This is a genomic window from Buttiauxella gaviniae ATCC 51604 (assembly GCF_001654835.1).
Lineage (GTDB): Bacteria > Pseudomonadota > Gammaproteobacteria > Enterobacterales > Enterobacteriaceae > Buttiauxella > Buttiauxella gaviniae.
Genome location: NZ_LXEP01000015.1, coordinates 57,672 through 115,342, shown reverse-complemented (window position 1 = coordinate 115,342; position 57,671 = coordinate 57,672). Strand labels below are relative to the sequence as shown.

The window sequence follows — 57,671 nt, the reverse complement described above, 5'->3', positions numbered from 1 at the left end:
CCGCATAGGTATTAACGGAGAAGCCGAATTTCATCTGCGCGGCAACTTTGTCGCCATCGGTCACGGCAACTTCACGCATGTTGTCACCAAAACGCACCACTTTTAGCTGACGAGTATCTTGTTTGGACACCGCTTGACGCATCCAGGAGCCAATGCGTTGATGGGCTTGTGGATCTTGCCAGTGACCCGTCACCACGGTGTGCTGTTGGCGCATACGTGCGCCGATAAAACCGAACTCACGGCCGCCATGCGCGGTCTGGTTCAGGTTCATAAAGTCCATATCAATGCTTCCCCATGGGATTTGCGCATTGAACTGTGTATGGAATTGCAGCAGCGGCTTGGTCAGGATGCTCAGGCCGTTGATCCACATTTTTGCCGGCGAGAAGGTGTGCAGCCACACCACCATTCCGGCACATTTATCGCTGTAGCTGGCATCGCGGCAGATAGCGGTAATTTCATCCGGCGACGTACCCAAAGGTTTCAACACCAGTTTGCACGGCAGTTTGGCTTCTTTGTTGAGCGCATTCACAACCTGTTCGGCGTGTTGATTTACCTGACGCAACGTTTCCGCACCGTAGAGATGCTGGCTGCCAATTACAAACCACACTTCATATTGTTCAAAAATGTTCATCGTCATGTCCTTAATGGGTCACAGTGGCCTGAGCTACACGAGTAACCGCAGCTGGGGCAGAAGGGAGATAGTGTTGTTCCGCGCTAACCGCCCATTGCTGGTAACGGCGATAGAGCTGTTCAAAGCGCTCGGCGCGTTGGGAATCAGGTTGCAGGGTGCTTTCAATCTGGCTGGCCATAGCGAGCTGGGCGCGGGAAATATCCGCGTGAATGCCCGCCGCAACGGCGGCAAAAATGGCGGCGCCTAATGCGCAGCACTGGTCAGAGGCAACAATCTGCAATGGACGATTTAGTACGTCAGAGCAAACCTGCATGATGACCGGGGATTTTCGTGCAATTCCGCCAAGCGCCATCACGTGAGTGACGGGAATACCTTGTTCGGTGAAGCACTCCATAATGGCGCGGGCACCAAAGGCGGTTGCGGCAATCAGCCCACCGAACAGCGCGGGTGCATCGGTTGCCAGGTTTAAATCGGTGATCACCCCTTTCAGGCGCTGGTTGGCATTCGGGGTGCGGCGGCCGTTAAACCAGTCGAGTACGACCGGCAGATGCTCAAGAGAGGGGTTCTTAGCCCAGGCTTCCGTCAGCGCCGGTAGCAGTTGTTTCTTGCTGGCATTGATTTGCTCACGCAGTTCCGGATGTGCAAGCGCCAGTTGTTCCAGCGGCCAGCCAAGGACACGGCCAAACCAGGCGTAGATATCGCCGAATGCCGATTGCCCGGCTTCGAGGCCGATAAAATCAGGGATCACGCTACCATCAACTTGCCCACAAATGCCTTTTACGGCGCGGTCGCCAACGGTGGGTTTGTCGGCAATCAAAATGTCGCAAGTTGAGGTGCCGATAACTTTCACCAGCGTGTTCGGCTGTGCACCCGCGCCAACAGCGCCCATATGGCAGTCAAACGCGCCACCGGAAATCACCACGTTTTGCGGCAGACCGAGGCGTTCAGACCATTCGGGGGAAAGTGTCCCAACCGGAACATCAGCAGTCCAGGTTTCGGTAAACATCGGGTAAGCCAGATTCTGGTTAATAACCGGATCTAACTCGTCAAAGAAACTGGCCGGAGGAAGACCGCCCCAGCTTTCATGCCACAAAGACTTATGCCCGGCGCTACAGCGGCCACGGCGAATATCCTGCGGTTGGGTGGTGCCGGAAAGCAGCGCGGGAACCCAGTCGCACAATTCAATCCACGATACAGCCGCTTTTGCCACTTGTGGGTCAGCGCGGGTCACGTGCAGGATTTTTGCCCAGAACCATTCGCTCGAGTAGATGCCGCCGATATAACGGGAGTAGTCATCTTTGCCGGGCTGATGGCACAAGCGGGTAATGGCTTCGGCTTCTTCTACGGCGGTGTGATCTTTCCACAACACAAACATGGCGTTCGGGTTGTCGGCAAATTCTGTCGTCAGAGCCAGTACATTTCCTTGGGCATCAATTGGCGCGGGAGTTGAACCGGTGCTGTCAACGCCAATACCGCAAACCCGGGTGCGCTGTTCAGCCGTCAGTTCGGCGAGAACGGTTTTTACTGCCCGTTCCATGGACTCAATATAGTCTCGTGGGTGATGGCGAAACTGGTTATTTGGGGCGTCGCAATATTGGCCTTCCTGCCAGCGCGGATACCATTCCACACTGGTCGCAAGCTCTGCACCATTTTCACAATCAACGGCTAAAGCGCGAACAGAATCGCTACCAAAATCGAGGCCCAGCGCAATCGACATTTTTAAACTCCCTGACCTGTTATCTATGGAAATGACATTAGTTTTTATGCAGAAAAACAGTCAGGTCGTATTCGCTGTAGTTATGGAGAAATGTGCTGTGCCTTCGAGAAGTGTGACGCCCCGCAAATAATCGATGTGGATATTTCTGCTACTTTTATAAACACATTGGTTATCTTCTTAAAACCTCCTGGTTGTCAGATAAAAAGCATAGGTTCAGGTAAATTGCGGCTTTATGATGAGAATCGGACGGTTTACGGTTCAGACAGTGTTGCCCTGGCAAGGCATAGCACGGATATGGACAAATTGTTTCTGTACCCCCTCTTGAATAGCGAGCTTGTTGATGGCTGAAATGCAAAATGACCCTCTGTTACCGGGGTACTCTTTTAATGCCCATTTAGTCGCGGGATTAACGCCGATTGAAGCCGAAGGGCCGCTGGATTTTTTCATCGACCGTCCGTTAGGAATGAAAGGTTACATCCTGAATTTAACGGTGAAGGGTGAAGGGGTTATCAATAATCAGGGGAAAAACTATGTCTGCCGTCCTGGCGATATTCTGCTTTTCCCTCCGGGTGAAGTGCATCACTATGGCCGCGCCCCGGACAGTAAAGAGTGGTATCACCAGTGGGTTTACTTCCGCCCGCGTGCGTACTGGCAGGAGTGGTTAAACTGGGACCCTATCTTTGCGCATACCGGTTTCTTCCGTCCTGATGACGCCCATCAGCAGAATTTTTCACAGTTGTTTGGCCAGATAATTGAAGCCGGGCAGGCAGAAGGGCGCTACGCCGAATTGCTGGCGATTAACCTGTTAGAGCAGTTGTTGTTGCGGCGCATGGAGGTGCTGAATGCTTCCCTCAATCCACCGCTGGATAACCGTGTCCGCGATGCCTGCCAGTATATCAGCGACCACCTGGCCGATAACCATTTTGATATTGCAGGGGTGGCGCAGCATGTCTGTTTATCGCCTTCTCGCCTGTCGCACTTGTTCCGCCAGCAGCTTGGTGTCAGCGTTTTAAGCTGGCGTGAAGACCAACGTATCCTCCAGGCAAAACTGTTGCTCAGCACCACCCGCATGCCGATTGCCAGCGTCGGGCGCAACGTCGGTTTTGAAGACCAGCTCTATTTTTCACGCGTTTTCAAAAAGTGCACAGGAGCTAGCCCGAGCGAGTTTCGTGCCGGCTGTGAATAATATATGTGAATAGCCGCTATTATTGATTCATACAAATGATGGCTTGACGCTTCATTCCACACTCAGGAGAATCGCCCACTCGTTTCTCGACGGACGCTTTATGGAAGCTTTGCTGGAACACTTTATTACTCAGTCAGTGGCGTATTCGCTTTTTGCGGTGATGCTGGTGGCTTTTCTGGAATCTCTGGCGCTGGTGGGTCTTATCCTTCCTGGCACGGTAATGATGGCGGGGCTTGGTGCGCTGATTGGTGGCGGGCAGGTTGGGTTCTATCACGCCTGGGCTGCGGGGATTATCGGTTGCCTGCTGGGCGACTGGATTTCGTTCTGGCTGGGAGGCCGCTTTAAAGGGCCGCTGCATCGCTGGTCGTTTATGAAAAAGAACAAAGCGCTGCTGGATAAAACCGAGCATGCGCTGCATCAGCACAGCATGTTTACCATCCTGGTTGGCCGCTTCGTTGGCCCAACGCGCCCACTGGTGCCGATGGTTGCGGGCATGTTAGATCTTCCGGTTTCTAAATTTATCGTCCCGAATATTATTGGCTGCATTTTCTGGCCACCCATCTACTTCTTGCCGGGGATTCTGGCGGGTGCCGCGATTGATATTCCTGCGGATATGCAAAGCAGCAGCTTTAAATGGCTCTTGCTGCTAGTAGCACTGGGGCTGTGGCTAGCGGGATGGTTGTGTTGGCGCTGGTGGCGCAGTGGTAAAGCAAGTACTGACCGTTTAACTCAGTACTTGCCGCGCTCTCGTTTGCATTGGTTAGCACCAACAATGACGGTGCTGGCCGTGGGGAGCTTTGTTGCAATCCAGATGCACCCGATGATGCCGATTTACCGCAGCATTCTTTGGAAAGTGCTCACCGGGCACCACTAATGCCCAACAGTGCTGATGCACTGGCTTCTCCGCTCAATAAGGTTGCCGTATCGCCATCCCAGGCGATACGGCCATCGACCACCACCAGACTTCTTTCGGCAATTCGTGCTGCATCTTCAATACTGTGTGACACCATCAATAGCGTCAGCTGTTGCTGGCGACACAGGTTATCGAGCAGTTGCAGCATCTCCTGGCGTAGCGCCGGGTCGAGTGCTGAAAATGGTTCATCAAGCAGTAAAATCGGTTGTTCGCGCACCAGGCAACGGGCAAGAGCGACACGCTGGCGCTGGCCGCCGGAAAGCTGCGCTGGCAGCCTGTCGAGTAAATCACTTATCGCCATCTGGCTGGCAATCGTCGCCAGGCGTTCCTGTTGTGCCGCGCTGAGCTTAAGGCCGGGGTTTAGCCCCAGGCCAATGTTCTGGCGCACCGTAAGGTGGTTGAAAAGATTGTTCTCCTGGAACAGCATCGATACCGGGCGCTGTGCGGGTGCCGTCGCCGTATGGTCGTTGCCATGCAGCATAATCTGCCCGCTGGCAGGGGTGAGAAAACCGGCAATCAAACTCAGCAGCGTACTTTTCCCCGCCCCGCTTGGTCCCAGCACCGCAACGCGTTCTCCGGCGTTAATTTGCATCGAAAAGCGCATCGGTAAATGGTGATAGAGCCAGGTTACATCAGTTAGCGTTAGCATTCCTTCATCCTTCAAGTTGCAGGTGTGTTGGCTGCGTTCTTTCATCCAGGTCACATAGTTTTCTATGTTCCCAGGCTTCATTCACTTGCCGCCTTCCTGCAACCTGAATCATTTTGGGAATCGCGTCCCGGAAGTTTTTCAATCAATGTGAATAAAGCAAAGCACAGTATCAGCAGGATAAGCGCAGTAACCGCACCATCCTGGCTACGATATGAACCAATTTGTTGATAAAGATAAAACGGCAGCGTGCGGAAATCTTCATTGCCGAACAGCGCCACTACGCCAAAATCACCAATCGACAGCACACAGGCAAATGCCAGCGCTTGTGCCAGAGGCCGTTTTAGCGCGCGTAATTCGATATAACGCAGGCGGTTTAAGCCGCTGATATTCAGCGACTGGCACAGCTTGTTGTAGCGTTCCGCCACATCCAGCATTGGGTTTTCCAGCACTTTCAGGGCGTAGGGAACCGCCATTAATGCATTGGTGAAAATCACAATGCCATCGGCGGATTGCGGCAAACCTACCGTGTTATTAAGCAACAGGAAAAAGCCGGTCGCCAGCACGATGCCCGGCATGGCGAGAATTAACATGCCGCTCAACTCCAGCGCTTGCCCGGCAAATGCGCGGTTGCGCAGGCGCAATTCCCGCGAACTCCACAGCAGCATTACCGTAATGACGACGCTTATCAGCCCCGCGCCGACTGCAATTCTTAACGAGGTGAATAATGCCTGCCAGAGAATTGGCTGTGAAAGCACGCTGTTAAATCCGCTGTTGATGCCATCAATGATGACCGCCAGCAGCGGGGGCAATAGCAGCAACATTGCGAGTGAAATTAACAACCCGTCGCACAGTTTTCGGCGTAGGTTATCTTGCGGGTCGCGCCAGCCTTGCATTTGGCTGATTCCCACCGGAATCGCTTTGCTCAGCCGCTGGCTCATCAAAACGAGGCCAAGGCAGCAAACCATTTGTACTATTGCGAGCAGTGCCGCACGTGCGGGATCGTAGTCGTAACTGAGGGCCTGGAAGATAGCCAGTTCAATGGTGGTTGCCTGCGGCCCGCCGCCGAGCGAAAGCACGGTGGCAAAACTTGCGAAGCAGAGCATAAAAATCAGTGCGGCGGCAGGAAGGATCTGGCGCCGTAGCCACGGCCATTCGACAAAGCGAAAGAAATTCCAGCCCTGCATACCAAGCTGTGCGGCGACCTGGCGCTGTTCGCTGGGGATATTTTCCAGCGCCTGAAGCAGCAGGCGGGTTGCCATCGGCAAGTTGAAAAATACGTGTGCCAGCAAAATGCCTTTCAGGCCATACGGTGAGAACCCCCATTCGATGCCAAGTCTGGCGCACAATGAGGCCAGCCAGCCTTCGCGGCCGTAAACCGTCAGAATCCCAAACACGGCAACTAACACCGGCAACACCAGCGTCATGGCGCACAGACGTAACAGTGCTAATCTCCCTGGGAAACGGCGTCGGTAAAGCGCCCGGGCCAGAAAAATGGCCGGGAGCACCGAAAGGGTGGCTGAGAGGAATGCCTGCCAGAAGGAGAAGCGCAGCACGTGCCACAGATAACTATCCTGCACCAACGCGCGGATATCGGTTTGAGGCGCGTTAAACCACAACGCCAGAAAAGCCGCCAGGGCGACGGCGACCACCAGCGTGGCGGCGCATAGCCCTGGAATCAGCCAGCCGGGGATCAGCGGCTGACGGAGCGTTGCCATTCACTGATCCAGCTGGCGCGATGGGATGAAACGTCTTGCGGGCTAAACTCCAGCGTGGTCTGTGGTTTGACCAGGCCGTTAAAGCCTTCCGGCAATTTCACATCTGTTACCGGATACATCCAGTTGCCGGTTGGAATGGTGTTCTGGAATTCAGGCGTTGTGATGAATTTCATGAACTTTTGCGCCAGCTCAGGCTGTTTGCTGGAGGCCAGGCGGCCCGCTACTTCGACCTGCAAATAGTGCCCTTCGCTGAAATTGGCTGCCGCGTAGTTATCTTTTTTCTCTTCAATAATGTGATATGCCGGAGAAGTGGTGTAGCTCATCACCAGATCGCCTTCACCTTTCAGGAACAGGCCGTAGGCTTCGGACCAGCCTTTGGTGACGGTGACGGTTTTCTTCGCCAGTTTCGCCCAGGCTTCAGGCGTTTTGTCGCCATATACTTTTTGCATCCATAACAGCAGGCCGAGACCTGGCGTGCTGGTACGTGGATCCTGGTAAATCACTTTCCATTTCTGGTCGCTTTCAACCAATTCTTTCAGGCTTTTCGGCGGGTTTTTGAGTTTGTTTTTGTCATACACAAAAGCGAAATAACCGTAATCGAATGGCACAAAGGTATTGTTGTTCCACCCGCCAGGAATTTTTAGCGAGCTGGTTTCAACATTGCTCGGAGCAAACAATTTCGTTTGTGCCGCCGCTTCCAGCAGGTTGTTATCCAGCCCTAAAACCACGTCAGCTTTGCTGTTTTTACCCTCCATGCGTAGGCGGTTAAGCAAGGAAACACCATCTTCGAGTGCGACGAATTTCAGCTCGCAATTGCAGTCCGCTTCAAAGGCTTTTTTTACCGCAGGGCCTGGGCCCCAGTCGGCAGCGAAGGAGTCGTAGGTGTAAACAGTCAGCAGGGGTTTGGCGAAAACAGGGGCTGCGATGAGCACCAGTAACGGCAGGAATTTTTTGAACACTTTGCACCTCTTGGAATTAGGGGTGGCAAAGGACTTTGAGAATTGAGCCTCAAATCCCTTCGCCGGCGTTATCCGGATCAGGTTCGACGGGTATTATCTCAGCCAGACTTTCGTCTTAGCACCCCGTTGAGAACGCGTGCATTGTAATGATTTTGTGAAACTTACGAAAGCTCTTTACCCGTACTCACAGATTGCGGTTCCGGTGGTGCAAACCATGCCGATTTAAAATCAAACCAACCCAATGTGTTCATTCGCACACCGCGCATACTGCGTTGCCCTTCAATGCGCAGCCAGTGGTGGATTAACGGCAAAATATCATTATTTTCAACGCGACTCTGGCACCATTCCGGGAGCGAAAGCTCACCGTTATGCCATTTTCGGGTATCCGTTTCCCAGTCATTCGCAATGCATTTCTGAATCAGCGGCACTTCATAAAGATGCGAATAGAGTGAAAACTCCAGCGGCAGCGTGAAGTTGGCACTGTTCAGCCAGATATCACTTTCTGCCTCACCCTGGTGCCACTCTTCATAACTGACTTCCTGCACCACCAGTTTTACCCCCACGCGGGCCAGCAACTCTTCCATCACTTTACTGATCATGCGGTGTTCAACGTGGTCGCGGTAAAACGTCAGCGTTACAGATTCCAGACTATCAGGTTTTTCAAGCACCGGTTGTGGGCGCGCGTGGTGCCAGCGCGGCAGTAAACCATACGCAGGAAACCAGTACTGCTGGTTTTGAGCACCCGCGCTATAAAGCAGATGAATGGGGGCCAACACATGGCTTAGCCAGCGGCGAACGTCGTCATTACTGCCAGATTTGGATCGCCTATCAAACAAAATGTAATAGCAGCCTTCTTCCAGACGGCTTTCGACGGCTTTTTCACTATCAGGCATGCCCGATAGTTGCACTGCGCAACTGACATCTTCACCGATCTCTGGCAATACCCAGAAATTTACCTCGTCAATCAATGCGCGATAGCCGAAGTAATCATCGTAAGCCTGAATTTTCAATTGGTTGTTATTGTTGCGCACCACCGAATAGGGGCCTGACCCAACAGGCTGACGGGCAAAATTGCTTAATGTCTGCCATTCACGCGGCAGGATCATTGCGTTAACACTGCCCAATAACCAAGGTAGCCATTGGTCGGGCTGCGAGAGCGTGATATCCAGCGTCCATGTGGTTGGCGAGCTGATTTGCGTAATGTGTGCGTAGAGTGGCAACGCATTAATTCGTTGCAAAGATGTCATGACATCCAGCATGTCCAGTTCGCGGCCATGGTGAAAATGAATGCCGGGGCGCAGATAAAAACGCCAGTGTAATGGGGAAATTTGCTGCCAGTGATGGGCAATATCTGCTTCCAGTTCCCCATTTTCCTCATTTATACGGATTAACCCACTGAAAATTTGCCTGGCAATATGGGTTTCCGAGCGGCGTAATGCCGAGCCTGGTAACAGATTTAATAGCGGGCGGTAATAGAGCACGCGCAGGATATGCCGCCCCTGGCGGAAGCTGCGGCCCAGATGGGAGATCAACATCTGGCGTACTGCGGCTTTGTCACCGACGATCTGCACCAGTTGATCAATACGATCCTGCTCGAGAAGATCTTCTGCCCGCTGTTGTTGCAGCGCAAGGCCGGTATACAGGAATTCCAGCTGTGAACGCTTGCCGCGCCCGACCTCTGCTTTCCAGCTGAGCCAGCCCTTTTCCTGCATCGCGCTTAGTAACGTACGCATATGGCGGCGGGAGCAATTCAGCAGATCTGCCAGCTCATTGAGCGTGGTTTCCTGCGGTTTACCTTCAAAGTTTTGCCATAAACGTATGAACTGTTGTTGCAGACGACTGCTGGACATAAAAGAGGAACTCCCGTCAGAAACTCATCAATTTAACTTTCCTCATATTACGCCAATAATCATCAACGTTGAAAGCGAGGAGGTACATATGAAACGGTCGCCAGTTGTTAAGTTCTATCAACAGTATTTTACCGCAACCCAAAGTGTTTCCGCTGGATGGCTGGCTCGCCTGACAGCATCGCAACGTCTAAGGATGCTTGAGGACTTAATGCAGTGGGAGGTGACAACTTCCGTGACCGTGAAGTACTGACTCGTTGATACATGTGTGACTGAGAATTGGTGAATTTCACCTGGCCAGCAGATTGTTCCTGCTGGCTTTTTTATACCCGTCATTAGGGTATAGTTTACGTTTTGCACACCCAGTGAGCGCTCGAACAAAAGGAATTTCTGCATGCTGTGGTTTTTGACACGAGGACGCCGCCTCAATCCGGTGTATGCCGCATTTATGGTTGTGGCTTTTATGATGGGGATTGCGGGGGCACTTCAGGCTCCCACTCTTAGCCTGTTTTTAACGCGTGAAGTGCAGGTGCGCCCGTTCTGGGTCGGGCTGTTTTATACCGTCAATGCGATAGCCGGGATACTCGTCAGCCTGGCGCTGGCAAAACGTTCCGATAACCGGGGCGACCGTCGCAAACTGATTATGGTTTGTTGCGTAATGGCCGTAGCAAACTGCGTATTGTTTGCTTTTAACCGCCATTACCTGACGTTAATTACCGTTGGCGTTATGTTCGCGTCTATTGCCAACACGGCGATGCCACAAATCTTCGCTCTTGCCCGCGAGTATGCCGATAGCTCGGCGCGAGAGGTGGTAATGTTCAGCTCGATAATGCGTGCGCAGCTCTCGCTTGCCTGGGTTATCGGGCCGCCGCTGTCATTTATGCTGGCGCTAAACTACGGTTTCACCACCATGTTCCTGATCGCGGCCGGGATTTTCGTTATCTCGCTGGCGCTCATTTTCTTTGCACTCCCCTCAGTGAGCAGGATTGAACAACCCGCAGATGTTGCCCTCACGCAGGTCAGCGGCTGGAAAGACAAAAACGTTCGTATGCTGTTTATCGCCTCCATGTTGATGTGGACCTGCAACACCATGTACATCATTGATATGCCGTTATGGGTCAGCACTGATTTAGGGCTGCCTGAATCGCTGGCGGGGCTTCTGATGGGCACCGCTGCGGGCCTTGAGATCCCGGCGATGATCCTTGCAGGTTATTACGTTAAGCGTTTTGGTAAACGCCGTATGATGGTGATTGCTGTGGCGGCTGGCGTGTTGTTCTACGTCGGATTGATTCTGTTCCATAGTCGCACGGCGCTGCTGTTACTTCAGCTTTTTAACGCGGTGTTTATCGGGATTGTCGCCGGTATCGGGATGTTGTGGTTCCAGGATTTGATGCCGGGCAGGCCGGGTTCGGCGACCACTTTATTTACAAACAGTATTTCGACGGGCGTGATTCTGGCGGGCGTGTTACAGGGTGCGCTGGCGGAGAGCTTCGGGCACCATTCAGTGTACTGGCTAATTGCGGGGTTGTCGGTGTTGGCGTTGATTCTGACCAGTCGGGTAAAGAATATTTAAGCTGAAATAATGTCGGATGACGCTGTACGTCATCCGACAGATAATCATTCGGCCAGAAAAATTTCTAATAGCGAATTCAAAAACAGCTTACCGTGTTCGGTAATCTGCCAAAACTCTTCTGTCTCAATCAAATAATCTTTAGCCATTGCCTCGTCTAACTGCGCACGAATCACCGACTCATCAAGCCCGGTATACAGGCTAAATTCGTTGCGAGGTGCGGCTTCCAGCAGACGGAAACGGTTCATAAAGAACTCGAATGGTTTGTCGGCTTGTTCAACATCGTGCTGCTTATCGAGGTATTTGCCTTCCATGTAACCGCGTGGATGGCGAGTTTTGGCGGTACGCATAATGCGTCCGTCTTCAAATGTCACTTTGCCGTGGGCACCGCAGCCAATCCCCAGATAATCACCAAAGCGCCAGTAGTTCAGGTTGTGCTGGCACTGGTAGCCTGGTTTCGCATAGGCCGAGGTTTCGTATTGCTGGTAACCGGCAGCCGTCAGCAGTTTGTCGCCCTGCTCGAAAATATCCCACAGTGCGTCGTCGTCCGGCAGTTTTGGCGGGCGTGAGCTAAACAAAGTATTCGGCTCAATCGTCAGCTGATACCACGAAAGATGCGGTGGGTTCAGTTCAATCGCCTGGCGCAAATCATCGAGCGCTTCTTCCAAAGTCTGATCCGGCAGGCCGTGCATGAGATCCAGGTTAAAGCTGCGCAAGCCAAGACCGTTTGCCAGATGTGCTGCACGCTTTGCTTCGCCAGAATCGTGAATACGCCCCAGGCGCTTGAGTTTCGGTTCGCTGAAACTCTGCACGCCGATAGAAATGCGGTTCACGCCAGCGCGCTGGTAACTCACGAAACGGTCTGCTTCTACCGTCCCGGGGTTCGCTTCCATGGTAATTTCCGCATCCGCTGCCACCGGTAGGCGTGCACGCACACCGTCGAGCAGGTTTTGCATCGCCTCGCCTGAAAGTAGACTCGGCGTACCGCCACCAATAAAGATGGTCTTTATTTCACGTCCTTGTGCCATTGGCGCGTCATTTTCCAGATCGCGCAACAGGTGGGCGACATACTCATCGTGTGGTACGTCGCCTTTGAGTGCATGAGAGTTGAAGTCACAGTAGGGGCACTTCTGCACGCACCACGGGATATGAATATAGAGACTCAGAGGTGGCAAATTAGCCATTTTTCATTGCTTCCAGTAACAGTTTCAGTGCTCGCCCGCGGTGGGAGATCGCACGTTTTTCATCACGAGTAAGCTCAGCGGCTGTTTTGCCTTCACTCGGGACAAAGAAAATAGGGTCGTAGCCGAAGCCACCCTGGCCTGCGGCTTCGCGGGTAATCTGGCCTTCCCAGCTACCGTGACACACTAGTGGCGTTGGATCTTCTGCATGGCGCATATAGACCAGCACGCAATGGAATCGTGCTTTGCGCTGATCGTCCGGCACATCTTTCAGTGTAGCCAGTAACTTTTCCAGGTTCTGCTGGTCGGATGCATCCACGCCTGCGTAGCGTGCGGAGTAAATCCCCGGAGCACCACCCAGCACATCAACAGCCAGACCGGAGTCATCGGCGATGGCAGGCAGGCCGGTAACCTGTGCGGCATGGCGCGCTTTCAGAATGGCATTCTCGATAAACGTCAGCCCGGTTTCTTCGGCTGACTCCACGCCCAGCTCAGTTTGCGCCACAACATCCAGACCAAAATCGCCCAGTAAATCGGCGAGTTCACGCACTTTACCGGCGTTACCGGTTGCGAGGACAACTTTTTGCATAGTGAGAAAATCCTGTGAAATTGGCTAATTATTCGAGCAAAGCCGCGACTTCCGTCGGGATGTGTTGCGGGTCGATAATCTTAATTTGTTTATGGCGGCCCAGTTCGCCTTTCTCAAGCAGCACCTGGCTTTTGGCCACTTTGAACTGCTTAGCCAGGTATTTTACCAGATGAGCGTTGGCTTTGCCGTCTATCGGTGGGGCGGTGATGGCGACTTTAAGCTCGTCGCCATGTAGCCCGATAATACTATCCCGGCTGGCTTTAGGCTGAATATACAGCCGTAAAACCAGCCCGTCGGAGTTAAGGCTCACTGCACTCACAGCAAATACCAAAGCCCCGGGAACAAGTCCATGCCAAGGTAATTCAGCGCGTAGAGAATCAAAATGACGATCATCGCTGAAAAATCGATACCACCCATAGCCGGAAGCACGCGGCGAATGGGCGCCATCATTGGCTCAGTGAGCTGCATCAACACGTATTCAATTGGGCTGCGGCCCTGGCTTATCCAGCTCATCAGCGAGCGGATAATGATCACCCAGAACACCAGCGTACCGGCGGATTTGAGCAGTGATAACAAGCCCACCAGCAGGTTCATCGGGTCAAGCGATAAAGCGCCAACCTGAATGAGCAGCAAAACCGGGTACTTCAATGTGGTGAGAATAAACGCCACCAGCAAAGAGGCGGTATCAATTGGCCCAATCGACGGAATGATCCGGCGCAGCGGCCCGACAATCGGCTGGGTAATCTTGACGATAAACTGCGCAAAAGGGTTGTAAAAGTCACAACGTGACCACTGCATCCAGATGCGAATCAGCAGCACCATCACATACAGTTCAATCAGTGTTTTGACCAGGAAAGTCAACGTCAGCATGGCGTTCCTCAAAATTTAGTGATTAACGTGCGGAATAATCCCGCGCGCCGAAAATAGCGGTTCCAATGCGCACCATGGTGCTGCCTGCGGCAATCGCGGCGTCCATGTCATCGGTCATGCCCAGGGACAACGTATCAACCGTTGGGTAACGGTTTTTGAGCGATTCGAAAGCTGCTGCCATTTTCTGGCAAACCGCTAACTGACGCTCGTAATCAGGTTCAGGGGCAGGAATTGCCATCAAACCTCGTAACACCAGACCCGGCAGAGCGGCAATATCAGCCGCGAGTGTTTCAAGCTCACTTATCGCAATGCCAGATTTGCTTTGTTCATCACTGATATTAATTTGAATCAGCACGTTAAGCGGAGCCATTTCGTCCGGGCGTTGTTCGCTCAGACGGCTGGCAATGCGCAACCGATCAACGGTGTGGCACCAGTCAAAATGCTCTGCAACCAGACGGCTTTTGTTCGACTGCAACGGGCCGATAAAGTGCCACTCAAGGGTTTCTTCGCCGTTTTCGGCAAAGTAACGAATTTTATCCACGCCTTCCTGCACGTAGTTTTCACCAAACGCGCGTTGCCCGGCAGCAACGGCTTCTGCGATGGCACCCGCAGGCTTTGTTTTGCTCACTGCAAGCAAAGTCACTTCTTCTGGAGCACGGCCGCAGCGTTCAGTTGCCGCTAAGATTTTATTCTGAACCTGTGCCAGATTGTGCGCTATCTCGTTCATAGGTTGAAAAGTGATATGGATATCGAAGAAATTGTGGCCCTTAGTGTAAAGCATAATGTCTCTGATCTACACCTGTGTACGCAGCTTCCTGCTCGCTGGCGCAGGCAAGGGCGGCTTGAACCTCTGCCCGAAAGTGCGCCAACCCCCGCAACGTTGCTGAGCATCTGGCTGACAAACGGGCAACGAGAAGAATTAGAGCAACACGGGCAACTGGATTTTGCCGTTACCCTGGCAAGTGGCACCCGACTGCGTGCCAACGCTTTTCGCCAGATGCAAGGCGACTCGCTCGCTTTGCGGATACTCACCTCTCACAGCCCAAAACTTGAATCGCTAAACGTTCCTGCCATTATTCCGGAATTACTGAAATCTGCTGATGGCTTAATTCTGGTCACCGGGGCCACGGGCAGCGGTAAATCCACTACGCTTGCGGCGATGGTGGATCATCTCAACCATCATTTCGACGGGCATATTCTCACCCTGGAAGATCCTATCGAGTTTGTTCATCACCCGAAGCGCTGTTTGATTCAGCAACGAGAACCGGGACAGCATTGCCGATCGTTTGCCGCAGGTTTACGTGCGGCACTGCGTGAAGATCCTGATGTCATTTTGTTGGGTGAATTGCGTGACAGCGAAACTATCCGCCTTGCACTCACCGCCGCAGAAACCGGGCATTTGGTCCTCGCAACGCTCCACACTCGCGGGGCGGCACAAGCAGTAGAGCGGCTGGTCGATGTATTTCCTGCAGAAGAAAAAAACATGGTTCGCAGCCAACTGGCGGGCAGTTTAAAAGCGGTGTTGGCACAGAAATTATTGCCCGATAGCTGTGGCGAAAGAGTGGCTCTGTTCGAGTTACTGGTCAATACACCCGCCGTAGCGAGCCTTATCCGTGAAGGGAAAACCCACCAATTACCGGGGCAAATACAAACCGGGCAGCAATATGGCATGCAAAGTTTTGCTCAAGGTGAAGCGGTGTTACGTGCGGAAGGTCGTATTGCCGATGGGGAAAAAAATGATGGTTAAAATAATTGCTTATGTGTGTATTGGTGTGTATTGTTTTTCCATCAGGAGAAAACCATGAATTCTTCTGACCTGATTAAGGAACTGAAGGCCGCAGGATGCGAACCCGCCAGAAATTCGGGAGGCAGCCACTGGATCTGGTGGTCGCCAAATACCGGGAATACTTTTCCGGTTCCGCATCCAAAGAAAGATCTTCCCATCGGTACTGTCAGATCCATTCGTAAACGCGCGGGAATATGATTCCCAACTCACGGAGATTACCTATGTTTTTTTCTGTTGGCGTGGAGATGCCTGCAAACGAGAACGAAGCGTTCGGTCTGGTTGTACCGGCGTTGTGCAATGATGATTTTGGCTGTGTATCAGCGGCAGATTATCAGGATGAAATCGCAGAAATGGTTCGAGAAGCCATTTTGCTGATTGTTGATCTTATGGTTGAGCGCGGTATGGATATAACCCAGCTTAAAGATGCCGGACCATTCGTCTACGCGGCAAATCCAGAATATGCATATTGTAGCCAGTGGCTGCTGGTTGATGTGGATTTGTCAGCTCTGGAGGGAAAGCAGCAGCGGATCAATATTTCACTGCCAGATGCACTTCTGGAACGAATTGATAACCGTGTAAAACAGCCATCATCGGGTTATCGGGATCGAAGTCATTTTCTGGCCGTCGCAGCAAGGCATGAGCTGATTGATGAGTCTTCAGACATGCCTGACAACAAAAAAGACTAAGGATTATAGTCAAACCAACTTTCAAGAATCACAACGGCTGAGGCGGAATCAATGCTGCCTTTATTGAGGGCGCGGAAACCGCCGTGCTCGAATAACCCAGCGCGTGCTTCCACGGTGCTCAGGCGTTCATCCTGCAAAGAGACTTTTACGCCAAAGCGGCCATGCAGGCGGTTGGCAAACTTACGTGCGCGCGCGGTGAGTGGCTGCTCGGTACCATCCATATTCAGTGGCAAGCCTACGACGACTTCATCGGGTTGCCACTCTTTGAGGATTTTCTCGATAACGTTCCAGTCGGGTGTGCCATCCTGTGCTTTCAGGGCGGTTAAAGGGCGTGCTGTTCTGGTAATGCGTTGGCCAATGGCGACACCAATACTTTTGGTACCGAAATCAAAGGCTAATAAAGTCCCACTGCTCATCAGGCGTGTCCCGCTTCACTTGGCATGTTATGGATATCAATGCCGATTAATTTTGCGGCTTCTCGCCAGCGTTCAGAAATCGGGGTATGGAAAAGAATCGATGCATCTGCCGGAGCGGTTAGCCACGCGTTGTCGAGAATCTCTTGTTCCAGTTGGCCTTTTTCCCACGAGGAGTAACCGAGCGCGACAATCACATCCGTAGGTTGTTTTGCCGTGCCAATGGTTTCCAGCACATCGCGAGATGTGGTGATCACGGTGTCGTCCGAAATACGGATACTGGAGGCGAAACAATCTGGAGGGGAGTGCAAAATAAAACCGCGGTCTTCCGCCAGCGGGCCGCCAATAAAAACAGGTTTATCAAGGCGAATGGCTGGGTCACGGGGTTCTGGTTCGATTTTTAATTTTTGTAGAACACCATCAACCTGAAGGTTTTCAAGGGGTTTATTAATAATTATCCCCATTGCGCCTTCGTCGTTGTATTCGCAGATATAAACGACGGCTCGCTTAAACAGAGGATCCTGGAGCGCCGACATGGCAATTAGAAAGTGATGCTGTAAATTCATTGTCAGAGGTTTTGGTTCCGGTTGAATAAGCGACATTTTATGCGCAGGGAATAGTCAGTTTATCATTATTGAACTGCTCTGGACACTCGGCCCATCCTTGGGCCATACCCCTGAAAAAGGGCGCCGGACTATTTCGCCAGGCGTTTTTCGATAGCGTCAAACAACATGCCAGTAATAGAAACCGGGAATTCGGCTTCGATTTCACGAATGCACGTTGGGCTAGTGACGTTAATCTCGGTCAGACGGTCACCGATGATATCCAGGCCAACAAAAATCAGCCCTTTCGCTTTAAGCGTTGGGCCAACACGGCGGGCAATTTCCCAGTCGCTTTCGGTCAATGGGCGCGGTTCGCCACGTCCACCTGCTGCCAGGTTGCCACGGGTTTCACCGCCCTGGGGAATACGCGCCAGGCAGTAAGGAACAGGTTCGCCATCAACCACCAGAACCCGCTTGTCGCCATCGACAATGGCAGGCAGGTAATTCTGCGCCATGCAGTAACGGTTGCCGAGTTCAGTCAGCGTTTCAGCGATGACGCCAATGTTTGGGTCACCTTCTTTAACGCGGAAAATTGAAGCGCCACCCATGCCATCTAACGGCTTGAGGATGATATCGCCGTGCTTTTGCCAGAACGCTTTAAGCTGCGCTTTGTTGCGCGTCACCAGTGTTTCTGGTGTCAAATCAGCAAACCAGGCGGTGAACAACTTTTCGTTACAGTCGCGCAGGCTTTGCGGTTTGTTAACGATCAACGTGCCTTGTTCTTCGGCGCGCTCAAGAATATACGTCGCGTAGATAAATTCGGTATCAAACGGAGGATCTTTACGCATCAATACGACGTTGAGATCCGCAAGCTTGATGTCTTGCTCACTACCAAATTCGTACCATTTATCGTAGTTCTGCTCGACAGTGACCAGGCGAGTGCGTGCGTGTGCTTCGCCGTTGATCAAATACAGATCGGCCATTTCCATGTAATGCAGTTCATAACCACGGCGCTGTGCTTCCAGCAGCATGGCAAAGCTTGAGTCTTTCTTGATGTTAATGTTTGCGATGGGGTCCATCACGATGCCGAGCTTGATCATTGTTTTTCTCCGGTTTTAGCCCAGGTCGCCAAAACGCACTTGCAGCGCAGTAATGGCTGTGAGCGCGGTAGTCTCAGTGCGTAGAACGCGAGGTCCCAACAGAATATCAGTAAACTGATGACGTGCGGTCATGGCAATTTCATCAACCGTTAAACCGCCTTCCGGGCCAATTAGCAGGCGCACACGTTCAACAGGTTGCGGCAATGTATTAATACTGGCGCTGGCACGAGGATGCAGGTTGAGCTTGAGGCTTGCATCATCTTCAGCACACCACAGTTCAAGATCCATAGCCGGGCGAACTTCTGGCACGATATTGCGACCGCATTGCTCGCAGGCGGCAATAGCAATTTTCTGCCACTGTCCCAGTTTCTTGTTCAGGCGCTCGGCATCCAGTTTTACGCCACAGCGTTCAGAAAACAAAGGCGTAATCACATTCACACCCAGTTCGACGGCTTTCTGAATCGTGAATTCCATCTTCTCACCGCGCGACATGACCTGGCCGAGATGTAGATGAAGTGGGGACTCACGGTCATCAACGTTCGCGCTCAGGACTTTGACCCGCACGCTTTTTTTATCGGCCTGAATAATTTCAGCCTCAAAAATCTGATTGCTGCCGTCAAACAATTGCAACGCGTGGCCTGCACTCATGCGCAATACGCGGCCAACATGATTTGCTGCATCTTCGCAAAGTGCGATGTCCTGGCCGACGGAAAGGAGTTCAGGGTGATGAATGCGGGGTATACGCATGGTTTTTAATATCCAAAAGCGGGAACAGTGATAACAATTCCCGCTAGTGTAGGTTAGCTGTTTTGTGCCTGGCAAGCCCGCAGCACATAAGGGTTATGATTGCCCTGAACTTTAGCGATGCGTTCGTCGCGTTCGCACTCCCAGGTGGTGACTGGATATTGCTTATTCCACGCCTCAAACAGCTGGGTTTGCTGGCGAGAAAGGTTTAGCTGATATTGGTCACGCATATAGAAGTATGTGCGGGCGATGGCACCACGGGCACGCGCTGGTGGCTCGGCAATCTTTTCTTTGAAGTCCACTTTCATTGCGCATTGCCCATACTGGCCTTCGCCGCCATTCCACTGGCTATACATAAAGTTGTTACGGTCAGCATTCACTTCACCAACAGCCGGTTGCAGGTTATGCATATCGCTCTCCATCTTGCGATATTCCGGGTCTTTAGCGCAGTTTTTACGGCCACCATCTTGCCAACATTGGCGCTGATGGCCGAACTGCCAGGCTGGAACAACATGTTCCCATTCGATACGTGAGGCACGGTTTTCATTTTTACGCACTTTGTAGCCGCATGACTCCAGATCGGGAACACCCTTTTTCCCTTCCCAGTTAATTTTACATCCACAATAGAAGTCGCCAGGCGCGTCGGCATTCACTTTGGCACCAGCCGCTTTTGCCTGAGAGAAATTATTGATACCGGAGCTGAACGTAGAGAAAGAGCAGAGGGCTGCAACAAGTGCAACAGCCAAAGAAATTTTGCGAGACATTTCCAGAATCCTTACTAAATCGAGTCCGCACACTACCGCACGATTTATTGGGATTCAATCAGCAAAATCAGGAAACTTTATGGATAATATTTTTAATTACAGTGGGTTGTAACGTCAGGTTTTAACAGGTCGCCACATTGCACACAGCGGTATTCTGACTCGCCGCTCAGGACTTTGTTATGACGGCGCACCGTCAACTGATGCTGTTGGCAACGGCAGCGATAGGGGAAGGTGTTTTTGCGAACGGATTGCACTTCAAACTTATGGGTCCGGCGGGCAGGAACGCCAAGCACTGTTTCCATCATCCATTTCCACTCTTTGCCATGTGGCGCTACGCGGCCAAAGTGTTTCCACACCAACAAATGAGCCAGTTCGTGAGGTACCACCTCATCAATAAAGGTCTGCTGGTTTTCCATTAACAACACCGGGTTGAGACGGATTTCGTAGCTATCCATCCATGCTGTGCCCGCAACTGTGCCTCGCTGCTGATATACCAGCTTCGGTTCCGAGTAGTTACGGCCTAAGTGCAGATTTGCCTGTTGAAGCTTTTCCCGTAGGCAACGCATAACGGCTTGCTGGAGTGCGATGGGGAGTCTTAGGGATTTCATAGCGGCAAAGAATAGTGCGAGGTGGTGCATGGTGCAAGCCCTTCTCCCGTTAAGGAGAAGGGTGGCTATTGCTTAGTTGTGAGCGCCAATCTCACGTAAACGGCGGCCTTTCATCAGGTTACGTTCGATATGCTCCAGGGAAACGTGTTTAGTTTCAGGAACCAGCCACACGGTGAGAACAATAAAGAACAGGTTCAACGCGCCGTATACCCAGAAAGTATTCGCATTGCCCAGCGTGTTAAGCATGGTCAGGAACGTTGCACCCACGATCATGTTCGCAATCCAGTTGGTGGCGGTTGAGCAAGTGATACCAAAATCGCGCCCTTTAAGCGGCTGGATTTCAGAACACAGTACCCAAATCAGCGGGCCGGCACTCATTGCAAAACCAACGATAAACATTAGCAGCATGGCGATAGCAAAGTATTGCGCGCCCTGGGAATGAATACCAACGTGCAGCATAGTCCCGAGAATGCCCATGCCCACGGCCATAACCATGAAGCCTAGTACCAGTGTAGGTTTACGGCCCCAACGGTCTACCAGACCAATAGCAATGAAGGTTGCCAGTACGTTGATAAGACCAACGATGACGGTGCCCCACATCTGCTGAGTGGTATTGGTGAAGCCAGCAATTTCGAAGATTTTCGGTGCGTAATACATGATGACGTTCATACCAGTGAACTGTTGCATCACCTGAAGCAGAACACCCAGGAACACGGCACGAAGGAAGTGGCTGTTTTCTTTAAACAATGACCAGCCGCTTTGTTTCACCTTCAGGCTTTCACGGATTTCTTCCAGTTCGCGTTTTGCTTCAGCACTGGTGTCACGTAAGCGCATCAGGACACGCTCAGCATCATGGAAGCGACGTTTTGCGGCGAACCAACGTGGGCTGTCTGGCAGGAAGAATACGCCAACCAGCAAGATCAAAGCAGGAATGGTGATAACACCCAGCATCCAGCGCCATGAACCGTTATAGCTGAAAGCTGTATCGGAAAGGTAAGCGCCAAGAATACCGATGGTAATCATCAATTGGTACATGGAGATCATGCTGCCACGGATTTTTTCTGGTGCAATCTCAGACAGGTAAAGTGGTGCCGTATAAGACGCAACACCGACTGCCAGGCCGAGCAATACACGGGAGAGAATCAGAATTTCAGTGTTCGGTGCAAAAGCCGAGCACAATGAACCTGCAACGAAAAGCACTGCGCCAATCATCAGGCTGTATTTACGCCCGATGCGGAAGGATAGCCAGCCACTGCCCACGGCACCGACAGCTGCACCAAACATCATCGAACTTACAACCCACTCTTGCTGGTGCGCAGTTATCTGGAAATCTTTAGCGATAAACGGTAACGCACCGGCAATCACGCCAATATCGAGGCCAAATAACAAACCGGCCAGGGCTGCAAGAAAACAGACAAAAAAGGTCATGCTTTTGTTCGAGCGCCCTTGTTTTTTTATTTCAGGCATAGTGCTCTCCAGTTGAATAATTTGGGGGATATCTCGCTATTAAGGTTAGGTTAACGCGACGTAAAATTGTGTGATTCAACTCACGTTAGTGTAATCGGTTACACTAGTGTCAAGAACTGTATATGTAATTTATATAATTAAAACAGTGAATTGAGTGTAGAAAATAAAACCAAAATTTTCCATGCAAGACTAATCTGAAATGTTTTGTAACTAGCGCAGCAACAAAATGTTGTCATGCAGAACTGTCTTAATTAATGCCTTGTTAACGCCAATGTAACCGTTTCCACTGGTGTTGTTTGTTACGAGAGATTTTGCGGGAAGAGGATTTAAGTGTTGTAGGGGGGTAAAAAAGAAAAAGGCCAGCGAAGCGCTGGCCTTTAAAGTTTGATGGTGAACTGGCTAGAGGTTATTTCAGGCCAGCAGCATCACGCAGCAATTCTGCTTTGTCGGTTTTTTCCCAAGGGAAATGCTCACGACCAAAGTGACCGTATGCTGCGGTTTCTTTGTAAATTGGGTGCAGCAGATCCAGCATCTGAATCAGGCCGTACGGACGCAGGTCGAAGAACTCACGTACCAGCAGGGTCAATTGCTCGGTAGAGATTTTCTCAGTACCGAAGGTTTCAACCATGATGGAAGTTGGCTCAGCAACGCCGATTGCGTAAGAGACCTGGATTTCACAACGGTCAGCAAGGCCCGCAGCAACGATGTTTTTCGCCACATAACGTGCCGCATACGCCGCAGATCGGTCCACTTTAGATGGATCTTTACCAGAGAATGCGCCGCCACCGTGACGAGCCATGCCGCCGTAGGTATCAACGATAATTTTACGACCGGTCAGACCGCAGTCACCCATTGGACCACCGATAACAAAACGGCCTGTTGGGTTGATGTGGTATTTAGTGGAAGCATTCAACCATTCTGCTGGCAGAACTGGCTTGATGATCTCTTCCATCACCGCTTCTTGCAGCGTTTTCAGTGCAACATCTTCTGAATGCTGAGTAGACAAAACGACCGCATCGATGCCAACGATTTTACCGTCGTCATACTGGAAAGTGATCTGGCTTTTTGCATCCGGACGCAACCATGGCAGTGAGCCATTCTTACGAACTTCAGCCTGGCGTTGAACCAGACGGTGTGCGTAAGTGATTGGCGCTGGCATCAGCACTTCGGTTTCGTTGGTCGCATAACCAAACATAAGGCCCTGGTCGCCTGCACCTTGCTCCAGCGGGTCAGTACGGTCAACGCCCTGGTTGATATCCGGGGACTGCTTACCGATAGCGCTCAGCACTGCGCAAGAGTTGGCATCAAAGCCCATATCAGAATGCACGTAGCCGATTTCACGAATCGTTTGACGAGTGATCTCTTCGATATCAACCCAGGCGCTGGTGGTGATTTCACCGCCAACCAGAACCATGCCGGTTTTCACGTAAGTTTCGCAAGCTACGCGCGCTTTTGGATCCTGTTCCAGGATCGCATCAAGCACCGCATCGGAGATTTGGTCAGCGATTTTATCGGGATGCCCTTCTGATACAGACTCGGACGTAAAGAGGTGTTTGGCCATGTTTTATTCACCCTAAGAGAATTAGGTTAGTGCAGACTGCTGTTTATCGGCGCTCGAACCAGTGCAATGTACTGGTAACGTGAGTTTTCACCACAGGTTTCATTTCAGGCAGTCTAACAGTTAATCGGTATAGATGGATTAACATCTGGACGTCTATTCTAGGTTATCCATTAATCAGATTACCAGTGATTTTTACGCCTGCAAGTCTGCGCAAATAATCTCGGGTGGCAAATTTTACTGACAGTGCCGCAATCCAGGGATTTTTACTTTGCAATTTTCGGCTTTTATCGGTATAAAGCGGCGCGCGCGGCTCATTCAACAAGCACACAGTTTTTGTGTTGCCCACTTCCAGCCGGGTTGAGCAAATTTCTGAGCTTTGGCTTGTCGCATACCCAAACCGTATGCGTGGAGGTGATACGATTGAAAAACCGTTTTAATTCGCAAACTCTGGCGACCGTCCAGGTCGTGCATATGCTCCTCGCATCCAGCAACTCTTTGCTACAACTGCATTCCTGCCGATGTTATACCCATCTTGGCGCATCGATGGATTCTCGGGCCGGTTTTTAAACCCTCGAAATTCAGAACTTGGGCTCTCTTGTCATCGATAAGAGTATTCTCGTGGTTTCGCCGCTCCGCGCAACGGAGTTCGGTTACGTGTTTTACTATGATATGAAAAAGAAACCGGTCGCACAGTTAGTCTGTCAGCGTCTTATGCTGCTTTTACGCGCCGTTAATGGGTTGTTATTGCGGGATACCCCTGCGATAGTAGTCAACAGTTTTGCACATTCGTTTAAATTTGAGGTTCGCCATGTCTGACAAAATCTCTTCTGTTTCGGGTTCGTCAGTGGGCGAGCAGGATGTACACCGCTCCATGCAGGAGATTGCCATGAGTTCCCAGGAAGCCAGCAAGATGCTGCGTACTTACAATATTGCCTGGTGGGGTAATAACTATTACGACGTCAACGAACTCGGTCACATTACCGTTTGCCCGGACCCGGATGTCCCGGAAGCGCGTGTTGATCTTGCTGAACTCGTAAAAGCCCGTGAAGCACAGGGGCAGCGTTTACCTGCACTGTTCTGCTTCCCGCAGATTTTGCAGCACCGCCTGCGTTCTATAAATGCAGCGTTCAAGCGTGCTCGTGAATCCTACGGCTACAAAGGCGACTATTTCCTCGTTTACCCAATCAAAGTGAACCAGCACCGTCGCGTCATTGAATCACTGATTCATTCCGGTGAGCCTCTGGGCCTGGAAGCGGGTTCTAAAGCGGAACTGATGGCGGTTCTGGCTCATGCCGGTATGACGCGTTCGGTTATTGTGTGTAACGGCTATAAAGACCGTGAATACATCCGCCTGGCGTTGATCGGCGAGAAGATGGGCCACAAGGTTTATCTGGTCATCGAGAAGATGTCGGAAATCCGCATCGTATTGGAAGAAGCAGAGCGCCTGAATGTGGTGCCGCGTCTTGGCGTGCGTGCGCGTCTGGCGTCACAAGGCTCCGGCAAATGGCAGTCTTCAGGCGGCGAGAAATCCAAATTCGGTCTGGCGGCGACGCAGGTTCTGCAATTGGTTGAGATGTTGCGTGAAGCCGGTCGTATCGACAGCCTGCAATTGCTGCACTTCCACCTTGGTTCGCAAATGGCGAACATTCGCGATATCGCTACTGGCGTTCGTGAGTCCTCTCGCTTCTACGTTGAACTGCACAAGATGGGCGTTAACATCGAATGCTTCGATGTGGGCGGCGGTCTGGGTGTTGACTATGAAGGGACGCGTTCTCAGTCCGATTGTTCGGTCAACTACGGCCTGAACGAATATGCGAACAACATCATTTGGGCGATTGGCGACGCGTGTGAAGAAAACGGCCTGCCACACCCAACGGTTATCACTGAGTCTGGTCGTGCGGTAACCGCGCACCACACCGTTCTGGTGTCTAACATCATCGGTGTTGAGCGTAACGAATACACCACGCCAACGGCTCCGGCTGCAGACGCGTCCCGTGCGCTGCAAAGCATGTGGGAAACCTGGGGCGAAATGCACGAGCCGAACAACCGTCGCTCGCTGCGTGAATGGCTGCACGATAGCCAGAATGATTTGCATGATATCCATACCGGCTATTCCGCAGGGAGTTTCTCTTTGCAAGAACGTGCCTGGGCGGAGCAGCTTTATCTGAGCATGTGCCATGAAATTCAGCGCCTGCTCGACCCAAGCAACCGCGCACACCGTCCGATCATCGACGAGCTGCAAGAGCGTATGGCGGATAAGATTTACGTCAACTTCTCGCTGTTCCAGTCGATGCCGGATGCATGGGGCATCGATCAGCTGTTCCCGGTGCTGCCGCTTGAAGGGCTGAACCAGGTTCCTGAGCGTCGCGCGGTACTGCTGGATATCACTTGTGACTCCGACGGTGCTATCGATCACTACATCGACGGTGACGGCATTGCGACAACCATGCCGATGCCAGAATACGATGCAGAAAACCCGCCACTGTTGGGCTTCTTCATGGTTGGCGCATACCAGGAAATTCTGGGCAACATGCACAACCTGTTTGGTGATACAGAAGCGGTTGATGTGTTTGTCTTCCCTGACGGCAGCGTAGAGGTCGAGCTTTCTGACGAAGGCGATACCGTTGCGGACATGCTGGAATATGTTCAGCTTGATCCAAAAACCTTGCTGAAGCATTTCCGTGATCAGGTTAAACAGACCGATCTGGATGCTGGTTTGCAGCAGCAGTTCCTCGAAGAGTTCGAGGCTGGGTTGTATGGCTATACTTATTTAGAAGACGAGTAAATTACTCGGCGTACTTCGAGTCGCAGGTGTGTTGGCTGCACTCACTTACCGCCTACCTGCAACGCGAATTACTAGAGTAATTAGTATACAAATAAGGCTGCGTTCGGCGATAATCCGTGCCAACAAGCAGTCTGAATGAATACAGTCCCTTCCTCGTCGGGTTTAACGACGCGGAGGGGACTTTTTTTTGCTAATCATTACCATCATCGTGAGGTCAAACCATGAGCACCTTAGGCCATCAGTACGACAATTCCCTGGTATCCAATGCCTTCGGTTTTTTACGTTTTCCGCTGAACTTTATGCCATATGCCAGCGATGCTGATTGGGTTATCACTGGCGTTCCTTTTGATGCGGCAACGTCTGGCCGTGCAGGTGGTCGTCACGGCCCTGCGGCAATCCGTCAGGTGTCTACCAACCTGGCATGGGAAGGCAACCGCTTCCCGTGGAACTTCGATGTGCGCGAGCGTTTGAACGTTGTTGACTGCGGCGATCTGGTTTACGCCTTCGGTGATGCGCGTGACATGAGCGAACGTCTGCAAGCTCACGCAGAAAAACTGCTGGCTGCTGGCAAGCGTATGCTCTCGTTCGGCGGTGACCACTTTGTGACTCTTCCGCTGTTGCGCGCCCACGCGAAGCACTTCGGTAAAATGGCACTGGTTCATTTCGATGCGCACACCGATACCTATGCGAATGGTTGCGAGTTCGACCACGGCACGATGTTCTACACCGCACCTAAAGAAGGTTTGATCGACCCGAACCACTCAGTGCAAATTGGTATCCGTACTGAGTTCGATAAAGACAACGGTTTCACCGTGCTGGATGCAGGCCAGGTTAACGACCGAACTGTTGACGACGTGCTGGCTCAGGTTAAGCAGATTGTTGGCGATATGCCGGTTTATCTGACCTTTGATATCGACTGTATCGACCCTGCTTTCGCACCAGGTACCGGTACTCCGGTTATCGGTGGTTTGACGACTGACCGCGCACTGAAACTGGTTCGTGGTTTGAAAGACCTGAACATCGTTGGTATGGACGTTGTGGAAGTGTCTCCGGCTTACGACCAGTCTGAAATTACTGCACTGGCTGGCGCAACTCTCGCGCTAGAAATGCTGTATATCCAGGCGGCTAAGAAGGGCGAGTAATCAGGCTATTTTACTTGCCATTTTAAACCCGGGCAGTGCTCGCCATCCTCACGTACTGTGTGTACGCTCCGGTGGCTGCGCGCTGTCCGGGTTCAAACTGTCTGCGACAATAACGCCTGAAGTGCTTAGTTGACTGAAGTTACTTCAAACCATCTGCAGCCATACGGTCGCGAATATGCTGAGCACGTTCGGCTGAAGCAGGGTGGTCATCAAGCATCGAGCTTTGGCGGCCTTCTTCTGCCTTCGCTAACTTCTCAAAACTGGTCGCGAGGCCAATTGGGTTGATTCCACGTTTTCTCAACAAATCATACGAGTAGTCATCAGCTTCAGACTCCTGGCGTTGGGAGAACTGTGCGTTCACTAGTTTTTCACCCAAATCGCCCAGTTGTGACTGCGATAAACTACCAATCACTCCGCCCGCTGAGGCTGCTGCTACGCGGGCTGCGTTAGTGCCCAATGCAACCTGCATGCCTTTCTTCACATGACCGAGTGCAACGTGACCCATTTCGTGGCCGATAACTGCTTCGACTTCGTTATCGTTCATCATGTCCATCAGGCCGCTGTATACGCGGATACAGCCATTAGCCATCGCAAACGCGTTCACATCTTTGGTGACATACACCTTGTAGTTCACCGGCATGCCGTTGATGTTGTCGCCCAGGGCTGAGGAAATTTTGCTTAGACGTTTAGCATATTCACTACTAGCTGGTGCAATGCTCGCTTTGCTGTCGAGCTCAGCACAAGATTTGTCACTCAACTCTTTCACCTGCGCATCACTTAATGTGTACGCCTGAAATGCTTCCGCACCGGAAGCGAGCAGACCGTTAGAGTCCATGTTCTGGCAGCCGCTCAGAAGGGCAGCAACGCTCAGGCTTAATAAAATTGGGCGCAATTTCATGCCAATATCCTTAATTAGTGATAACTGCTCAGAGGTGTTTCAGCCACAAACCGTTGGCTAGTCGCTTCAGTATAAAGAAGTTACTTAAACTCGCGCAGTAACTTGCGCAACATGCGAGCAGCTTCCAGAGATTTCTTAACCGGACAAAAGGATGCTCCATGTACATGGCACACGGCTTGCGGTACATTGATGGCAATTTTTTGGGCGTAGCCCATAACGCATAGTAGTCAAGGCCTGACCTTCAACCATCCGATCTGGAGTCAAAATGTCCTCTCGTAAAGAGCTTGCCAATGCTATTCGTGCACTCAGCATGGACGCAGTACAAAAAGCCAAATCCGGTCACCCGGGCGCCCCTATGGGTATGGCCGACATTGCCGAAGTCCTGTGGCGCGATTTCCTGAACCATAACCCGCAGAACCCTGCATGGGCTGACCGTGACCGCTTCGTGCTGTCTAACGGCCATGGCTCAATGCTGATCTATAGCTTGCTGCACCTCACAGGTTATGACCTGCCGATTGAAGAACTGAAAAACTTCCGTCAGCTGCATTCCAAAACTCCGGGTCACCCGGAAGTGGGCTACACCGCGGGTGTTGAAACCACAACTGGCCCGCTGGGTCAGGGTGTTGCGAACGCAGTGGGTATGGCAATTGCTGAACGCACCATGGCAGCACAGTTCAACCGTCCAGGTCACGACATCGTTGACCACTTCACCTACACCTTTATGGGTGATGGCTGCATGATGGAAGGTATCTCCCATGAAGTTTGCTCTCTGGCGGGTACGCTGGGTCTGGGTAAACTGGTTGCCTTCTATGATGACAACGGTATCTCCATCGACGGCCACGTTGAAGGTTGGTTCACTGACGATACTGCGAAACGCTTTGAAGCCTATGGCTGGCACGTAGTACGCGGCGTTGACGGTCACGATGCAGACGCAATCAAACGCGCTGTTGAAGAAGCTAAAGCCGTTACCGACAAACCTTCACTGCTGATGTGCAAAACCATTATCGGTTTCGGTTCACCAAACAAAGCCGGTACGCACGATTCCCACGGCGCACCTTTGGGTGACGCGGAAATCGCACTGACCCGTGAAGCACTGGGCTGGAAACACGCGCCATTCGAAATCCCGTCTGAGATCTATGCTCAGTGGGACGCGAAAGAAGCAGGTCAGGCTAAAGAAGCGGCATGGAACGAGAAGTTCGCTGCATACGCTAAAGCCTTCCCGCAAGAAGCTGCTGAATTTACCCGTCGTATGAAAGGCGACATGCCTGCTGATTTCGCAGCTAAAGCGCAGGAGTTCATCAAGAACCTGCAAGCTAACCCTGCAAAAATTGCCAGCCGTAAAGCGTCTCAGAACACCATCGAAGCATTCGGCCACCTGCTGCCTGAATTCCTCGGCGGCTCCGCTGACCTCGCGCCTTCTAACCTGACTATCTGGTCTGGTTCTAAAGCAATCAATGAAGATCTGGCCGGTAACTACATCCATTACGGTGTACGTGAATTCGGTATGACCGCGATTGCCAACGGTATCGCGCTGCACGGTGGTTTCCTGCCGTACACCTCTACCTTCCTGATGTTTGTTGAATATGCCCGCAACGCGGTGCGTATGGCAGCATTAATGAAGCAACGCCAGGTGATGGTCTACACCCACGACTCAATCGGTCTGGGCGAAGATGGTCCAACTCACCAGCCTGTAGAGCAGCTTGCTGCCCTGCGCGTGACACCAAACATGAGCACATGGCGTCCATGTGACCAGGTTGAGTCTGCGGTGGCGTGGAAATACGCAGTAGAACGTCACGACGGCCCGACCGCGCTGATCTTCTCCCGTCAGAACCTGGCACAGCAGGATCGTACCGAACAGCAACTGGCAGATGTTGCCCGTGGCGCATACGTTCTGAAAGATTGTGCAGGCACGCCTGAGCTGATTCTGATTGCAACCGGTTCAGAAGTTGAACTGGCAGTGGCTGCGTGGGATCAACTGACGGCTGAAGGCATCAAAGCGCGCGTGGTTTCCATGCCGTCTACTGATGCATTCGACAAACAAGATCCAGCTTACCGTGAAGCCGTGCTGCCGAAAGCGGTTGCTGCGCGTGTGGCTATCGAAGCCAGCATCGCTGACTACTGGTACAAATACGTTGGCCTGAACGGTGCAGTTGTGGGCATGACCACCTTCGGTGAGTCTGCTCCGGCTGAGCTTCTGTTTGAAGAGTTTGGTTTCACCGTTGCAAACGTAGTGAAACAAGCTAAAGCAGTTCTGTAAAACGTAATCCCCCCTAAGGCCAGCAAACATTGATTGCTGGCCTTTTTTTTATCTATTGTTGATAATGCAATTGAAAATTATTATCATTCACATTCGTAAATAAATGTGAATCTAAGTAAATGAATCGACATACTTTGTACGGATACCAGAAATCGGGCTTCATTGCTTTAACCGTCGCACTATTGATGAGCTCACTGAGCGCGAGCGCTAAACCACTCCCTGAAAAGGACTTTCTTACCGTTCCGGTGGGTAATGGCGTTTATGAGCTGGCATATGACGCCTCTCAAAACGTTCTGTTTGCTGCCTCTGCCCCTTCGTTTGATAAAGATAAAACGGATGGTCTGGTCTACAAGCTGAACCCAGACACGTTGAAGACAACGGGGAAAATCACCACTGAGCGACGCGTATTTGCCACACTGCTGGATGAAGAAAACCATATTCTGTATATCGGTAACACCCTTGAAGGGGCTGTCACGCTTATTGATACGCGCACCGACAAAGAGATTAAAACGGTTCAACTGAGTGATATCAGCAATCCCAAAGAAATCGTTCACACCCGTGAAATGGCGCTCGATAAAAAACGCCAGCGCTTATATGTATCAGGCGTTACTCAGAAAGGTATTATTTGGGTTATCGACACGCAAAAACAGCAGCATATTGCGACCATTGAAAATATGGGTGAATATCCAACCGGGTTGACTGTCGATGAAGATAAAGGGCGAGTTTATGCTGTCAACGGCAGTGGGGAATTGATTACGCTTGATGCCAGCGATAATAAAATTATTTCGCGAGTTAAAGTTGAACCGCAGAAAAAACACTTCTTCTTAAATATCGCGCTGGATAATAAAAAAGAGCGTGCATTTATTACCGATCCTGATTTACCTGATGTTTTGGTGGTTTCACTAAAAGACAGCAAAATCATTGATCGTATTAAGGTGATTAACTCTCTGGCTGTGATGTACAACAATGGCCGCAACGAGGTGTATATCACTCACCGTAACGCGCAGCTGATTAGCGTTGTCGACGCTGATACTTATAAAGTGAAAGCCAGCATCGTGACATCGGCCTTGCCTAATAGCCTTGCTCTCTCAGCGGATGGCCACACTCTTTATGCCAGCGTGAAGCAGGGTGAAAAAGAGATAGGTAAAAAACCGGACTACATTATTAAAGTCGATCTCGAAAAAATCTAACTCACTTTTCATTAAAAGAACAATAAAGCCCTGTGGTGAAAATTCACAGGGCCGGCAGGCTTTTTTTCAATATCTTGGGTAATAAAAAATGGCAACGAATAAGCAGTTGGTGTTCGCAAGAAGAGTGGCAGGAATAATGGTGCTGGCAGGGGGCGCTATGCTTCCCGTGTTGGCCGAGGAAAATAACGCTTCTCTTAAAGAATCTGAAGATCAAATGGTCGTGACGGCATCGGGTTTTTCTCAACAGAAAAAAGATGCCCCGGCGACAATTTCTGTTATTGACAGAAAACAGCTCGATGAAAAACCAAACAGGAATGTCGCCGAAGCCATTCAGGATTTACCCGGCGTTAATGTGGGTTCGGGTTCAAGCGATATGGCAACCGGCAGTATTATGATGCGCGGTATGGACTCAGGCTATACCGCATTTATGGTTAATAGCGTGAAACAAAATACCGGTGAGTCACGGCCTTATGGGCAGGATATTGGTGCCGAGGTTAACTTCCTGCCGCCGATGGAAGCTATCGAACGAATTGAAGTCATTCGCGGGCCAATGTCATCGCTATATGGTTCCGATGCCATTGGCGGTGTGGTGAACGTTATCACCAAAAAACCTTACGGCGTACAAGACTGGACCGGGGCATTGGTGGCAAACACCTTCATTCAGGAAGACAGTGCATTCGGTAATACCAACCAAATGAATTTGTTCGCAATGGGGCCAATTGTGCCCGACGTGCTGGGTATTAGCGTCGCGGCCGACTGGCTAAATCGCCGTGACGACGAGCGCAATAATTACTTCAGCAAGAACGATCGTAAATCTATTGATATGACCGTTGGCCTTGCGGCAAACGAAACTAACCTTTTTGATCTGAATGTGGTGACGGGAAAACAGAAGAAAAACCGCGACGACGCGCCATGGATGTGGACGTTTGACAGGGATGCGGTGACGCTGAGCCACAGCGGTTGGTATGCCGAAGATACGATCGCGACCAATAACTATCTCAACTATGAGAAGGGTCGCTCTAAATACAACCTGGACGGCGATGCACCGCAGCACATTGAGACTGAAAACTACGTTGCGAATAGCCAGACCACTTTCTCGTTCGAGAATCATAAACTCACCGTTGGGGCTAACTTCACGCGTGAAGAACTTAACGACCAGTTCGCTGTTTCCAGTAAAGAAGCGCCTGGCGTTGAACCGGTGACCAAAATCAGTCGCAATGGTTGGGCGCTGTTCGCTGAAGACGGCTGGCAGATTGGGGACTTTACGTTGACCACCTCTGCACGTATGGACCGCGACAACTATTTTGGCACACACATCACGCCAAAACTTTATGGCAACTGGGCCATTACGGACGCCTGGGCTCTGAAAGGTGGCGTATCTTCAGGTTATAAAAAACCTGAGTTGCGTGAAACCTCAGCCGACTTCGTGACGCCACGGGGCTCATTACCACCGTACCCTTATTTGACCGTGGGTAACGATGACCTGAAACCAGAGAAAAGCGTCAACTCCGAACTGGGCTTGTACTGGGCTGGAGAAAAACTGGCGTTAGACGGCACGGTTTTCTACACCCAATTTAAAGATAAAATCTCGGAAGAGACTATTTGCGAAACGACGGCGACTAACCAGTGCCAGATGAACGGCTATAAAGCTGATTCCATCAGCAAATACTTTAACGTCGGCAAAGCTGATGTTTACGGTGTGGAGCTGAATGCGGACTGGCAAGTGACGGAAACCGTGAAGGCCAACGCAAACTACACTTATAACCATAGTGAGCAGAAAACAGGTGTGAATAAGGGTTATGCGCTCAATGACTTCCCACGCCATATGTCGAACTTGTCACTGACCTGGTCGGCGACACAAGCGTTAGATCTGTGGAGCAAAACAAATTACCGCAGTAGCAATCGCGATACGGGCGATCATATTGATTACGAAGCCTGGACGATGGTTGATCTCGGAGCGCGTTATCAGTTGAACAAACACACCCAGTTGATGGCTGGCGTCTACAACCTGTTTGATGTTGATCCGCAGCGTATCAGCCCATGGGGTGATTACGGCCTGGTCGAAGGGCGTCGCTATAATCTGGGGGCGCGTATTGAGTTTTAATTGAAGGACGTTAACTAAAACAGCCAGTCGGCGCTACCACCGACTGGCCGTTCTCTTTTGATATTGTCAGATTTAAGCCACTGCGCAATATCTCAAAAACAAACCCAATCAAGTCCTTTAATGTGATCTCAATTACAAATATTGTATTCATCTGAGTTGTATATATGTGAATCACATCAAATTATACGTATTGACAAAATGAATTAATTGAAATCGCTCCGTCTAATTGTTTGAATTAATTCAGTAAATCATTTTCGCGTAAAAACCCTCGCCGTTCCATCTCCCATTTGATTTATTTTTCCCGCCGTCATACTTTAATTGAAAATAAAAACACCCTACAACGAGGAAGTCAGTATGCGGTTAATAGATTATTTCCCTGATGCTGCCATATCTATAAAAGACTCTGCCGAAGACTGGCAGCAGGCAATAGATTATTCAATGGAAGTGCTATTGCAAAAAGGATATGTCACCTCTTCATACATCGATGCCATAAAATCAACCACCCAAGAAACTGGGCCGTATTATATTCTGGCGCCGTTTGTTGCAATGCCTCATGCCCGACCGGAGTGTGGCGCAATTAAAACAGGTTTATCTCTCACGTTATTAAAAAACAGCGTGGATTTTGGCGAAAGTAAAGAACCCGTAAAATTACTAATAGGATTGTCGGCAGCTGATTCTGATGAGCATATAGGTGCGATTCAGGCATTAAGCGAAATGTTTTGCGAAGAAGAAAAAATTGAAGCTTTGCTAAACGCGAATACCGCACGGCAACTCATGGATATTATCACTCAAGAGTAATCATTCTCTCGTCAGGATAAATATGAAAAATAAATCGGCTCGTGCCAAAGTCCAGGCTTTCGGCGGATTTCTTACAGCTATGGTTATCCCCAATATTGGCGCTTTTATTGCGTGGGGTTTTATTACCGCGTTATTTATTCCAACCGGTTGGATGCCTAATGAGCATTTCGCCAAAATAGTTGGCCCGATGATTACCTATTTGCTTCCGGTGATGATTGGTTCAACCGGCGGCCATTTAGTGGGTGGCAAACGTGGCGCTGTTATGGGCGGGATTGGCACCATCGGTGTGATTGTCGGCGCCGATATTCCGATGTTTATTGGCGCGATGATCATGGGGCCACTGGGCGGTTGGATTATTAAAGTCATCGACAATAAACTGGAAAAGCGTATCCCACCTGGTTTTGAGATGGTTATCAATAACTTCTCGTTGGGTATTTCCGGGATGTTGTTGTGCTTGTTTGCCTTCGAAATAATCGGCCCGGCGGTTCTGGTGGCTAACAATTTCGTGAAGGAATGTATTGAAGCGCTGGTGAGTACGGGGTATTTGCCGCTTTTATCACTGATTAATGAACCGGCAAAAATTCTGTTTCTGAATAACGCTATCGACCAGGGTGTGTACTATCCGCTTGGCATGCAGCAAGCGTCTGACACCGGGAAATCGATCTTCTTTATGGTGGCGTCGAACCCTGGACCTGGACTCGGCTTGCTGCTTGGATTTGCTGTGTTTGGCAAAGGAATGGCAAAAAAATCCGCACCGGGCGCCATGATTATTCACTTCCTCGGCGGCATTCACGAACTCTATTTCCCGTATGTGTTGATGAAACCATTGACGCTGATTGCCATGATTGCAGGCGGTATGTCCGGGATTTACACCTTTAACCTTCTGGGTGGTGGCCTGGTCGCAGGGCCGAGTCCGGGTTCTATCTTTGCTTATCTGGCGTTGACACCGCGCGGAGCCTTCTTCGCCACTATCGCTGGGGTCACCGTTGCAACGGTCGTGTCATTTGTTATCACCTCGCTGATCCTGAAAATGGACCGCAGCAAAGAAGTCGAGAAAGAAGACAACTTTGATGAGACAGCCAGCGCCATGAAAGCGATGAAACAGGAAGGCGCGTGGAGTGCTGCACCTGTGAAACTGGTCGCTTTCGTCTGTGACGCAGGAATGGGGTCAAGTGCGATGGGGGCGACAACCTTCCGTAAGCGCCTGCAAAAGCAGGGCATGGAAACAGAAGTAAAACATTACGCGATTGAAAACGTTCCTGATAATGCAGAAATTATTGTGACTCACGCAAGTCTTGAAGGCCGCGTAAAACTAGTCACTAACAGACCGCTGATACTGATTAATAACTATATCGGTGACCCTAAACTTGACGCGTTATTTAATGAATTAACCGCTAAGGCTAAATAATAAGGATTCTTATGAAAACTAAAGTTGCAGCCATTTATGGTAAGCGGGATGTCCGTATCCGTGAGTTCGAATTACCCGCGATTACCGATGATGAATTATTAGTGAGTGTTATTTCTGACAGCGTTTGTTTATCAACATGGAAAGCCGCGTTACTGGCAAGCGAGCACAAACGTGTACCGGACGATTTAATTAATCATCCGGTTATTACCGGGCATGAATGCGCTGGCGTGATTGTTGAAGTCGGGAATAATCTACGTGATAAATATAAGACAGGTCAGCGTTACGTTCTGCAACCGGCAATGGGTTTGCCAAGCGGGTATTCGGCAGGATACAGCTATGAATATTTCGGTGGTAATGCCACCTATATGATTATTCCTAAGCTGGCGATTGATATGGGCTGTGTTTTGCCTTATAGCGGTTCCTATTTTGCCGCCGCCTCTTTAGCCGAACCGATGTGCTGCATTATTGGTGCCTATAAAGCTAACTACCACACCACTCAATATGTTTATGAACATCGCATGGGAATTAAACCCGGCGGTAACCTGGCATTATTAGCGTGTGCCGGGCCGATGGGCATCGGTGCCATTGATTATGCAATTAACGGAAATATTAAACCGGCTAAAGTCGTTGTGGTAGATATCGATGAAGCCCGACTGGAGCAGGCGCAAAAACTTTTGCCGGTAGAGCTGGCGGCAAAAAATGGCATTGAGCTGGTTTATGTGAACAGTAAAAATCTGGATGACCCGGCTGCTGCGCTGCGAGATATGACAGGGGGCGCAGGTTTCGACGATGTCTTTGTCTACGCCGCCGTGCCTGCGGTTATCGAGCTTGGTGACGATCTGCTGGCGGATGATGGCTGCCTGAACTTCTTTGCCGGGCCAACCGACAAAAACTTTAAAGTGCCGTTCAACTTCTACAATGTTCATTACGGCAGCACGCATATCGTTGGGACTTCAGGCGGCTCCACGGACGACATGCTGGAAGCCATCGAACTTGCAGCCAGCGGGCGATTGCAGCCTTCATTTATGGTCACGCATGTTGGCGGTTTAGATGCGGTGCCTGAAACCGTGTTGAACCTGCCAGATATCCCAGGCGGTAAAAAGCTGATTTACAACGGTGTGACTATGCCACTGACTGCGATCACCGATTTCGCCCGCCTGGGTGAAACCGATCCGTTATTCCGCCGTCTGGCTGAGCTGGTGAGCGAAACTCATGGCGTGTGGAACGAAGCCGCTGAAAAACATTTATTAGCGCATTTTGGCGTCGATACCGGCATGGAGGCTTAAGCATGAAAACGTTGGCTTATCCTTTTTTCCGCACCACAGAACAGGCCGCGCTGGCTGCCTGGCCCCTGATTGGTTGCGGCGACAAGAATCGTATTGATGGTGTCGCGGTACAGGCCATGCGCGATGCCCTGAATCAAATCGAGATGCAGGGGAAAATCGTCATTGGTGAAGGGGAAATCGACCATGCGCCCATGCTCTATATCGGCGAAATGCTAGGCAACGGACAGTTCCCGAAAATCGATATTGCGGTTGACCCTATCGAAGGCACACGCATGGTCGCAATGGGGCAAAACAACGCGCTCGCAGTGATGGCCTGCGCGCCCGAAGGTTCACTGCTTCATGCGCCGGATATGTATATGAAGAAGCTGGTCGTCGGCAAAAAGGCGAAAGGGGTGATCAACCTGGCGGCAACGCTTGAAGATAACCTGCGCAATATTGCCAAAGCCCTGGGTAAACCGCTCGAACGGCTGCGAATGGTTACGCTCGATAAGCCGCGCCATCAGGATGCGATAGCGGTAGCCACAAGTCTTGGGGTGAAAGTGATTGCTCTACCAGATGGCGATGTTGCCGCCAGCGTGATGACGTGTTTGATGGAAAACCAGTACGACGTGATGTACAGCATTGGCGGTGCGCCAGAAGGCGTGATTTCAGCCTGCGCGGTGAAAGCGCTGGGGGGCGAAATGCAGATTGAGCTATTAGATTTTTGCCAGGCGAAAGGGGAGTCTCATGCGAATCGCCAGATTGCGGATTCTGAACATCGCCGCTGCGCTGAAATGGGCGTCGAAGTGAACCGCATTTATAGCCTGAATGAAATCGTCCAAAGTGAGGAAGTTTTATTTTCCGCAACCGGTGTGACGGGAGGCGATATTCTGCAAGGTGTGCGTGAAGAAGGTGAGGTAGTGCGCACACAAACGCTCTTGATTAATGGTATAGAGCGCACTTGTAATATTATAGACTCCCTACATCACCTTTAATGTACTGAGCTATTGATGACCACGTTGAACGAAGATGATGTGCTTGAGCGGCTGGAAGCGCAAAATTCACTGGCCTCGTTTATGAGTGTCGCTCACGATATTTTGCTTTCAGGAATCAGGCAATTTCTGCCTTCGTTATTTGTTGATAATGATGAAGAGATAGTCGAGTACGCCGTTAAGCCTTTACTTGCCAGAAGCGGGCCGCTTGATGATATCGACGTTGCGCTGCGCTTGATTTACGCCCTGGGGAAAATGGATAAATGGCTGTATGCCGATATTACCTGTTTTAGCCAGTTTTGTGATTTCGTGCAGCACAGCAAAGAAACCATACAGTTTCATGATGATGTTACTTACGATTTCATTGCGAACCTTAATTCAATTACCCAAAATGCAACGCTGTTTAATGCAATTAAAAGCATGAAGTATTCGGACTTCTCTATTTATTCCGAAGTGCGATATGGGAATCTGGTGAAAACGGCGTTATCTCTGGCGGTGACTTCATTATTGAAGGAGCTAGTCTGGTGAATGTCACATTGATAATAAATGGATTAGAAACTCAAGCCCATTTTAACGACGAAGAAGTCGACGCATTGCATAAGCCGTTGCTTAAGCAATTAGCCGAGAAGCAAAAGCAGTTAAGCCGCCGACTGGTGGTGTTTTTAGCCGCCCCGCCGGGAACCGGAAAATCGACGCTGGTGGCATTTTGGGAATATTTGAGCGCGCAAGATTCTGTATTACCCGCCATTCAGGCGTTGCCGATGGATGGATTCCACCACTACAACGATTATCTACAGGCATTCAATCTCAGGCAGCATAAAGGTGCGCCGCAGACCTTTAATGTGCCGAAGCTGACTGATGCGTTGCGCGATTTGCATAAGCCCGAAAACCACTGGCCGCAGTACGATCGTAATTTGCACGATCCGGTGGAAAACGCGATTACGGTAACAGCGCCAATTGTGGTGGTCGAAGGAAACTGGTTGCTGCTTAATCAGCCAGAATGGCAATCCCTACGCGAACTTTGCGATTACTCAGTCTTTATTTCAGCTGCGCCTGACATGCTCTCAGAGCGCCTGATTGGCAGAAAAGTCCGTGGGGGTTTGACCCGGGAACAAGCCGAAGCCTTTTTCCAGGCGACTGACGGGCCGAATGTATTGCGTGTGCTGGAAAACAGCCAGCCCGCAGACATGCCGTTACGTATGGACGATCAGGGCGGCTATCATCGAAGCTGAAAGGGAACGGGTCTTTAAAACGGCCCGGCCTTTTCATCATGTTTGATTCGACCTGGTTATTATTCGTCCTTGGCGCATTTGTCGTTGCAGTTATTCCATCAAAAATGTGACCTGCGTCAGAAGATCGGTTGCCTGTACTGGGGTAACGTTCCATTTATTCCGCTTATCGCTTAACATGGCTGAAGCGTTTCAGTCGAATGAATGTTCGACAATTGAGCAAACAACTGCAGTTTCAAGAGTGCGAGGATTCCCCTCAGGCGATAGCTGGATTACTCTGTCAGCCACTTAGTCTCAGGGATTCTGGCAGGAGAGATATGACCGTTCGCATAGCAATTAATGGCTTCGGTCGCATTGGGCGCAACGTGGTACGTGCATTGTACGAATCCGGGCGCCGTGCGGAAATTACCGTCGTGGCAATCAATGAACTGGCTGATGCTGCGGGTATGGCGCATCTGTTGAAGTACGACACCAGCCATGGTCGATTCGTCTGGGACGTCCGCCAGGAGCGCGACCAGTTATGGGTAGGCGACGACGCCATCCGTATTTTGCACGAACCGGAAATTGCTAATTTACCGTGGCGTGAACTGGGCGTTGATGTGGTGCTCGATTGTACCGGTGTGTTTGGCTCCCGTGCAGACGGTGAAGCTCATCTGGCCGCCGGTGCCAAAAAAGTCCTCTTCTCTCATCCTGGCGGTAACGACCTCGACGCCACCGTTGTTTACGGTGTGAATCATGAAAGTGTGGTTGCTGAGCATCGCATTGTTTCCAATGCTTCTTGCACCACAAACTGCATCATTCCAATTATCAAACTGCTTGATGATGCTTACGGTATTGAGTGGGGCACAGTGACTACCATTCATTCAGCCATGCATGATCAACAGGTTATTGACGCCTATCATCCAGACTTGCGCCGCACCCGTGCTGCCAGCCAGTCTATTATTCCTGTTGATACGCGTCTTGCTGCTGGTATCGCACGTATTTTCCCGAAATTTAACGATCGTTTTGAAGCGATCGCGGTGCGAGTTCCGACCATCAACGTCACGGCAATAGATTTAAGCGTGACGGTGAAAAATGCAGTTAAAGCCAATGAAGTCAACAAGTTGCTGCAAAAAGCAGCACGAGATTCATTTCATGGTATAGTTGACTATACGGAATTACCGTTGGTCTCGACTGATTTTAACCACGATCCGCACAGTGCCATTGTTGACGGCACACAAACCCGGGTCAGTGGGCAACATCTGATTAAAACTCTAGTCTGGTGTGATAATGAATGGGGCTTTGCTAACCGAATGCTCGACACGACGTTAGTCATGGCCGCAAGTGGTTTCAGGTAGAGCGCATATGCGTTCGCAAAACTTTAAGAATCAACGAGAGGATTCACCATGTCTGTAATTAAGATGACCGATCTGGATCTGGCTGGTAAGCGCGTTCTGATCCGTGCAGATTTGAACGTACCAGTTAAAGAAGGGAAAGTGACATCTGACGCACGTATCCGTGCATCACTGCCAACTATCGAACTGGCCCTGAAGCAAGGCGCTAAAGTGATGGTAACTTCTCACCTGGGTCGTCCGACTGAAGGCGAGTACAACGAAGAATTCTCTCTGCTGCCGGTTGTTAACTACCTGAAAGACAAACTGTCTTCCCCGGTTCGTTTGGCTAAAGATTACCTCGACGGCGTTGAAATTGCTGAAGGTGAACTGGTTGTTCTGGAAAACGTTCGCTTCAACAAAGGCGAAAAGAAAGACGACGAAACTCTGTCTAAGAAATACGCTGCTCTGTGTGACGTATTCGTAATGGACGCTTTCGGTACTGCGCACCGTGCACAGGCTTCTACTCACGGCGTTGGTAAATTTGCTGACATCGCTTGTGCAGGTCCGCTGTTGGCTGAAGAGCTGAGCGCACTGGGTAAAGCACTTAAAGAACCAGCTCGTCCAATGGTTGCTATCGTTGGCGGTTCTAAAGTTTCTACCAAACTGACTGTTCTTGATTCCCTGTCCAAAATCGCTGACCAGCTGGTTGTTGGCGGTGGCATCGCGAACACCTTCGTTGCTGCTCAAGGCCACAACGTAGGTAAATCTCTGTACGAAGCAGACCTGGTTGACGAAGCTAAACGCCTGCTGACTATCTGTGATATCCCAGTTCCTGCTGACGTTCGCGTTGCAACTGAGTTCTCTGAGACTGCTACTGCAACTCTGAAATCTGTAAACGACGTGAAATCTGACGAGCAGATCCTGGATATCGGTGATGCATCTGCGCAGCAACTGGCTGAAATCCTGAAGAATGCAAAAACCATTCTGTGGAACGGCCCGGTTGGCGTGTTCGAATTCCCGAACTTCCGTAAAGGTACTGAAATCGTTGCTAATGCAATTGCAGACAGCGAAGCATTCTCTATCGCAGGCGGCGGTGACACTCTGGCAGCAATCGACCTGTTCGGTATTGCTGACAAGATCTCCTACATCTCCACTGGTGGCGGCGCATTCCTCGAATTCGTGGAAGGCAAAGTACTGCCAGCAGTAGCGATGCTCGAAGAGCGCGCTAAGAAGTAATGATTACGGGCAGGTTTTCCTGCCCGTTTGTTTTTTGCCGCCGCTCAGTCTTAGGTGGCACAAACGTTTTTTCTAACGGCCGACGATACAGGACAACCAAACATGTCTAAGATTTTTGATTTCGTAAAACCAGGTGTGATCACTGGTGATGACGTACAGAAAGTTTTCCAGGTAGCAAAAGAGAACAACTTTGCTCTGCCAGCAGTTAACTGCGTAGGCACCGACTCTATCAACGCCGTATTGGAAACTGCTGCGAAAGTTAAAGCTCCAGTTATCGTTCAGTTCTCTAACGGTGGCGCTGCATTCATCGCTGGTAAAGGCGTGAAAACTGACGTTCCTCAGGGCGCTGCAATCTTGGGTGCTATCTCTGGCGCACATCACGTACACCAGATGGCTGAACATTACGGCGTGCCAGTAATCCTGCACACTGACCACTGCGCTAAGAAATTGCTGCCGTGGATCGATGGCCTGTTAGACGCGGGTGAAAAACACTTCGCAGCAACTGGCAAACCACTGTTCTCTTCTCACATGATCGACCTGTCTGAAGAGTCTCTGGAAGAAAACATCGCGATCAGCTCTAAATACCTGGAGCGTATGTCCAAAATGGGTATGACTCTGGAAATTGAACTGGGTTGCACCGGCGGCGAAGAAGATGGCGTAGATAACAGCCATATGGACGCTTCTGCTCTGTACACTCAGCCAGAAGACGTTGATTACGCTTATACCGAATTGAGCAAAATCAGCCCACGTTTCACCATCGCTGCTTCTTTCGGTAACGTGCACGGTGTTTACAAGCCAGGTAACGTGGTTCTGACCCCGACTATCCTGCGTGATTCTCAGGACTATGTTTCTAAGAAACACAACCTGCCGCACAACTCTCTGAACTTCGTATTCCACGGTGGTTCCGGTTCTACAGCTCAAGAAATCAAAGATTCCGTGAGCTACGGTGTTATCAAAATGAACATCGATACCGATACTCAGTGGGCAACTTGGGAAGGTATCCTGAGCTACTACAAAGCTAACGAAGCTTACCTGCAGGGCCAGTTGGGCAACCCTAAAGGCGAAGATCAGCCGAACAAGAAATACTACGATCCACGCGTATGGCTGCGTTCTGCACAGACTTCAATGATCACCCGTCTGGAGCAGGCTTTCAAAGAACTGAACGCAGTAGACGTTCTGTAATCTTCGTAGCTTAATTGCTGTATCGAAAAGCCCGCCTTGTGCGGGTTTTTTTTATGTGCAGTAATGAGAACGCAATCGTTTATATCTCAAAATTTAAAAATAAAATATCCTGTTAAACTCACTGTTTATTATCCAATAATTCCTTTATTTAACTTCATTAAATGATCAAATATACATCGGTGGATGTATTAATTAATTTTTAAAAATAACAAAATTAGTTTACATTGCACCTTCAGCCCTAAGATAAATCTTCTCTTGCTATTATAAAATGCAGTATGAATAGCTGCTTATTTAAACTTATATGATTAAATTATCTCCATAACTTAATTTTATTAGGGTACTTAAGGTTGATGCGCATCATATTAAAGGCTGATTGTTTTTATATATGTATTTGTTTTTAAAGTATTTGTTTCAATTGATTGCTTTGCATGCAATTAACTCTCAAGTATTTGTGAGTCAAGCCACATAACATCCTGTGTGCAATTCGTTATGATCTTCTGCATGGAAAGTTAATTGAGCGCAGAACTTCATGGACAATAATTCTTTACCAAAGACACAACACCTGATGGTATTCCAGGAAGTTGTCAGGAGTGGTTCATTTGGTTCTGCGGCAAAACAGCTTGGTCTTTCCCAACCAGCAGTCAGTAAAGTTATTAGTGAGATGGAAGCTTATTTTGGCTTAGAGCTCATCATCAGAAAAAACACCGGCGTAAAATTAACCGAAGCAGGCAAAGTGCTACTGACATACTCAGAATCCATCACGCGCGAACTGAGAAATATGTGCAGCGAAATGAGCCGTATGATTGGCAATACTGTCTGTGATGTATCATTTGGTTATCCTTCCCTGATCGGTTTTACTTTTTTGCCGGGCATGATGAAAGAGTTTAAAGGGCTCTTTCCACAATCTCAGGTATCAATGTTCGAAGCCCAGCTTTCCTCATTCTTACCTGCAATCCGTGATGGTCGTCTGGATTTTGCAATCGGTACTCTGAGTGATGAAATGCTACTGCAAGATCTCCATATTGAGCCTCTGTTTGAGTCAGAATTTATTCTGGTCGCGAACCGAACACGGGTAGTCAAAGGAACGACTACGCTAAGTGCTCTAAGCCATGAACAATGGGTCTTGCCGCAAACGGAAATGGGATATTACAGCGAACTCCTTACTACGCTGCAAAAGAATAATATTAAAAGCGAAAATATCGTTAAAACTGATTCGGTAGTGACTATTTATAATTTAGTGTTGAATGCCGACTTCCTGACGGTAATCCCTCGAGATATGATTGCCCCATTTGGTTCTAACCAATTTATAAAAATTCCTGTTGAAGATAAATTACCTATAGCTCGCTACGCTGCGGTGTGGTCTAAAAATTACCGAATTAATCATTCTGCAGCCACATTAGTTGAGCTTGCCAAAAAACATTCATTGCGTAGCCAGTTTCAATTTAGCCAATTAACTGAAGTTGCTTAGCCTAATTCAGTAATTGATAAATATATAACTCATTCAAGGTGATTGATTTAATAAGCAGTCACCTCCTGTATTGTTTTAGCTTTTTAATGTTGAGGTCAACATGCATATCGACTATGAACTTCCTGTTACTATTATTGATGTCCTTGAAGCGAAGAAAAGACTCGCTGGATATATATATAAAACAGGAATGCCCCGTTCTAATTATCTCAGCGAATGCTGCAAGGGCGAGATATTTTTGAAATTTGAAAATATGCAGCGTACAGGTTCATTTAAAATACGTGGTGCTTTTAATAAGCTTAGCTCCTTAACAGAAGAAGAAAGAAAAAAAGGGGTAGTGGCTTGTTCTGCTGGCAACCACGCGCAAGGGGTTTCGCTTTCTTGCGCTATTCTGGGAATCAATGGCAAGGTGGTGATGCCTAACGGTGCACCGAAATCTAAAGTGGCAGCAACTACCGATTACTCAGCACAGGTAGTGATGCACGGCGATAACTTCAACGACACCATCGCTAAGGTTAGCGAAATTGTTGAGATGGAAGGGCGTATCTTCATACCGCCGTATGATGATGAACATGTTATTGCCGGGCAAGGCACCATCGGCCTCGAGATTCTTGAAGATTTATATGATGTAGATAACGTTATTGTGCCGATTGGCGGTGGTGGCTTAATCGCGGGCATTGCGTTGGCGATTAAATCAATCAACCCGACAATTAATATTATCGGTGTCCAGGCTGAAAATGTGCATGGTATGGCTGCATCATTTTATAAAGGTGAACTGATGGCACACCGTACTTCAGGTACATTAGCCGATGGTTGCGATGTTTCCCGTCCGGGCAGAATAACCTATGAAATCGTGAAGAAATTAGTTACCGATATTGTATTAGTCAGTGAAGATGAAATTCGCAACAGTATGGTGGCGCTAATCCAACGTAATAAAGTTGTGACTGAAGGCGCTGGCGCACTGGCCACTGCGGCTTTATTAAGTGGAAAATTAGATCACTATATTAAAGGCCGTAAAACAGTAAGCATTATCTCTGGCGGAAACATCGATCTTTCGCGTGTTTCGCAAATCACAGGATCAGCAGATATTTGATATAACCAACTAATTCGGGTTGCACTCAGGATAATAAATGTGTAACCCGGAATATAACGGATATTGAATTATTAAAGGAACTCTATTATGAGTAATACTGATGCAACCCTTATTGGCCAAAAAGCTGTATCGCAATGGCGAAAATCTGACACCACCTGGACATTAGGCTTATTTGGCACCGCTATCGGCGCCGGGGTTTTATTTTTCCCTATTCGTGCAGGTTACGGCGGCTTAATTCCAATATTGATTATGTTGTTCCTGGCTTATCCCATTGCATTTTACTGCCACCGCGCACTAGCACGCCTGTGTCTTTCGGGGAGCAACACTTCTGGAAATATTACCGAAACGGTAGAAGAGCATTTTGGTAAGACAGGTGGTGTGGTCATTACCTTCCTGTACTTCTTCGCCATTTGCCCGTTGCTGTGGATTTACGGCGTTACGATTACCAACACCTTTATGACTTTCTGGGAAAACCAGCTGCAACTCATGCCCCTAAACCGCGGTGTGGTGGCGCTGTTCCTGCTGCTGCTGATGGCTTTTGTTATCTATTTTGGCAAAGACCTGATGGTCAAAGTCATGAGCTATCTGGTGTTCCCGTTCATTGCCTGCCTGATCTTGATTTCTGTCTCGCTGATCCCTTACTGGAACTCTGCGGTTATCGACCAGGTGAGTCTCAGCGATATTTCGTTTACCGGCAGTGACGGTATTCTTGTGACCGTATGGCTCGGTATTTCCATCATGGTCTTCTCCTTTAACTTCTCGCCGATTGTCTCTTCGTTTGTGGTTTCCAAACGCGAAGAGTATGAGAAGGACTTCGGCAGGCAGTACACCGAAGACAAATGCTCGAAAATTATCTCCCGTGCCAGCATGTTGATGGTGGCTGTTGTGATGTTCTTCGCCTTCAGCTGCCTGTTCACGCTTTCACCGCAAAATATGGCCGAGGCTAAAGCGCAAAACATTCCGGTGCTTTCTTATCTGGCTAACCACTTCTCATCAATGGCGGGTACAAAATCGACCTTCGCCACTACGCTTGAGTATGGCGCGTCGATTATTGCCCTGGTCGCTATCTTCAAATCCTTCTTCGGCCACTATCTTGGCACACTTGAAGGACTTAACGGTCTGGTCCTCAAGTTTGGGTATAAGGGTGATAAAACCAAAGTATCCGGTGGCAAACTCAACCTTATCAGCATGGTCTTTATCATGGGGTCGACTTGGGTTGTGGCTTACGCCAACCCGAACATCCTCGATTTGATTGAAGCTATGGGTGCGCCGATTATCGCCTCTCTGCTTTGCCTGCTGCCAATGTATGCCATTCGCAAAACCCCTGCGCTGGCGAAATATAAAGGCAGGACCGAAAACATTTTTGTCACAGTAATTGGTTTGCTGACCATTCTTAATATTGTCTTCAAGCTTATCTAATGACTTACTCAGGATGAGTGGAATTTAAAAATGAATGAATACCCGGTAGTGCTGACGATTAACTGTGGTTCTTCTTCGGTAAAGTTTTCAGTATTAGATGCAGAAACTTTCGATGTGCTTTTATCTGGAATTTGCGAAGGTATTAATACCGAGAGTGCATTTTTAACGGTCAATGATGGAGAGCCAGTTATTCTGGCTCACCAGAGTTATGAAGAGGCACTCGCGGCAATATCTGCTGAACTTGAGAAACGTCATTTAATTGATAGTGTGGCCTTTGTTGGCCACCGTATTGCTCATGGTGGTTCTTTATTTAGCGACTCGGTATTAATTACTGATGATGTCATAGAAAAAATTCGCCAGGTTTCACCTTTGGCTCCGCTGCACAATTATGCCAATTTACACGGCGTGGAATCTGCACGGCTTCGTTTCCCTGGCGTTCCTCAAGTCGCGGTATTCGATACCAGCTTCCATCAGACCCTAAAGCCCGAAGCTTATTTGTACGGTCTGCCATATCGTTACTTTGAAGAGTATGGTGTGCGCCGCTATGGATTCCATGGCACTTCGCATCGTTACGTGGCGCAGCAGGCATGTGATTTATTAGGCCTGAACGTAGAGAATTCGGGGTTAGTGATTGCTCACTTAGGTAATGGTGCTTCGGTGTGCGCGGTGCAAAATGGCGAAAGCGTAGATACTTCAATGGGTATGACGCCACTCGAAGGCCTGATTATGGGCACGCGCTGCGGTGATGTGGATTTCGGGGCGATGGCCTGGCTTGCAAGGCAGACCGGACAATCCATGGATGACCTTGAGCAGGTAGTCAATAAAGAGTCAGGGCTACTGGGGCTTTCGGGTTTATCGTCAGATTTACGCACCCTGGAAAATGCCTGGCACAACGGTGAAGAGCGGGCACAACGGGCGATAAAAACATTTGTCCATCGTATTGCCCGAACAATTGGCGCGCACGCAGCTGCATTAAATCGCCTGGACGGCATTATTTTTACCGGTGGTATTGGTGAAAATTCAATACTTATTCGCCGTCTGGTTTCTGAGCGTTTACGGGTATTTGGTGTTGAACTGGATATTGATAAGAATAACCAACCTAACCGCTCAGGTGAGCGAATTATTTCCCTCGAACAGTCTCCCGTTATTTTAGCGGTTATTCCTACCAATGAAGAAAAGATGATTGCACTTGATGCTTTGCATTTAGGTAGAGAATGCTATCTCGCCGAATACGCCTGATATACCCCCGCAGCTCGAAATCCAAAGGGTATATATAAATAATATGCTTTAAAGGAATGAAGTAATGAAAGTAGATGTTGATATTACCAACGATAATTATTCCCATGCCTGGCAGCAATTCTCGGGCGTAGAATGGAAAGCGACAATTAATGTTCGGGATTTTATCCAGCACAACTATACCCCGTATGAAGGTGATGAATCATTCTTAGCAGGCGCAACTCCAGCGACCACTGCGTTGTGGGAAAAGGTCATGGACGGCATTCGTATTGAGAATGCCACCCACGCGCCAGTCGATTTCGACACTAATATTGCCACTACGATTACCGCGCATGCACCGGGTTATATCGTCAAAGAGCATGAAAAAATTGTCGGTTTGCAAACCGATAAACCGCTAAAGCGCGCCTTACACCCTTATGGTGGCGTTAATATGATCAAAAGCTCTTTTGAAGCTTATGGTCGTGAAATGGACCCGGATTTTGAATATCAGTTCACCTCGCTACGTAAGACGCATAACCAGGGCGTATTTGATGTTTACTCACCGGATATTTTGCGCTGCCGTAAATCAGGTGTGTTGACTGGCTTGCCAGATGGCTACGGGCGTGGCCGCATTATTGGCGACTACCGCCGTGTTGCGCTTTACGGGATTGCATACCTGGTGCGCGAGCGTGAATTGCAGTTTGCCGATCTGCAAAACCAGCTTGAGCGTGGTGAAAATCTTGAAGCGGTAATTCGCTTGCGTGAAGAGTTGTCTGAACATCGCCGTGCACTGCTGCAAATTCAGGAGATGGCGGCAAAATACGGTTTTGATATTTCGCGCCCGGCAAGCAATGCGCAAGAAGCGTTGCAATGGCTCTATTTTGCCTACCTTGCTGCGGTGAAATCTCAGAATGGTGGGGCGATGTCACTGGGCCGCACCACCACGTTTATCGACATTTATATCGAGCGCGATATAAAAGCTGGGCTGCTGACAGAGCAGCAAGCACAAGAGCTGGTCGATCACTTCATTATGAAAATCCGCATGGTGCGTTTCCTGCGTACACCGGAATTTGACACGCTATTCTCCGGCGATCCTATTTGGGCGACCGAAGTCATCGGTGGAATGGGGCTTGATGGTCGCACGCTGGTCACCAAAAATGCGTATCGTTATCTCAACACGCTTTACACCATGGGGCCTGCACCAGAGCCGAACCTGACGATTCTGTGGTCGGAAGCGCTGCCGAAACCTTTCAAAGTTTATGCGGCGAAAGTTTCCATCGAAACGTCATCTCTGCAATATGAAAATGATGACCTGATGCGCTGTGATTTCGACAGCGATGACTATGCGATTGCGTGCTGCGTCAGTCCGATGGTGATTGGCAAGCAGATGCAGTTCTTTGGTGCACGAGCCAACCTCGCTAAAACGCTGCTGTATTGCATCAACGGTGGCATGGACGAAAAACTCAAAATCCAGGTCGGCCCGAAAATGCCAATGCTGCTCGATGAGGTATTGGATTACGACAAGGTAATGGGCAGCCTCGACCACTTTATGGACTGGCTGGCAACGCAATACATCACCGCGCTCAATCTTATTCACTACATGCACGACAAATACAGCTACGAAGCCTCGTTAATGGCTCTGCATGACCGGGATGTCTATCGCACCATGGCATGTGGTATTGCCGGATTGTCGGTGGCAGTGGATTCGCTTTCTGCGATTAAGTACGCCACGGTGAAACCGGTGCGCGACCAAAACGGGCTGGCGGTTGATTTCGTCATTGAAGGTGACTACCCGCAATACGGTAATAATGATGATCGTGTTGATGCCATTGCCTGCGATCTGGTTGAGCGCTTTATGAAGAAGATCCAGGCGCTGCCAACTTATCGCAATGCGGTGCCGACTCAGTCGATCCTGACGATCACCTCAAACGTGGTGTATGGGCAAAAAACCGGTAACACGCCAGATGGTCGCCGTGCCGGTATGCCATTTGCACCAGGGGCGAACCCAATGCACGGGAGGGATCGGAAAGGTGCAGTGGCTTCATTAACGTCGGTCGCTAAACTGCCGTTCAGTTACGCTAAAGATGGTATCTCTTATACCTTCTCGATTGTTCCTGCGGCATTAGGGCGTGATGACGCCGTGCGCCAGTTAAACCTGGTGGGATTGCTGGATGGTTATTTCCATCACGATGTGCGAACTGAAGGCGGGCAGCATCTGAATGTAAACGTCATGAACAGGGAAATGCTACTTGATGCCGTTGAACACCCGGAAAACTACCCGACGCTGACCATTCGCGTTTCCGGCTATGCGGTGCGTTTTAATGCTCTGACGCGTGAGCAGCAGCAAGATGTCATTTCGCGCACCTTTACCCACTCGATCTAATGCCTTTGAGCATTAATTCGCTTCCCTGAAACCCGCGCGCGCGGGTTTTTTTCGGCCAAATTTGTGAGCAACTTGGCATATTCGGTTGTTTTGTTTACCCTTTAAAGTCTCTGTTGTGCTTTTCAGGCGCAAATTTCAGTAAAGACAAGGAACCGTGAATGGAAGATCTCAACGTAGTAGACAGTATTAATAATGCTGGAGGCTGGCTGGTGCGCAACCAGGCGTTACTGCTGAGCTATGCGGTCAACATTGTGGCGGCGATTGCGATAATCATCGTCGGGATGATCGTGGCTCGCGTGGTTTCCAATACGATTAACCGTGTGATGTTGGCGCGTGGTATTGATGCGACGGTAGCTGATTTCCTTTCCGCTCTGGTGCGTTACGGCATCATCGCATTTACGTTAATTGCCGCGCTGGGGCGTGTTGGCGTTCAGACTGCGTCCGTTATCGCAGTCCTCGGTGCCGCAGGTTTAGCCATTGGTCTGGCGTTGCAAGGTTCGCTTTCTAACCTGGCGGCAGGCGTGTTGCTGGTCACTTTCCGCCCATTCCGCGCGGGTGAATATGTTGATCTTGGCGGTATTGCGGGCTCCGTGCTGAACGTGCAGATTTTCTCCACCACTTTGCGCACTGTGGACGGGAAAATCGTTGTGGTGCCTAACGGTAAAATCATCGCCGGCAATATTATTAACTTCTCCCGCGAACCGGTGCGCCGCAACGAATTTATCATCAGCGTGGCGTACGATTCGGATATCGACAAGGTTAAGCAAATCCTGACAGATATCATCAACAGCGATGAGCGCGTGCTGAAAGACCGCGACATCACCGTGCGCCTCAATGAGCTTGGGCCGTCAGCCATTAACTTTGTGGTGCGTGCCTGGAGCAACAGCGGCGACCTCCAAAACGTCTATTGGGATGTGCTGGAACGCGTTAAGCGTGAGTTTGATGCGCAGGGAATCAGCTTCCCTTATCCGCAAATGGATGTGAATTTCAAACGAGTGAAAGAAGCTGCGTAAGCGTGATTTTCTGGGGCCAGTTACGGCTGGCCTATTCTTCATTAGCAATACTTATAAACCATTAAAATTATCCATTTCCTCTAATAATTATTCCCCATTAAACTCATCTTTAATTGCTAAACATTAAAGAGTGAATCATCGTGTTATCTTACTTTTTTCAAGGTCTTACATTAGGCGCTGCGTTAATCTTGCCGCTCGGCCCACAAAATGCGTTTGTGATGAACCAGGGTATTCGCCGCCAGTATCATTTGATGATCGCCTCGCTTTGCGCCTTAAGCGATGTGCTGCTGATTTGCGGTGGGGTTTTTGGAGGTAGTGCGCTTTTGATGAAGTCACCATGGCTGCTGGCGATCGTGACGTGGGGCGGTGTAGCATTTTTGTTGTGGTACGGCTGGGGCGCATTGCGTACCGCGATGAGTAGTAGCGTAGCACTGGCTTCAGCAGAAGTGATGAAGCAGGGGCGCTGGAAAATTATCGCCACTGTGCTGGCGGTAACCTGGCTTAATCCGCATGTTTATCTGGATACTTTTGTTGTACTGGGGAGTCTCGGTGGGCAACTGGCTGATGAACCGAAGCGCTGGTTTGCATTAGGTACCGTGAGTGCGTCTATCCTATGGTTTTATGGTCTGGCTCTTCTCGCAGCCTGGCTTGCGCCACGTCTGCGCACCGCGAAAGCTCAGCGGATTATCAATGGCGTAGTGGGCGTGGTGATGTGGGTTATCGCGTTGCAACTTGCGTCAGATGGGGTTCGCCATATTGCTTCACTCATGGCTAATTAGCCATCACCCGTCATACTTCAAGTTGCATGTGCGTTGGCTTTCCTCGCTCACCCCAGTCACTTACTTGAGTAAGCTCCTGGGGATTCACTGCGTCGCCGCCTGCCTGCAACTCGAATTATTTTGGGTGTAAATCCGATAGACAAGTCACCATTCCAGGCTAAGCTTGCTGCCAGACGTCCGTGTATTTTGCGGGTGTAATGACAGTGGAATGTAGCATGGAGGAATTACAGTGAAGTTTAAAACCCTGGCATTAGCCGCTTTAGTGGGATTAGGTTCGGTTCCGGCGTTGGCCGACGAGTTGCCAAATGGCCCACATGTTGTGACATCCGGCACCGCTAGCGTGGATGCTGTTCCTGACATTGCTAAGCTCGCAATCGAAGTCAATGTATCAGCCAAAGATGCTGCATCAGCTAAAAAACAAGCTGACGATCGTGTTGCACAATACCTGACATTCTTGCAGCAAAGTGGCATCGAGAAGAAAGACATCAATGCTGCCAATCTTCGTACTCAACCAGAATATGAATATCTGAAGGATGGTAAAACGCAGCTTAAAGGCTACATTGCCGTGCGTCAGGTGGATGTCACGCTGCGTAAACTCGACAAAATGAACGAGTTGCTTGATGGCGCATTAAAAGCAGGTCTTAACGAAATTCGTTCTGTTTCTCTGGGTGTTGCGAACCCGGAATCATACAAAGACAAAGCGCGTAAAGCCGCTATCGACGATGCCGTTCGCCAGGCTAAACTGCTGGCCGAAGGCTTTAGCAGCAAGTTGGGCCCAGTTTATAGCGTGCGTTACCATGTCTCTAACTACCAGCCAGCGCCGATGGTGCGGATGATGAAAGCTGACGCGGCTGCGCCGGTTTCAGCCCAGGATACCTACGACCAGCAAACTATTCAGTTTGATGACCAGGTTGATGTGGTGTTTGAGCTGGAACGCGCTAAGAGCGAGCAGTCTGCACAATAAATGGTGAATGGCGCTTGCGCTTATCCACCCTATAAAACTGCAAAAATGTAGGTCGGATAAGCGTTATCGTCATCCGACAAAACAAGAAGGCCGCTAAATATTAGCGGCCTTCTTCTATTCTGCGTCCTGTCGTAGAACTTTATGCCCGTATTCCAGCAGTGCGTCGGTAACGTTGCGCATCATGCGGCTTTCCGGTGCAAAACGGTGCCAGTACAGCATACGGCGTTGCATCAGGCCTGGCGTCAGGTCAATCAGCTCACCGCTATTAATCTCTCTTTCGATTTGCAGATGCGGAATCATGCAGCATGTGGTGCCCTGGCGAGCCAGTTGCACAAAGGCTTCTGACGAGTTAACGATATGGCACGGTACGCTGCCCGGTGACAAATCGAAGTTTTGCTGCAAGAACGCCTGGTGCATATCGTCGAGATGGTCAAACGCGACAGCAGGGGCTTTTAGCAGGGCAGAACGCGTGACGCCGTTCGGGAAATAGCGCGCGGCAAAATCTTTTGAACCGACAAACAAATAATCCAACGCACCCAGTCTGTCGACCAGACAGCTTGGCAGCGGCTGTGGCTGAATGGACACCGCACCGACTACTTCACCACGACGCAGGCGTTCTTGTGTTCGGGTTTCATCTTCCACCTGAAGATTCAGGCGGATAGGGGAGTCGGCAAGCACAGGCGCGAGCGCTGGCAGCAACCAGGTTGCCAGACTGTCGGCGTTGACCGCAAGAGACAGCAGTAGTGGTGTGGAACCAGTTTGTTCATCGCCCAACCACTCTTCTTCAAGCAATTCCACCTGGCGCAATAACGCCAATAGCTTTTGTCCTTGTTCGGTTGGACGAGGAGGCACGGTGCGCACTAACAATGGCTGGCCGAACATATTTTCCAGTTGCTTGATACGTTGTGAAACGGCTGATTGAGTGATGCAGAGCTTTTGTGCCGCACGCTCAAAACCACGTTCACGAATAACTGCATCCAGCGCCTGTAGTGTTCTATAGTCCGGGCGTTTCATTGTTGTTAGCTGACTCCTGTTTTTGTTATCCCAGCACTATGACATAAATTTGCACTCGATCCAGACCAAAACCACAAAGATCGGATGAGTTCAGCCATTCACGGGGACAATCTCATGGCGCTTGCACTATAATGCGCGTCAGTTTTCATAGCACACAGGCAAAAAACCATGACGCAGGATGAACTGAAAAAAGCAGTCGGCTGGGCAGCATTACAATACGTGCAACCAGGCACGATCGTTGGTGTGGGTACCGGCTCAACGGCCGCACACTTTATTGATGCTCTCGGGACTATCAAACATCAGATTGATGGTGCTGTTTCAAGCTCCGACGCTTCCACCGCCAAACTGAAAAGCCTTGGTATAACTGTTTTTGATCTTAACGAAGTTGACTCACTGGGCATCTACGTTGATGGCGCAGATGAGATCAACGGCCAGATGCAAATGATCAAAGGCGGTGGCGCCGCTCTGACCCGCGAAAAAATCATCGCGTCTGTGGCGGAAAAGTTTATCTGTATCGCTGATACGTCTAAGCAGGTGGGTATACTCGGTAATTTCCCGCTGCCAGTTGAAGTGATTCCAATGGCGCGTAGTTGTGTGGCTCGCCAACTGGTCAAACTGGGCGGCCGCCCTGAATACCGCCAGGGTGTGGTGACCGATAACGGCAACATCATTCTTGATGTTTATGGCCTGAGCATTGCCGAGCCAATCGCACTTGAAAATGCGATTAACGGCATCCCTGGTGTCGTGACGGTTGGCCTCTTTGCTAACCGTGGTGCGGATGTGGCTTTGATTGGTACTGCCGATGGCGTGAAAACCATTGTGAAATGATATGACCGGGGCGCAGTAGCGCCCCTTAAAATGAATAAAAAATGACAAAATAATCTAACGCTAAATTTGGTGACATATGTCACATTATTAACAACTGTCTACTTTTCATTCCTGGTTATCTTCCCTGATTAGCATTTTCTGCTGCCCTATACGCCTTATTCCTTTTCTGACGAGATGCCTGCGCAATCGTTTATATTGCCCCGCCCGTAATTTTTGATATTTTGGCAGAAGGGTGTCTTATCACACAGCACAACATCAGTTCTAAAAATAGGGTCGGGAAATGGCAAAAGTATCACTGGATAAAGACAAGATTAAATTCCTGCTGGTGGAAGGCGTACACCAGAAAGCCGTGGATAACCTTCGCGCAGCAGGCTATACCAACATCGAATACCATAAAGGCGCGCTGGACAGCGAAGCCCTGAAAGAGTCGATCCGTGATGCGCATTTCATTGGTCTGCGTTCCCGCACTAACTTAACTGAAGATGTTCTGGCTGCTGCTGAAAAGCTGGTGGCGGTGGGTTGTTTCTGCATCGGTACTAACCAGGTTGACCTGAATGCTGCGGCTAAACGCGGCGTGCCAGTGTTTAATGCTCCGTTCTCCAACACGCGTTCTGTTGCTGAACTGGTTATTGGCCAACTGTTGCTGCTGATTCGTGGTGTGCCAGAAGCTAATGCTAAAGCACATCGTGGTGTGTGGAATAAAGTGGCTGTGGGTTCTTATGAAGCGCGCGGCAAGAAACTCGGCATCATTGGTTACGGCCATATCGGGACTCAGTTGGGTATTTTGGCTGAAGCGCTTGGCATGAACGTCTTCTTCTACGATATCGAAAACAAACTGCCGTTAGGCAATGCCACTCAGGTGCAGCACTTGTCTGATTTGCTCAATATGAGCGACGTAGTCAGCCTGCATGTGCCTGAAAACGCCTCCACCAAAAATATGATTGGTGCCAATGAACTGGCATTAATGAAGCCAGGCGCGCTGCTTATCAATGACGCACGTGGCACTGTGGTGGATATTCCTGCCCTGTGTGATGCTTTAGCACGTAAGCATCTGTCTGGCGCGGCAATCGATGTGTTCCCAACTGAGCCTGCGACGAACAGCGATCCGTTTAACTCACCACTGTGTGAATTTGATAACGTGATCCTGACTCCGCACATCGGCGGTTCTACTCAGGAGGCGCAGGAAAACATCGGTCTGGAAGTGGCTGGCAAGCTGGCGAAATACTCTGACAACGGTTCCACATTGTCTGCTGTGAACTTCCCTGAGGTTTCCCTGCCATTGCACGGTGGAAGCACCAGCCGTTTACTGCACATTCACGAAAACCGCCCGGGGATTTTGACCGCGCTTAACCAGATTTTTGCCGACCAGGGCATCAACATCGCCGCTCAGTACCTGCAAACAACGCCGCAAATGGGTTATGTGGTTATTGATGTGGACGCTGAAGAAGATGTTGCTGAAGCTGCACTGAAATCTATGAAGGCGATTCCAGGCACTATTCGCGCCCGTCTGCTTTACTAATCTCAAATCTACGGGAGCCTGCATGGGCTCCTGTTTTTTCTTAAAGTCCTTTTCCTAAGTTGTTTTTTTAGCCTGTCCCACTGATAGTTACGCTTTTAGCCAGGCGGCGAAACAACATGACCAGTACATTCTTAAAATCCGGTGCCTTTATACTGCTGTTGATTCTCATCTATACGGGCCTTAGCACCGCAGACAGGCTTACCTGGCTGATGGAAGTCACGCCGGTCATTATTCTCGTCCCTCTGCTTTTAGCGACTCACGCTCGCTACCCGCTGACTCCGCTTCTGTATACGCTGATTTTCTTCCACGCCATTATTTTGATGGTCGGCGGTTTGTATACATACGCGAAAGTACCCATTGGCTTTGATGTGCAGGAATGGTTCGGCCTGAGCCGCAACCCGTATGACAAACTCGGCCATTTCTTCCAGGGACTGGTTCCGGCTCTAGCTGCACGGGAAATCCTGATTCGTGGTGGCTATGTCCGTGGGCGTAAAATGGTCGCGTTTCTGGTCTGCTGCGTAGCGCTCGCCATCAGTGCATTGTATGAACTCATTGAATGGGCGGCGGCGTTGTCATTAGGGCAGGGTGCAGATGAGTTTTTGGGTACGCAGGGCGATGTCTGGGACACGCAATCAGATATGTTTTGTGCGCTTCTCGGTGCGTTGTTTACGGTTTTGATACT

At 50.0% G+C, this 57,671-nt stretch carries 55 protein-coding genes and 1 riboswitch (2 of these 56 cut by a window edge); of the genes, 34 read left to right on the top strand and 21 right to left on the bottom strand.

Annotation, left to right across the window (positions count from 1 at the left end):
* Both araA and araB read right to left on the bottom strand, forming a co-directional pair.
* Positions 1-631, bottom strand: partial view of an L-arabinose isomerase gene (gene araA, locus M977_RS07655; RefSeq protein ID WP_064513729.1) — the start only. The gene continues 872 nt to the left of window position 1, outside the view; only the first 631 of its 1,503 coding nucleotides appear in the window; its start codon is at positions 629-631; the stop codon falls past the left edge of the window.
* Positions 632-641: 10 nt separating this feature from the next.
* The gene (gene araB, locus M977_RS07650) at positions 642-2,348 is read right to left on the bottom strand and encodes a ribulokinase (RefSeq protein WP_064513728.1); all 1,707 of its coding nucleotides are present in this window, start codon (positions 2,346-2,348) and stop codon (positions 642-644) included.
* Between the two features lie 340 nt (positions 2,349-2,688).
* On the opposite strand from araB, the gene araC reads away from it, so the two are divergent.
* Both araC and M977_RS07635 read left to right on the top strand, forming a co-directional pair.
* A complete protein-coding gene (araC, locus tag M977_RS07640; RefSeq protein ID WP_064513725.1) occupies positions 2,689-3,534 on the top strand; it encodes an arabinose operon transcriptional regulator AraC in 846 nt (281 codons plus the stop codon).
* A 100-nt stretch (positions 3,535-3,634) separates the two neighbouring features.
* Positions 3,635-4,408, top strand: coding sequence for a DedA family protein (locus tag M977_RS07635; RefSeq protein WP_064513723.1), 774 nt, complete (start codon positions 3,635-3,637; stop codon positions 4,406-4,408).
* Here M977_RS07635 and thiQ read toward each other — a convergent pair.
* The 4 genes from thiQ to sgrR all read right to left on the bottom strand — a co-directional run bounded on the left by thiQ (position 4,392) and on the right by sgrR (position 9,620).
* Positions 4,392-5,096 carry a thiamine ABC transporter ATP-binding protein ThiQ gene (gene thiQ / locus M977_RS07630; protein ID WP_064514201.1) on the bottom strand — a complete coding sequence of 235 codons (705 nt, stop codon included), beginning with the start codon at positions 5,094-5,096 and terminating at the stop codon, positions 4,392-4,394. The genes M977_RS07635 and thiQ overlap by 17 nt on opposite strands.
* 77 nt (positions 5,097-5,173) lie before the next feature.
* Positions 5,174-6,811, bottom strand: a complete 1,638-nt coding sequence (gene thiP / locus M977_RS07625; RefSeq protein ID WP_064513721.1) for a thiamine/thiamine pyrophosphate ABC transporter permease ThiP — start codon at positions 6,809-6,811, stop codon at positions 5,174-5,176.
* The gene (gene thiB / locus M977_RS07620; RefSeq protein ID WP_064513718.1) at positions 6,787-7,770 is read right to left on the bottom strand and encodes a thiamine ABC transporter substrate binding subunit; all 984 of its coding nucleotides are present in this window, start codon (positions 7,768-7,770) and stop codon (positions 6,787-6,789) included. Before thiB ends, thiP begins: the two co-directional genes overlap by 25 nt.
* Positions 7,771-7,806: 36 nt before the next feature.
* Positions 7,807-7,906: riboswitch (TPP riboswitch) on the bottom strand.
* Between the two features lie 25 nt (positions 7,907-7,931).
* Entirely contained in the window at positions 7,932-9,620 is a 1,689-nt protein-coding gene (gene sgrR / locus M977_RS07615; protein ID WP_064513716.1) for an HTH-type transcriptional regulator SgrR, read from the bottom strand.
* 88 nt (positions 9,621-9,708) lie between these two features.
* Between sgrR and sgrT the strand changes: the two genes are divergently transcribed.
* A complete protein-coding gene (gene sgrT / locus M977_RS24310) occupies positions 9,709-9,870 on the top strand; it encodes a glucose uptake inhibitor SgrT (protein ID WP_072011208.1) in 162 nt (53 codons plus the stop codon).
* A gap of 141 nt (positions 9,871-10,011) precedes the next feature.
* On the top strand, positions 10,012-11,190 hold the full coding sequence (locus M977_RS07610; protein WP_064513714.1) for a sugar efflux transporter: 1,179 nt from the start codon (positions 10,012-10,014) through the stop codon (positions 11,188-11,190).
* 44 nt (positions 11,191-11,234) lie between these two features.
* On the opposite strand, the gene hemW is transcribed toward M977_RS07610, so the two are convergent.
* Genes hemW through M977_RS07585 form a run of 5 tightly spaced genes read right to left on the bottom strand, consistent with a single transcriptional unit; the run spans position 11,235 to position 14,554 of the window.
* Positions 11,235-12,371, bottom strand: a complete 1,137-nt coding sequence (gene hemW / locus M977_RS07605) for a radical SAM family heme chaperone HemW (protein WP_064513713.1) — start codon at positions 12,369-12,371, stop codon at positions 11,235-11,237.
* A complete protein-coding gene (locus M977_RS07600) occupies positions 12,364-12,957 on the bottom strand; it encodes an XTP/dITP diphosphatase (protein WP_064513709.1) in 594 nt (197 codons plus the stop codon). Before M977_RS07600 ends, hemW begins: the two co-directional genes overlap by 8 nt.
* 28 nt (positions 12,958-12,985) lie before the next feature.
* Positions 12,986-13,276, bottom strand: coding sequence for a DUF167 family protein YggU (gene yggU / locus M977_RS07595; RefSeq protein ID WP_064513708.1), 291 nt, complete (start codon positions 13,274-13,276; stop codon positions 12,986-12,988).
* On the bottom strand, positions 13,273-13,827 hold the full coding sequence (locus M977_RS07590; RefSeq protein ID WP_064513707.1) for a YggT family protein: 555 nt from the start codon (positions 13,825-13,827) through the stop codon (positions 13,273-13,275). Before M977_RS07590 ends, yggU begins: the two co-directional genes overlap by 4 nt.
* A gap of 22 nt (positions 13,828-13,849) precedes the next feature.
* On the bottom strand, positions 13,850-14,554 hold the full coding sequence (locus M977_RS07585; protein ID WP_064513706.1) for a YggS family pyridoxal phosphate-dependent enzyme: 705 nt from the start codon (positions 14,552-14,554) through the stop codon (positions 13,850-13,852).
* Between the two features lie 15 nt (positions 14,555-14,569).
* Between M977_RS07585 and M977_RS07580 the strand changes: the two genes are divergently transcribed.
* Genes M977_RS07580 through M977_RS07570 form a run of 3 tightly spaced genes read left to right on the top strand, consistent with a single transcriptional unit; the run spans position 14,570 to position 16,299 of the window.
* On the top strand, positions 14,570-15,574 hold the full coding sequence (locus tag M977_RS07580) for a type IV pilus twitching motility protein PilT (RefSeq protein ID WP_064513704.1): 1,005 nt from the start codon (positions 14,570-14,572) through the stop codon (positions 15,572-15,574).
* 54 nt (positions 15,575-15,628) lie between these two features.
* Positions 15,629-15,811 carry a type II toxin-antitoxin system HicA family toxin gene (locus M977_RS07575; protein WP_064513702.1) on the top strand — a complete coding sequence of 61 codons (183 nt, stop codon included), beginning with the start codon at positions 15,629-15,631 and terminating at the stop codon, positions 15,809-15,811.
* Between the two features lie 23 nt (positions 15,812-15,834).
* Positions 15,835-16,299, top strand: a complete 465-nt coding sequence (locus M977_RS07570) for a type II toxin-antitoxin system HicB family antitoxin (RefSeq protein WP_064513701.1) — start codon at positions 15,835-15,837, stop codon at positions 16,297-16,299.
* Here the strand turns inward: M977_RS07570 and ruvX are convergent.
* The 8 genes from ruvX to metK all read right to left on the bottom strand — a co-directional run bounded on the left by ruvX (position 16,296) and on the right by metK (position 23,498).
* Positions 16,296-16,715: a Holliday junction resolvase RuvX gene (ruvX, locus tag M977_RS07565; RefSeq protein ID WP_064513699.1), complete on the bottom strand. Its 420-nt coding sequence runs from the start codon at positions 16,713-16,715 to the stop codon at positions 16,296-16,298. The two genes, M977_RS07570 and ruvX, sit on opposite strands and share 4 nt — an antisense overlap.
* Complete coding sequence (locus M977_RS07560; protein WP_064514199.1) at positions 16,715-17,278, bottom strand: YqgE/AlgH family protein; 564 nt, start codon at positions 17,276-17,278, stop codon at positions 16,715-16,717. Before M977_RS07560 ends, ruvX begins: the two co-directional genes overlap by 1 nt.
* 128 nt (positions 17,279-17,406) lie before the next feature.
* Positions 17,407-18,354 (bottom strand): glutathione synthase, encoded by a 948-nt coding sequence (gene gshB, locus M977_RS07555; protein ID WP_064513696.1) that lies wholly within the window; start codon positions 18,352-18,354, stop codon positions 17,407-17,409.
* Positions 18,355-18,369: 15 nt separating this feature from the next.
* Positions 18,370-19,101 (bottom strand): 16S rRNA (uracil(1498)-N(3))-methyltransferase, encoded by a 732-nt coding sequence (gene rsmE / locus M977_RS07550; RefSeq protein WP_064513694.1) that lies wholly within the window; start codon positions 19,099-19,101, stop codon positions 18,370-18,372.
* A 53-nt stretch (positions 19,102-19,154) separates the two neighbouring features.
* Positions 19,155-19,862, bottom strand: coding sequence for a deoxyribonuclease I (gene endA / locus M977_RS07545; protein ID WP_064513692.1), 708 nt, complete (start codon positions 19,860-19,862; stop codon positions 19,155-19,157).
* Between the two features lie 92 nt (positions 19,863-19,954).
* On the bottom strand, positions 19,955-20,470 hold the full coding sequence (locus M977_RS07540; protein WP_074392010.1) for a SprT family zinc-dependent metalloprotease: 516 nt from the start codon (positions 20,468-20,470) through the stop codon (positions 19,955-19,957).
* Positions 20,471-20,542: 72 nt separating this feature from the next.
* On the bottom strand, positions 20,543-21,937 hold the full coding sequence (locus tag M977_RS07535; protein WP_064513688.1) for a sugar porter family MFS transporter: 1,395 nt from the start codon (positions 21,935-21,937) through the stop codon (positions 20,543-20,545).
* A gap of 406 nt (positions 21,938-22,343) precedes the next feature.
* Positions 22,344-23,498 carry a methionine adenosyltransferase gene (metK, locus tag M977_RS07530; protein ID WP_064513686.1) on the bottom strand — a complete coding sequence of 385 codons (1,155 nt, stop codon included), beginning with the start codon at positions 23,496-23,498 and terminating at the stop codon, positions 22,344-22,346.
* A gap of 471 nt (positions 23,499-23,969) precedes the next feature.
* On the opposite strand from metK, the gene M977_RS26105 reads away from it, so the two are divergent.
* From M977_RS26105 to speB, 4 genes are all read left to right on the top strand, one after another.
* Positions 23,970-24,065, top strand: coding sequence for a hypothetical protein (locus tag M977_RS26105; RefSeq protein WP_420535598.1), 96 nt, complete (start codon positions 23,970-23,972; stop codon positions 24,063-24,065).
* A gap of 102 nt (positions 24,066-24,167) precedes the next feature.
* The gene (gene yqgB, locus M977_RS07525; protein WP_157092057.1) at positions 24,168-24,314 is read left to right on the top strand and encodes an acid stress response protein YqgB; all 147 of its coding nucleotides are present in this window, start codon (positions 24,168-24,170) and stop codon (positions 24,312-24,314) included.
* Entirely contained in the window at positions 24,307-26,283 is a 1,977-nt protein-coding gene (gene speA, locus M977_RS07520) for a biosynthetic arginine decarboxylase (protein WP_074392007.1), read from the top strand. Before yqgB ends, speA begins: the two co-directional genes overlap by 8 nt.
* A 221-nt stretch (positions 26,284-26,504) precedes the next feature.
* On the top strand, positions 26,505-27,425 hold the full coding sequence (gene speB, locus M977_RS07515; protein WP_064513680.1) for an agmatinase: 921 nt from the start codon (positions 26,505-26,507) through the stop codon (positions 27,423-27,425).
* Between the two features lie 139 nt (positions 27,426-27,564).
* On the opposite strand, the gene loiP is transcribed toward speB, so the two are convergent.
* A complete protein-coding gene (loiP, locus tag M977_RS07510; RefSeq protein WP_034457774.1) occupies positions 27,565-28,323 on the bottom strand; it encodes a metalloprotease LoiP in 759 nt (252 codons plus the stop codon).
* Between the two features lie 265 nt (positions 28,324-28,588).
* On the opposite strand from loiP, the gene tkt reads away from it, so the two are divergent.
* The 20 genes from tkt to M977_RS07410 all read left to right on the top strand — a co-directional run bounded on the left by tkt (position 28,589) and on the right by M977_RS07410 (position 53,628).
* Entirely contained in the window at positions 28,589-30,580 is a 1,992-nt protein-coding gene (tkt, locus tag M977_RS07505) for a transketolase (protein ID WP_064513678.1), read from the top strand.
* A gap of 119 nt (positions 30,581-30,699) precedes the next feature.
* Entirely contained in the window at positions 30,700-31,770 is a 1,071-nt protein-coding gene (gene yncE, locus M977_RS07500) for a 7-bladed beta-propeller protein YncE (RefSeq protein WP_064513676.1), read from the top strand.
* A 136-nt stretch (positions 31,771-31,906) separates the two neighbouring features.
* A complete protein-coding gene (locus M977_RS07495; RefSeq protein ID WP_483413593.1) occupies positions 31,907-33,874 on the top strand; it encodes a TonB-dependent receptor domain-containing protein in 1,968 nt (655 codons plus the stop codon).
* 354 nt (positions 33,875-34,228) lie between these two features.
* The gene (cmtB, locus tag M977_RS07490; RefSeq protein ID WP_064513672.1) at positions 34,229-34,672 is read left to right on the top strand and encodes a PTS mannitol transporter subunit IIA; all 444 of its coding nucleotides are present in this window, start codon (positions 34,229-34,231) and stop codon (positions 34,670-34,672) included.
* A gap of 22 nt (positions 34,673-34,694) precedes the next feature.
* A complete protein-coding gene (locus M977_RS07485; RefSeq protein ID WP_064513669.1) occupies positions 34,695-36,080 on the top strand; it encodes a PTS mannitol transporter subunit IIBC in 1,386 nt (461 codons plus the stop codon).
* Positions 36,081-36,091: 11 nt separating this feature from the next.
* Positions 36,092-37,366 carry a zinc-binding dehydrogenase gene (locus M977_RS07480; RefSeq protein ID WP_064513667.1) on the top strand — a complete coding sequence of 425 codons (1,275 nt, stop codon included), beginning with the start codon at positions 36,092-36,094 and terminating at the stop codon, positions 37,364-37,366.
* 2 nt (positions 37,367-37,368) lie between these two features.
* Complete coding sequence (gene glpX, locus M977_RS07475; RefSeq protein WP_064513664.1) at positions 37,369-38,340, top strand: class II fructose-bisphosphatase; 972 nt, start codon at positions 37,369-37,371, stop codon at positions 38,338-38,340.
* Positions 38,341-38,355: 15 nt separating this feature from the next.
* Positions 38,356-38,865 (top strand): MltR family transcriptional regulator, encoded by a 510-nt coding sequence (locus M977_RS07470; RefSeq protein WP_064513662.1) that lies wholly within the window; start codon positions 38,356-38,358, stop codon positions 38,863-38,865.
* Positions 38,862-39,569 carry a nucleoside/nucleotide kinase family protein gene (locus M977_RS07465; protein ID WP_064513660.1) on the top strand — a complete coding sequence of 236 codons (708 nt, stop codon included), beginning with the start codon at positions 38,862-38,864 and terminating at the stop codon, positions 39,567-39,569. Before M977_RS07470 ends, M977_RS07465 begins: the two co-directional genes overlap by 4 nt.
* 314 nt (positions 39,570-39,883) lie before the next feature.
* Positions 39,884-40,903, top strand: a complete 1,020-nt coding sequence (gene epd, locus M977_RS07460; RefSeq protein WP_064513659.1) for an erythrose-4-phosphate dehydrogenase — start codon at positions 39,884-39,886, stop codon at positions 40,901-40,903.
* A 48-nt stretch (positions 40,904-40,951) separates the two neighbouring features.
* Positions 40,952-42,115, top strand: a complete 1,164-nt coding sequence (gene pgk, locus M977_RS07455) for a phosphoglycerate kinase (RefSeq protein ID WP_064513657.1) — start codon at positions 40,952-40,954, stop codon at positions 42,113-42,115.
* Positions 42,116-42,217: 102 nt separating this feature from the next.
* Positions 42,218-43,297, top strand: coding sequence for a class II fructose-bisphosphate aldolase (gene fbaA, locus M977_RS07450; protein WP_064513655.1), 1,080 nt, complete (start codon positions 42,218-42,220; stop codon positions 43,295-43,297).
* Between the two features lie 529 nt (positions 43,298-43,826).
* Positions 43,827-44,765 (top strand): transcriptional regulator TdcA, encoded by a 939-nt coding sequence (gene tdcA, locus M977_RS07445; RefSeq protein WP_064513653.1) that lies wholly within the window; start codon positions 43,827-43,829, stop codon positions 44,763-44,765.
* 100 nt (positions 44,766-44,865) lie between these two features.
* Positions 44,866-45,855: a bifunctional threonine ammonia-lyase/L-serine ammonia-lyase TdcB gene (gene tdcB, locus M977_RS07440; protein WP_064513651.1), complete on the top strand. Its 990-nt coding sequence runs from the start codon at positions 44,866-44,868 to the stop codon at positions 45,853-45,855.
* An 87-nt stretch (positions 45,856-45,942) separates the two neighbouring features.
* Positions 45,943-47,274 carry a threonine/serine transporter TdcC gene (gene tdcC / locus M977_RS07435; protein WP_064513648.1) on the top strand — a complete coding sequence of 444 codons (1,332 nt, stop codon included), beginning with the start codon at positions 45,943-45,945 and terminating at the stop codon, positions 47,272-47,274.
* A gap of 30 nt (positions 47,275-47,304) precedes the next feature.
* Positions 47,305-48,513: a propionate kinase gene (tdcD, locus tag M977_RS07430; RefSeq protein ID WP_064513646.1), complete on the top strand. Its 1,209-nt coding sequence runs from the start codon at positions 47,305-47,307 to the stop codon at positions 48,511-48,513.
* Between the two features lie 64 nt (positions 48,514-48,577).
* Positions 48,578-50,872, top strand: coding sequence for a formate C-acetyltransferase (pflB, locus tag M977_RS07425; RefSeq protein ID WP_064513644.1), 2,295 nt, complete (start codon positions 48,578-48,580; stop codon positions 50,870-50,872).
* 158 nt (positions 50,873-51,030) lie between these two features.
* Positions 51,031-51,885 carry a small-conductance mechanosensitive channel MscS gene (mscS, locus tag M977_RS07420; protein ID WP_064513642.1) on the top strand — a complete coding sequence of 285 codons (855 nt, stop codon included), beginning with the start codon at positions 51,031-51,033 and terminating at the stop codon, positions 51,883-51,885.
* A 140-nt stretch (positions 51,886-52,025) separates the two neighbouring features.
* Complete coding sequence (argO, locus tag M977_RS07415) at positions 52,026-52,664, top strand: arginine exporter ArgO (RefSeq protein ID WP_064513640.1); 639 nt, start codon at positions 52,026-52,028, stop codon at positions 52,662-52,664.
* A gap of 229 nt (positions 52,665-52,893) precedes the next feature.
* The gene (locus M977_RS07410; protein WP_064513638.1) at positions 52,894-53,628 is read left to right on the top strand and encodes an oxidative stress defense protein; all 735 of its coding nucleotides are present in this window, start codon (positions 52,894-52,896) and stop codon (positions 53,626-53,628) included.
* Between the two features lie 114 nt (positions 53,629-53,742).
* Here M977_RS07410 and argP read toward each other — a convergent pair whose 3' ends face one another.
* Complete coding sequence (gene argP / locus M977_RS07405) at positions 53,743-54,642, bottom strand: DNA-binding transcriptional regulator ArgP (protein ID WP_064513636.1); 900 nt, start codon at positions 54,640-54,642, stop codon at positions 53,743-53,745.
* A 168-nt stretch (positions 54,643-54,810) separates the two neighbouring features.
* Between argP and rpiA the strand changes: the two genes are divergently transcribed.
* From rpiA to M977_RS07390, 3 genes are all read left to right on the top strand, one after another.
* A complete protein-coding gene (gene rpiA / locus M977_RS07400; RefSeq protein ID WP_064513634.1) occupies positions 54,811-55,470 on the top strand; it encodes a ribose-5-phosphate isomerase RpiA in 660 nt (219 codons plus the stop codon).
* A gap of 280 nt (positions 55,471-55,750) precedes the next feature.
* Positions 55,751-56,989 carry a phosphoglycerate dehydrogenase gene (serA, locus tag M977_RS07395; RefSeq protein ID WP_064513632.1) on the top strand — a complete coding sequence of 413 codons (1,239 nt, stop codon included), beginning with the start codon at positions 55,751-55,753 and terminating at the stop codon, positions 56,987-56,989.
* A 116-nt stretch (positions 56,990-57,105) separates the two neighbouring features.
* On the top strand, positions 57,106-57,671 hold the 5' portion of the coding sequence (locus tag M977_RS07390) for a DUF2238 domain-containing protein (protein ID WP_064513630.1). 46 nt of this gene lie beyond the right edge of the window; the window shows 566 of its 612 coding nt (coding positions 1-566); it begins with the start codon at positions 57,106-57,108; its stop codon lies beyond the right edge, outside the window.

Coding starts and splice junctions, on each gene's coding strand:
- araB (WP_064513728.1), bottom strand. CDS start 2,348: ATGTCGATTGCGCTGGGCCTCGATTTTGGTAGCGATTCTGTTCGCGCT.
- araC (WP_064513725.1), top strand. CDS start 2,689: ATGGCTGAAATGCAAAATGACCCTCTGTTACCGGGGTACTCTTTTAAT.
- M977_RS07635 (WP_064513723.1), top strand. CDS start 3,635: ATGGAAGCTTTGCTGGAACACTTTATTACTCAGTCAGTGGCGTATTCG.
- thiQ (WP_064514201.1), bottom strand. CDS start 5,096: ATGCTAACGCTAACTGATGTAACCTGGCTCTATCACCATTTACCGATG.
- thiP (WP_064513721.1), bottom strand. CDS start 6,811: ATGGCAACGCTCCGTCAGCCGCTGATCCCCGGCTGGCTGATTCCAGGG.
- sgrR (WP_064513716.1), bottom strand. CDS start 9,620: ATGTCCAGCAGTCGTCTGCAACAACAGTTCATACGTTTATGGCAAAAC.
- sgrT (WP_072011208.1), top strand. CDS start 9,709: ATGAAACGGTCGCCAGTTGTTAAGTTCTATCAACAGTATTTTACCGCA.
- M977_RS07610 (WP_064513714.1), top strand. CDS start 10,012: ATGCTGTGGTTTTTGACACGAGGACGCCGCCTCAATCCGGTGTATGCC.
- hemW (WP_064513713.1), bottom strand. CDS start 12,371: ATGGCTAATTTGCCACCTCTGAGTCTCTATATTCATATCCCGTGGTGC.
- M977_RS07600 (WP_064513709.1), bottom strand. CDS start 12,957: ATGCAAAAAGTTGTCCTCGCAACCGGTAACGCCGGTAAAGTGCGTGAA.
- M977_RS07590 (WP_064513707.1), bottom strand. CDS start 13,827: ATGCTGACGTTGACTTTCCTGGTCAAAACACTGATTGAACTGTATGTG.
- M977_RS07585 (WP_064513706.1), bottom strand. CDS start 14,554: ATGAACGAGATAGCGCACAATCTGGCACAGGTTCAGAATAAAATCTTA.
- M977_RS07580 (WP_064513704.1), top strand. CDS start 14,570: ATGGATATCGAAGAAATTGTGGCCCTTAGTGTAAAGCATAATGTCTCT.
- M977_RS07575 (WP_064513702.1), top strand. CDS start 15,629: ATGAATTCTTCTGACCTGATTAAGGAACTGAAGGCCGCAGGATGCGAA.
- M977_RS07570 (WP_064513701.1), top strand. CDS start 15,835: ATGTTTTTTTCTGTTGGCGTGGAGATGCCTGCAAACGAGAACGAAGCG.
- ruvX (WP_064513699.1), bottom strand. CDS start 16,715: ATGAGCAGTGGGACTTTATTAGCCTTTGATTTCGGTACCAAAAGTATT.
- M977_RS07560 (WP_064514199.1), bottom strand. CDS start 17,278: ATGAATTTACAGCATCACTTTCTAATTGCCATGTCGGCGCTCCAGGAT.
- gshB (WP_064513696.1), bottom strand. CDS start 18,354: ATGATCAAGCTCGGCATCGTGATGGACCCCATCGCAAACATTAACATC.
- rsmE (WP_064513694.1), bottom strand. CDS start 19,101: ATGCGTATACCCCGCATTCATCACCCTGAACTCCTTTCCGTCGGCCAG.
- endA (WP_064513692.1), bottom strand. CDS start 19,862: ATGTCTCGCAAAATTTCTTTGGCTGTTGCACTTGTTGCAGCCCTCTGC.
- M977_RS07540 (WP_074392010.1), bottom strand. CDS start 20,470: ATGAAATCCCTAAGACTCCCCATCGCACTCCAGCAAGCCGTTATGCGT.
- M977_RS07535 (WP_064513688.1), bottom strand. CDS start 21,937: ATGCCTGAAATAAAAAAACAAGGGCGCTCGAACAAAAGCATGACCTTT.
- metK (WP_064513686.1), bottom strand. CDS start 23,498: ATGGCCAAACACCTCTTTACGTCCGAGTCTGTATCAGAAGGGCATCCC.
- M977_RS26105 (WP_420535598.1), top strand. CDS start 23,970: ATGCTCCTCGCATCCAGCAACTCTTTGCTACAACTGCATTCCTGCCGA.
- yqgB (WP_157092057.1), top strand. CDS start 24,168: ATGAAAAAGAAACCGGTCGCACAGTTAGTCTGTCAGCGTCTTATGCTG.
- speA (WP_074392007.1), top strand. CDS start 24,307: ATGTCTGACAAAATCTCTTCTGTTTCGGGTTCGTCAGTGGGCGAGCAG.
- speB (WP_064513680.1), top strand. CDS start 26,505: ATGAGCACCTTAGGCCATCAGTACGACAATTCCCTGGTATCCAATGCC.
- loiP (WP_034457774.1), bottom strand. CDS start 28,323: ATGAAATTGCGCCCAATTTTATTAAGCCTGAGCGTTGCTGCCCTTCTG.
- tkt (WP_064513678.1), top strand. CDS start 28,589: ATGTCCTCTCGTAAAGAGCTTGCCAATGCTATTCGTGCACTCAGCATG.
- yncE (WP_064513676.1), top strand. CDS start 30,700: ATGAATCGACATACTTTGTACGGATACCAGAAATCGGGCTTCATTGCT.
- M977_RS07495 (WP_483413593.1), top strand. CDS start 31,907: ATGGTGCTGGCAGGGGGCGCTATGCTTCCCGTGTTGGCCGAGGAAAAT.
- cmtB (WP_064513672.1), top strand. CDS start 34,229: ATGCGGTTAATAGATTATTTCCCTGATGCTGCCATATCTATAAAAGAC.
- M977_RS07485 (WP_064513669.1), top strand. CDS start 34,695: ATGAAAAATAAATCGGCTCGTGCCAAAGTCCAGGCTTTCGGCGGATTT.
- M977_RS07480 (WP_064513667.1), top strand. CDS start 36,092: ATGAAAACTAAAGTTGCAGCCATTTATGGTAAGCGGGATGTCCGTATC.
- glpX (WP_064513664.1), top strand. CDS start 37,369: ATGAAAACGTTGGCTTATCCTTTTTTCCGCACCACAGAACAGGCCGCG.
- M977_RS07470 (WP_064513662.1), top strand. CDS start 38,356: ATGACCACGTTGAACGAAGATGATGTGCTTGAGCGGCTGGAAGCGCAA.
- epd (WP_064513659.1), top strand. CDS start 39,884: ATGACCGTTCGCATAGCAATTAATGGCTTCGGTCGCATTGGGCGCAAC.
- pgk (WP_064513657.1), top strand. CDS start 40,952: ATGTCTGTAATTAAGATGACCGATCTGGATCTGGCTGGTAAGCGCGTT.
- fbaA (WP_064513655.1), top strand. CDS start 42,218: ATGTCTAAGATTTTTGATTTCGTAAAACCAGGTGTGATCACTGGTGAT.
- tdcA (WP_064513653.1), top strand. CDS start 43,827: ATGGACAATAATTCTTTACCAAAGACACAACACCTGATGGTATTCCAG.
- tdcB (WP_064513651.1), top strand. CDS start 44,866: ATGCATATCGACTATGAACTTCCTGTTACTATTATTGATGTCCTTGAA.
- tdcC (WP_064513648.1), top strand. CDS start 45,943: ATGAGTAATACTGATGCAACCCTTATTGGCCAAAAAGCTGTATCGCAA.
- tdcD (WP_064513646.1), top strand. CDS start 47,305: ATGAATGAATACCCGGTAGTGCTGACGATTAACTGTGGTTCTTCTTCG.
- pflB (WP_064513644.1), top strand. CDS start 48,578: ATGAAAGTAGATGTTGATATTACCAACGATAATTATTCCCATGCCTGG.
- mscS (WP_064513642.1), top strand. CDS start 51,031: ATGGAAGATCTCAACGTAGTAGACAGTATTAATAATGCTGGAGGCTGG.
- argP (WP_064513636.1), bottom strand. CDS start 54,642: ATGAAACGCCCGGACTATAGAACACTACAGGCGCTGGATGCAGTTATT.
- rpiA (WP_064513634.1), top strand. CDS start 54,811: ATGACGCAGGATGAACTGAAAAAAGCAGTCGGCTGGGCAGCATTACAA.
- serA (WP_064513632.1), top strand. CDS start 55,751: ATGGCAAAAGTATCACTGGATAAAGACAAGATTAAATTCCTGCTGGTG.